This window comes from Blautia sp. JLR.GB0024 (assembly GCF_037000545.1).
GTDB classification, from domain to species: domain Bacteria; phylum Bacillota; class Clostridia; order Lachnospirales; family Lachnospiraceae; genus Blautia; species Blautia celeris.
Window position 1 is genome coordinate 749,729 of the sequence record NZ_JBANBF010000002.1, and the last position, 57,671, is coordinate 807,399.

Annotated in this window: 43 protein-coding genes and 3 pseudogenes (2 of these 46 running past the window's edge); 38 read left to right on the forward strand and 8 right to left on the reverse strand. The window is 44.9% G+C overall.

What is annotated here, in order from left to right:
• The 3 genes in view from V8Q34_RS07445 to V8Q34_RS07455 are tightly spaced (each overlapping or abutting the next) and all read left to right on the forward strand, a layout consistent with a single transcriptional unit that may run on beyond the window.
• Positions 1–758, forward strand: partial view of a hypothetical protein gene (locus V8Q34_RS07445; protein ID WP_335835159.1) — the 3' portion only. It extends 10 nt beyond the left edge of the window; the window shows 758 of its 768 coding nt (coding positions 11–768); its start codon lies off the left edge, out of view; its stop codon occupies positions 756–758.
• On the forward strand, positions 748–1,596 hold the full coding sequence (locus V8Q34_RS07450) for a hypothetical protein (RefSeq protein WP_335835160.1): 849 nt from the start codon (positions 748–750) through the stop codon (positions 1,594–1,596). Before V8Q34_RS07445 ends, V8Q34_RS07450 begins: the two co-directional genes overlap by 11 nt.
• Positions 1,593–2,231 (forward strand): ABC transporter ATP-binding protein, encoded by a 639-nt coding sequence (locus V8Q34_RS07455; protein ID WP_335835161.1) that lies wholly within the window; start codon positions 1,593–1,595, stop codon positions 2,229–2,231. The genes V8Q34_RS07450 and V8Q34_RS07455 overlap by 4 nt, the downstream gene beginning before the upstream one ends.
• A 22-nt stretch (positions 2,232–2,253) precedes the next feature.
• Here the strand turns inward: V8Q34_RS07455 and V8Q34_RS07460 are convergent, their stop codons facing one another.
• Both V8Q34_RS07460 and V8Q34_RS07465 read right to left on the reverse strand, forming a co-directional pair.
• On the reverse strand, positions 2,254–3,630 hold the full coding sequence (locus V8Q34_RS07460) for an MATE family efflux transporter (RefSeq protein ID WP_054350717.1): 1,377 nt from the start codon (positions 3,628–3,630) through the stop codon (positions 2,254–2,256).
• 81 nt (positions 3,631–3,711) lie between these two features.
• Positions 3,712–6,153, reverse strand: a complete 2,442-nt coding sequence (locus V8Q34_RS07465; RefSeq protein WP_335835162.1) for a glycoside hydrolase family 2 TIM barrel-domain containing protein — start codon at positions 6,151–6,153, stop codon at positions 3,712–3,714.
• 261 nt (positions 6,154–6,414) lie between these two features.
• Here V8Q34_RS07465 and V8Q34_RS07470 point away from each other — a divergent pair, with 261 nt between their 5' ends.
• The 4 genes from V8Q34_RS07470 to V8Q34_RS07485 all read left to right on the forward strand — a co-directional run bounded on the left by V8Q34_RS07470 (position 6,415) and on the right by V8Q34_RS07485 (position 13,539).
• The gene (locus tag V8Q34_RS07470) at positions 6,415–7,359 is read left to right on the forward strand and encodes a glycoside hydrolase family 43 protein (protein WP_335835163.1); all 945 of its coding nucleotides are present in this window, start codon (positions 6,415–6,417) and stop codon (positions 7,357–7,359) included.
• 52 nt (positions 7,360–7,411) lie between these two features.
• Positions 7,412–10,642 carry a family 43 glycosylhydrolase gene (locus V8Q34_RS07475; RefSeq protein ID WP_335835164.1) on the forward strand — a complete coding sequence of 1,077 codons (3,231 nt, stop codon included), beginning with the start codon at positions 7,412–7,414 and terminating at the stop codon, positions 10,640–10,642.
• Between the two features lie 97 nt (positions 10,643–10,739).
• Positions 10,740–11,879 (forward strand): glycoside hydrolase family 88 protein, encoded by a 1,140-nt coding sequence (locus V8Q34_RS07480; RefSeq protein WP_298076496.1) that lies wholly within the window; start codon positions 10,740–10,742, stop codon positions 11,877–11,879.
• A 10-nt stretch (positions 11,880–11,889) separates the two neighbouring features.
• Positions 11,890–13,539: a DUF2264 domain-containing protein gene (locus V8Q34_RS07485; RefSeq protein ID WP_335835165.1), complete on the forward strand. Its 1,650-nt coding sequence runs from the start codon at positions 11,890–11,892 to the stop codon at positions 13,537–13,539.
• A 1,375-nt stretch (positions 13,540–14,914) separates the two neighbouring features.
• Here the strand turns inward: V8Q34_RS07485 and V8Q34_RS07490 are convergent.
• Positions 14,915–16,225, reverse strand: coding sequence for a glycoside hydrolase family 27 protein (locus V8Q34_RS07490; protein WP_335835166.1), 1,311 nt, complete (start codon positions 16,223–16,225; stop codon positions 14,915–14,917).
• 146 nt (positions 16,226–16,371) lie between these two features.
• On the opposite strand from V8Q34_RS07490, the gene V8Q34_RS07495 reads away from it, so the two are divergent.
• Both V8Q34_RS07495 and V8Q34_RS07500 read left to right on the forward strand, forming a co-directional pair.
• Positions 16,372–17,247, forward strand: a complete 876-nt coding sequence (locus V8Q34_RS07495) for an AraC family transcriptional regulator (protein ID WP_335835167.1) — start codon at positions 16,372–16,374, stop codon at positions 17,245–17,247.
• Positions 17,244–18,224, forward strand: coding sequence for an N-acetylmuramoyl-L-alanine amidase family protein (locus tag V8Q34_RS07500; protein ID WP_335835168.1), 981 nt, complete (start codon positions 17,244–17,246; stop codon positions 18,222–18,224). Before V8Q34_RS07495 ends, V8Q34_RS07500 begins: the two co-directional genes overlap by 4 nt.
• A gap of 7 nt (positions 18,225–18,231) precedes the next feature.
• Here the strand turns inward: V8Q34_RS07500 and V8Q34_RS07505 are convergent, their stop codons facing one another.
• Entirely contained in the window at positions 18,232–19,080 is an 849-nt protein-coding gene (locus V8Q34_RS07505) for a helix-turn-helix domain-containing protein (RefSeq protein ID WP_335835169.1), read from the reverse strand.
• A 201-nt stretch (positions 19,081–19,281) separates the two neighbouring features.
• On the opposite strand from V8Q34_RS07505, the gene V8Q34_RS07510 reads away from it, so the two are divergent.
• Together V8Q34_RS07510 and V8Q34_RS07515 are read left to right on the forward strand one after the other, a co-directional pair.
• Positions 19,282–21,318: a glycoside hydrolase family 127 protein gene (locus V8Q34_RS07510; RefSeq protein WP_335835170.1), complete on the forward strand. Its 2,037-nt coding sequence runs from the start codon at positions 19,282–19,284 to the stop codon at positions 21,316–21,318.
• Between the two features lie 146 nt (positions 21,319–21,464).
• Positions 21,465–21,692, forward strand: coding sequence for an HPr family phosphocarrier protein (locus V8Q34_RS07515; RefSeq protein WP_033141505.1), 228 nt, complete (start codon positions 21,465–21,467; stop codon positions 21,690–21,692).
• Positions 21,693–21,809: 117 nt separating this feature from the next.
• On the opposite strand, the gene V8Q34_RS07520 is transcribed toward V8Q34_RS07515, so the two are convergent.
• The gene (locus V8Q34_RS07520; protein ID WP_103730961.1) at positions 21,810–22,673 is read right to left on the reverse strand and encodes an AraC family transcriptional regulator; all 864 of its coding nucleotides are present in this window, start codon (positions 22,671–22,673) and stop codon (positions 21,810–21,812) included.
• Positions 22,674–22,868: 195 nt separating this feature from the next.
• Here V8Q34_RS07520 and kduI point away from each other — a divergent pair, with 195 nt between their 5' ends.
• The 4 genes from kduI to V8Q34_RS07540 are packed head-to-tail and all read left to right on the forward strand — an operon-like array spanning position 22,869 to position 26,097.
• Complete coding sequence (kduI, locus tag V8Q34_RS07525; RefSeq protein ID WP_244805707.1) at positions 22,869–23,732, forward strand: 5-dehydro-4-deoxy-D-glucuronate isomerase; 864 nt, start codon at positions 22,869–22,871, stop codon at positions 23,730–23,732.
• 57 nt (positions 23,733–23,789) lie between these two features.
• Positions 23,790–24,590 (forward strand): gluconate 5-dehydrogenase, encoded by an 801-nt coding sequence (locus V8Q34_RS07530; protein WP_244805708.1) that lies wholly within the window; start codon positions 23,790–23,792, stop codon positions 24,588–24,590.
• A 59-nt stretch (positions 24,591–24,649) separates the two neighbouring features.
• Positions 24,650–25,288: an RpiB/LacA/LacB family sugar-phosphate isomerase gene (locus tag V8Q34_RS07535; RefSeq protein ID WP_244805709.1), complete on the forward strand. Its 639-nt coding sequence runs from the start codon at positions 24,650–24,652 to the stop codon at positions 25,286–25,288.
• A gap of 23 nt (positions 25,289–25,311) precedes the next feature.
• Positions 25,312–26,097, forward strand: coding sequence for a DUF7402 domain-containing protein (locus V8Q34_RS07540; protein ID WP_033141501.1), 786 nt, complete (start codon positions 25,312–25,314; stop codon positions 26,095–26,097).
• A 320-nt stretch (positions 26,098–26,417) separates the two neighbouring features.
• Here V8Q34_RS07540 and V8Q34_RS07545 read toward each other — a convergent pair whose 3' ends face one another.
• Entirely contained in the window at positions 26,418–27,941 is a 1,524-nt protein-coding gene (locus V8Q34_RS07545) for a response regulator transcription factor (protein WP_227210948.1), read from the reverse strand.
• Positions 27,935–29,713: a sensor histidine kinase gene (locus V8Q34_RS07550; RefSeq protein ID WP_227244856.1), complete on the reverse strand. Its 1,779-nt coding sequence runs from the start codon at positions 29,711–29,713 to the stop codon at positions 27,935–27,937. Before V8Q34_RS07550 ends, V8Q34_RS07545 begins: the two co-directional genes overlap by 7 nt.
• 193 nt (positions 29,714–29,906) lie before the next feature.
• On the opposite strand from V8Q34_RS07550, the gene V8Q34_RS07555 reads away from it, so the two are divergent.
• The 10 genes and pseudogenes from V8Q34_RS07555 to V8Q34_RS07600 form a co-directional block, all read left to right on the forward strand.
• Positions 29,907–31,268, forward strand: a complete 1,362-nt coding sequence (locus V8Q34_RS07555) for an ABC transporter substrate-binding protein (protein ID WP_227210949.1) — start codon at positions 29,907–29,909, stop codon at positions 31,266–31,268.
• A gap of 70 nt (positions 31,269–31,338) precedes the next feature.
• Positions 31,339–32,244, forward strand: a complete 906-nt coding sequence (locus V8Q34_RS07560) for a carbohydrate ABC transporter permease (protein WP_033141498.1) — start codon at positions 31,339–31,341, stop codon at positions 32,242–32,244.
• Positions 32,231–33,091 carry a carbohydrate ABC transporter permease gene (locus V8Q34_RS07565; RefSeq protein ID WP_255785541.1) on the forward strand — a complete coding sequence of 287 codons (861 nt, stop codon included), beginning with the start codon at positions 32,231–32,233 and terminating at the stop codon, positions 33,089–33,091. Before V8Q34_RS07560 ends, V8Q34_RS07565 begins: the two co-directional genes overlap by 14 nt.
• Before the next feature lie 6 nt (positions 33,092–33,097).
• Positions 33,098–35,398, forward strand: coding sequence for a glycoside hydrolase family 88/105 protein (locus V8Q34_RS07570; RefSeq protein WP_335835171.1), 2,301 nt, complete (start codon positions 33,098–33,100; stop codon positions 35,396–35,398).
• A gap of 13 nt (positions 35,399–35,411) precedes the next feature.
• Positions 35,412–37,397, forward strand: a complete 1,986-nt coding sequence (locus V8Q34_RS07575; protein WP_335835172.1) for an alpha-glucuronidase family glycosyl hydrolase — start codon at positions 35,412–35,414, stop codon at positions 37,395–37,397.
• A gap of 296 nt (positions 37,398–37,693) precedes the next feature.
• Positions 37,694–37,927 carry a GlsB/YeaQ/YmgE family stress response membrane protein gene (locus V8Q34_RS07580; protein ID WP_033141494.1) on the forward strand — a complete coding sequence of 78 codons (234 nt, stop codon included), beginning with the start codon at positions 37,694–37,696 and terminating at the stop codon, positions 37,925–37,927.
• Between the two features lie 93 nt (positions 37,928–38,020).
• On the forward strand, positions 38,021–38,299 hold the full coding sequence (locus V8Q34_RS07585; RefSeq protein ID WP_335835173.1) for a hypothetical protein: 279 nt from the start codon (positions 38,021–38,023) through the stop codon (positions 38,297–38,299).
• A gap of 727 nt (positions 38,300–39,026) precedes the next feature.
• Positions 39,027–39,332 (forward strand): annotated as a pseudogene (gene tnpB, locus V8Q34_RS07590) (IS66 family insertion sequence element accessory protein TnpB); the annotation flags it as partial.
• A 42-nt stretch (positions 39,333–39,374) separates the two neighbouring features.
• Positions 39,375–39,884 (forward strand): annotated as a pseudogene (locus tag V8Q34_RS07595) (glucuronate isomerase); the annotation flags it as partial.
• Positions 39,879–40,150 (forward strand): annotated as a pseudogene (locus V8Q34_RS07600) (HIT family protein); the annotation flags it as partial. The pseudogenes V8Q34_RS07595 and V8Q34_RS07600, both read left to right, overlap by 6 nt.
• Positions 40,151–40,253: 103 nt before the next feature.
• Here V8Q34_RS07600 and V8Q34_RS07605 read toward each other — a convergent pair.
• A complete protein-coding gene (locus V8Q34_RS07605; RefSeq protein WP_227210953.1) occupies positions 40,254–41,117 on the reverse strand; it encodes a helix-turn-helix transcriptional regulator in 864 nt (287 codons plus the stop codon).
• Between the two features lie 137 nt (positions 41,118–41,254).
• Here V8Q34_RS07605 and V8Q34_RS07610 point away from each other — a divergent pair, with 137 nt between their 5' ends.
• The 13 genes from V8Q34_RS07610 to V8Q34_RS07670 form a co-directional block, all read left to right on the forward strand.
• Complete coding sequence (locus tag V8Q34_RS07610) at positions 41,255–42,676, forward strand: family 4 glycosyl hydrolase (protein WP_335835174.1); 1,422 nt, start codon at positions 41,255–41,257, stop codon at positions 42,674–42,676.
• Positions 42,654–44,453: a cache domain-containing sensor histidine kinase gene (locus V8Q34_RS07615; RefSeq protein ID WP_227210955.1), complete on the forward strand. Its 1,800-nt coding sequence runs from the start codon at positions 42,654–42,656 to the stop codon at positions 44,451–44,453. The genes V8Q34_RS07610 and V8Q34_RS07615 overlap by 23 nt, the downstream gene beginning before the upstream one ends.
• A gap of 2 nt (positions 44,454–44,455) precedes the next feature.
• A complete protein-coding gene (locus tag V8Q34_RS07620; RefSeq protein WP_227210956.1) occupies positions 44,456–45,643 on the forward strand; it encodes a response regulator in 1,188 nt (395 codons plus the stop codon).
• A gap of 158 nt (positions 45,644–45,801) precedes the next feature.
• Entirely contained in the window at positions 45,802–46,722 is a 921-nt protein-coding gene (locus V8Q34_RS07625) for a carbohydrate ABC transporter permease (RefSeq protein ID WP_227210957.1), read from the forward strand.
• Positions 46,722–47,555, forward strand: coding sequence for a carbohydrate ABC transporter permease (locus V8Q34_RS07630; protein WP_227210958.1), 834 nt, complete (start codon positions 46,722–46,724; stop codon positions 47,553–47,555). The genes V8Q34_RS07625 and V8Q34_RS07630 overlap by 1 nt, the downstream gene beginning before the upstream one ends.
• 43 nt (positions 47,556–47,598) lie before the next feature.
• Positions 47,599–48,942: an ABC transporter substrate-binding protein gene (locus V8Q34_RS07635; protein ID WP_227210959.1), complete on the forward strand. Its 1,344-nt coding sequence runs from the start codon at positions 47,599–47,601 to the stop codon at positions 48,940–48,942.
• 116 nt (positions 48,943–49,058) lie between these two features.
• Positions 49,059–52,208, forward strand: coding sequence for a glycosyl hydrolase (locus V8Q34_RS07640; RefSeq protein WP_227210960.1), 3,150 nt, complete (start codon positions 49,059–49,061; stop codon positions 52,206–52,208).
• 464 nt (positions 52,209–52,672) lie between these two features.
• Positions 52,673–52,819, forward strand: coding sequence for a hypothetical protein (locus V8Q34_RS07645; RefSeq protein ID WP_256282756.1), 147 nt, complete (start codon positions 52,673–52,675; stop codon positions 52,817–52,819).
• A gap of 410 nt (positions 52,820–53,229) precedes the next feature.
• On the forward strand, positions 53,230–54,849 hold the full coding sequence (locus tag V8Q34_RS07650; protein WP_227210973.1) for an AAA family ATPase: 1,620 nt from the start codon (positions 53,230–53,232) through the stop codon (positions 54,847–54,849).
• Positions 54,850–55,214: 365 nt separating this feature from the next.
• A complete protein-coding gene (locus tag V8Q34_RS07655; RefSeq protein ID WP_256139043.1) occupies positions 55,215–56,111 on the forward strand; it encodes a glycoside hydrolase family 43 protein in 897 nt (298 codons plus the stop codon).
• 15 nt (positions 56,112–56,126) lie between these two features.
• Entirely contained in the window at positions 56,127–56,939 is an 813-nt protein-coding gene (locus V8Q34_RS07660; RefSeq protein ID WP_335835175.1) for an LPXTG cell wall anchor domain-containing protein, read from the forward strand.
• Positions 56,936–57,277, forward strand: a complete 342-nt coding sequence (locus V8Q34_RS07665; RefSeq protein ID WP_335835176.1) for a hypothetical protein — start codon at positions 56,936–56,938, stop codon at positions 57,275–57,277. The genes V8Q34_RS07660 and V8Q34_RS07665 overlap by 4 nt, the downstream gene beginning before the upstream one ends.
• On the forward strand, positions 57,232–57,671 hold the beginning of the coding sequence (locus V8Q34_RS07670) for an Ig-like domain-containing protein (protein WP_335835177.1). The gene runs 6,454 nt beyond the window's last position; 440 of the gene's 6,894 nt are visible here — the first part of the coding sequence; the start codon lies at positions 57,232–57,234; its stop codon lies beyond the right edge, outside the window. The genes V8Q34_RS07665 and V8Q34_RS07670 overlap by 46 nt, the downstream gene beginning before the upstream one ends.

Below are 57,671 nucleotides of genomic sequence, written 5' to 3' on the forward strand. Positions count from 1 at the left end.
TTCGAATGGATATGAAGAGGGCTTTTCTAAATAAGAGGTTTGTACTGATCATTCTGGCAGCAGCGATTTTATGGTACTGGAACAGCCGGAGGTTTTTCCTGGAAATGGATGTTTTGGGGATATTCTTTGGAACAGTGGGGCGGAGTACAGTTGTATATATTACTATGGCAGTCTGTAATTGTGTTTATGGATTAAGCGTATGTGAAGATATGCAGGACCATGAAATTAAAAATATACTCTGCAGGGTTTCACTTCAAAAATATGTAATATCCAAAGTATTGGTCTGCGTTATTGGAACTATTGCAGTCTATTGCCTGGGAACTTTTTTGTACCTGGCTTTTGAATTGACCCAGTATCCGCTGGTATCGGACAGCGGCCTGGCTGTGGAAAATTTAAAAGAGATTACAACCTTTGGATTTATGCTTCCTGAGCACACAATGGGATTTATCTTTCTTCAAACGCTGGTGAATGGAATCTGCTGCAGTTGTATGGCGGCGGCATCTTTGGCTTTGTCTGCTTATATACGGGATGGATTCCTGGTATTGTGTGTACCGCCTGTCTTATTTTTTATCTTGATTTTTGTTTCCAATTATATAATAAAATTTTCTGCAGATGTGGAAAGTATGTTTTGGGTGGTCAGTACCAATCAGCCCTGTACTCTGTTCTTTCTGTATATTGCCATATTTGCACTCTGTTTTTACATAGGTTCCTGCATTTTGTTGTATTTTGGGATCAGGAGGTACGAGTATGAAGCATAGACATCGTATTCTGCGGATAACCAGATATCAGTTAATACAATTGATCCGCAATCCCAGACTATATATGATCGTTATCTGTAATTTCATATTTTTAAGTACATTGATGTCTTCCCTCCGCACATTTTTGGAAATGCATCAGTTGAAAGCAACTCCTTTTTTATTCAGCTTTTTATTTATCCATCCATCGGTTATTTTCTGTTTTCTGGCAGGGGTGGCTCTGTTGTTCAGCAATGCACCGTTTTTTAACCGCTCCCAAATGTTTTTGACCATAAGAACCGGAAAAATCGTATGGGCAATGGGACAGATATGTTATATTGTTTTGGGCAGCGTGTTATATTTTCTTATGCTTTACCTTATGAGTTTGATTTTTCTGTTTCCCCATATTTCATTCAGAAATGAGTGGGGTAATGTTTGGAATACATTGGCACGGACAGATGCGGGACTTAACAGCGGAATCCCTTTGTTGGTGCCTGTAGATATCTTGAATCGGTTTAAGCCTATGGAGGCCCTGGGCTGGACCTGTCTGATGGGAATTTTAAATGCGGTTCTGATTGGATTGGTGTTGTTTTTCTGCAATCTGTTCCTGAGACGTGAGGCAGGGATTGCGGCCGCAATGCTGGTGCTCCTGGCTCCATACCGCCTTTCTTTTATGCCGACCTCTATTCATTATCTGGCAACCGCGGCCTGGCTGGACCCCTCGTATCTGTTTTACAGTCCCACTTACAGAGGCCCTGACGCCATACAGCAAATCCTTATTTTGGGTGTCTTGATCACCATATTGTTCCTGGGATGTATATACGGTATCCTGCACAAAGATCTTCCGGAGGTTGAAGAATGAACCATACCATAGAAGTGAAAAATGTTTACAAATCATTTAAAAATATTGAGGTTCTGCATGATGTCAGCTTACAGGCAGATGCGGGGAGTATCTGCGGAATCATAGGAAGAAACGGCTCCGGGAAGACGGTGCTTTTTAAATGCATCTGCGGCTTTTTGCAGTCAGACAGGGGTGAGATACAGATAGAAGGAAAAGCTGTGGGAAAGGACAAAAGTACCCTGTCAAATCTGGGAATCATCATAGAATCACCCGGATTTCTGAGGCATTACAGCGGTTACAAAAACCTGGAATTTTTAATGGGACTAAACGGTAAGGCTAACAGGGAAAAGATAAATGCTGTCTTAGACCTGGTGGGCCTTGCGGAGCAGAAGAATAAAAAAGTCGGCAAATATTCCATGGGGATGCGCCAGAGACTGGGAATTGCCCAGGCCATCATGGAGGAACAGAACATTTTAATTCTGGACGAGCCCATGAATGGCCTGGACAATCAGGGAGTAGAAGATATCCGTAAATTACTGCTGAAATTAAAAGAAAAAGGAACTGCCATACTGCTTGCCAGCCATAACCAGGAAGATATCCGGCAGTTGTGCGACTCCGTATACGAGATGGATTCGGGCCGCATACAGAGAAAATAGGAGAGCCGGCAAAACGGCTTTTTCAGACATGGACCGCGACTGTTTTCGTGGTCCATTTTCTTGATCTCCAGCGTATCAGATATGCGGTGCCCCGGAAAAATTCATCCATGGCAAAGGCAATCCAGCATCCCGTCAGCCCAAGCCCCATGCGGATTCCGAGAATGTAGGAAAATAGAATGCTCATGGTCCAGCAGGATATCATGGACACTGCCATGGGGTAGATCACATCGCCGGCACCGCGCAGGGAATTTTCCTCCACATGGTTAAATCCTCTGCCTATCTCCACCAGTATATCGATGAGCATCAGATGCCTGCCCATGGAAATGATCTGCGGGTCTGAGGTAAAGCATCCAAGCAGTGGTTCCGCCAGCAGAAAGATCAGAAAGGACAGCATCACATTGGCGCTTATGGTCAGTTTCAGATTCTGCAGGTTCAGACGGTATGCCTGTTCATACTTCCCCGCTCCGGCAAGCCAGCCGATCATCAGGGAGGTGGACAGCCCAAGACTCATGCCGAACACATATACATAAAAGACAATATTGGATACATAGATTTTGGTGGAAATGGCAGCAACCCCTAAAATGGCGATGATGGAGGTGGAAACCACCTGGGAGAGGTTGTAGGATATGCTGCTGATCCCGCCCGGAACTCCTACCTTCAGCATGGTCACGGCAATCTTCAGAGAGGCAGGGGTTTTCTGTCTGAAATGCAGCCCAAGAGGTATTTTCCGCAGGAAGGTAAGGATCAGGAGCAGTCCGAAAAGCTGGCTGCACACATAGGCGGCGGCAATACCGGTTACCCCTGAGACAGGAAGTTCTATAGGCCGGAAAATGACCAGATAAGCCAGTGCCGCATTCATGCCATTCATGGTCAGGGAGACACAGACGGATATCTTTGGCTTTCCGTAGCTTCTGAAAATGCCGGAGATACTGGAGGTCACTGCCTGGAAAAAGGAAAACTGCACCGCGATCCGGAAATAAGTGACCGCATAATCCAATACCTGTCCCTCCAGATGCATAAGACCCAAAAGCGGCTTTGCAGCCAGGGAGAGACAGGTGCCGAGAACAAGGCTCAGGGAACCGCACAGGATAATGGAAGTGAGGGCTGCATCCGAAGCTTTTTCCGTATTTTCCGCGCCCAGATTGTGATTGATCACAATGGAGGCACCTGTGCCGATCACGGTATAAAAGGTGAGTATCATCCCCAGAAGTTGGGTGGCAGAGCCGACGGCAGCCACCGCGTCATCTGAGTAATGGGAGAGCATAAGGGTATTGATGGTGCCCATCATGTTGAGCAGCAGCATTTCCGTAAAAAACGGAACGAAAATACGGGACAGGGTCATCGTGCCCTGGGGTGTCTTCATAATGCTGAGTGTTTTGTCATAATGAAAGAATTTCATGGAATTTCCTTTCTGAAGGCCTTTGGCTGTCTGGCCGCGGGTAACGGCGCAGTCCTGTCTGTGCTCCTGTTTTTGGCTGTGTTATTTTAAGGGGGGAAGAGTCAGGACAGCCGTTTTTATATTTGCCTCCGCATCACCGGAAACGGTAATGGTCATTTCTTTTTCCTCATCTATATAGTTTACATAAATCAACAATCTGCCGTGATATACCCGTCTGAAGGCGGCGCAGTAATCTGTCACATCTGCCAGATCTCCATTTTCCAGACCCAGTATTCTGCCGTTTTCCGCATTCACATGTAAAAGTGAGGTGTCCGATAAAACAGGATTTCCCCAGGTGTCTTTCATGAGCACTTCAATCTGACGAAACGCCGGTTCCGTGGCGGAAGGAAGTGTATCCTCATAACAGTGCAGGGATATCTTACAGGCCGTGCCGGTGGTAGTCAGAGCATGGGATACTTCTGTACCGTCCGAAGCTTTTCCAAGGGCTTTCAGCGTACCGGGAACATAGGCAGTGGTGAGTATAATGGCGTCGCGGGCCGGGTCCTTTTGAAAAGTGCCCAGACATTTTTCATTCAGCCATATCTCAGCCTGAGGCAGATTCGTATAACATTTCACAAGCACTTCCTCTTCTTCCGGGTAGTTCCAGGTATCAGATACAGGAGTCCATTCCCCACGGTCTGCATCCGGACGGGCTGTGGACAGATGTACCATAGGTTTGGAGGACCAGAGGCTCTGTCTGCGGTAATAGCCCGGTTTTTCAAATCCTGCAAGGGTCAATAGCCCGGCACCGGAGCCGTGGATGGGCCAGCCTTTCGCTTCCCCCAGATAATCAATTCCGGTCCAGAGAAACTGTCCTGAGATATAGGGATTCTTTGTCACGGCTTCCCATGCTTCCAGGCTGTGTCCATTCTCGCTTCCGATGAAAGGTTTATCCGGAAACCTGCGGTGGCTTTCCTCGTAGAGATGCTCCTTGTAGTTGTATCCTGCCACATCCAGGGAATCCAGAAATCCCAGCCGGGAGGACAGTTCGGGAAAGGCAGCCGCCAGGGTGACAGGACGTGTCGTGTCAATCTCTTTTACGATTTTTGTGAGCCTCCCGGCCAGTACAGCCAGGCGTCCGGCATCCGGCCTTTTGGGATTATATTGCCGTTCCTCTGCCGGTTTATCCGCATCGTTGTTGCCGGTCATGGTGGTGAAGGAAGAGTGGCAGTAAGGGTCATTGGGGTAGTCGATCTCGTTGCCGATACTCCACATGATAATGGAAGGATGGCAGCGGTCCCGGCGTACCAGGTCCGTCAGGTCCTCTTTGTGCCACCTGGGGAAATCCAGGTAGTACCCCTGATGCTTTGGCGGATACACATTATGTCCTGTGCTCCACTTGTTTTTTGGCCCCTCCCATTCGTCGAAAGCCTCATCTATAACAAGAAATCCCATGGAATCACACAGGTCATAAAGCTCCGGCATATGGGGATTGTGGCTCATGCGGATGGCGTTGCAGCCCATATCTTTCAGTTTTTTCAGACGCCTTTCCCACACGGGTACGGGTACAGCGGCGCCCAGGCAGCCCGCGTCGTGGTGAACACAGACGCCTTTTATCAGCATGTTTTTGTCATTCAGGAAAAAGCCTGTATCCGGATCAAAACGGATGCTGCGGATGCCGACCCTGCGGCTGTCAGCCATGTACTCTTTGCCGCAGCAGGCTTCGCCGGAAACATCGTCTGCAGGGCAGAGCCGGGTTTCCAGGGTATATAGATCCGGTGAATCAGGGGACCACAGGGCGGGAGAAAGAACTTCACCTGTGGCTTTGGCCCTGCATGCAGTACCGGCAGGGATGTGCATATTTACAGAGACTTCAGCCTGCATCTTATCGGCTGCGGAACTGCAGTTTTCTATAGCAGACTCTGTACTTTCAGTTTTTACCAGTCTGAACTTTGCTGTAATCTGTACATCCTGCTGTGTGTCATTTTTTATTTCACAGGAAGCGCGGAAATGAGCTTTTTGGGAAGAAACTTCAGGGGTTTCAAAGGCCATGCTCCCGGGGATCACATGTACGGGCTCCTGCACAAGGAGCTGTACTTTTCTGGTGATGCCGGAACCGGTGAACCAGCGGGAATCCGCAATATCCCTGTGGTCTGCGCAGACACAGATGACATTCTCCCGGTCAAAGCTGAACTGTTCCGTAATGTCATAAGTAAAGGAAACATATCCGTTGGGCCTGTTTCCCAGGTAATAGCTGTTGCACCAGACACGGCTGTTCTTGTAGACGCCGTCGAAGGCCAGATACAGGCGTCTGCCTTTCCAGGACTCCCGGGGCGTGATACGGAAACGGTACCATCCGATTCCTCCTGCCAGATACCCGGTCCCGCTGGAATACTCTCTGGAAAAGGGCAGGGTGACAGACCAGTCATGGGGAAGGGAAACACTCTCCCAGTCTGAATCATCGTACCATGCCTGCCAGGCATCCGGGCAGTCTCCCAGGTGGAATCTGCAGTTTTTGTTTATGGGATAATATGTTGTATTCATGATAGAAATACCTCCTGATATATATTTTTGGCAACTGTTTTGTCCCCACACAGTGTCATCCTTTTGGTTCCATTTTTCTGCTAAAACATATTATAGGGAACCCGCCGGGGAAAACAATGGAATTAAGAGAGACTTATTGTAAATCAGCGACTTTTTTACGGAAAAGCATTGTAAAAATACGCGGGGTGTAGTAGAATGAAATAAATTTGAAACCGATTTCAAAAAATGGGAAAAGAGTACAGCTAAGGAGGAAAAAGCTGCATGGGGAATAGAAAAAGAGGTTATTTATTTGTACATTTCACAGGGGAATCCCCTGAGGGGGAGCAGGTGTATTTTGCACTCAGCAGGGAAGGGCTGCACTGGCAGGATCTAAATGAACAAAATCCGGTGATCCGCTGGGAAGACGGGGAAAAAGGAGTCAGGGACCCGTTTATAGTAAGGTCTGTCATAGACGGAAAATTTTATATCATTGCAACGGATTTGAGGATAGCAAACGGCAAAGGCTGGACCGCGGCACAGATGGAGGGGAGTACAAAAATTGTGATTTGGTGTTCCAAGGATTTGGTACACTGGTCAGAACCTTGGACCTTTGAAACCGGTGTCCCCGGGGCAGGCTGTGCCTGGGCACCGGAGGCAGTATACGATCCGGAGAAGGAAGCCTATCTTGTGTTCTGGGCTTCCATGACAAAAGAGGCAGGCGATACCGCGCACAAACAGAGGATTTACAGCTCCTATACAAGAGATTTTAAAGTGTTCACATCACCGGAAAAATACATTGAGAGGGAGCATCATGTGATAGATACCACTATAGTGGAGGAGAATGGTGTTTTCTACCGTTTTTCAAAGGATGAGACTACGAAAAAGGTACGTATGGACAGAGGCACCAGTCTTCAGGGGGAATTTACAGAGATGGAGGCAGAGGCATTAAGTGCTTTGACGGGAGTGGAAGGCCCTGCGGCATTCCCCATGGAGGAAGAAGGAAAATGGTGCCTTATGGTGGATCAGTTTGCGGAGGGGCTGGGGTATCTTCCCCTTATCTGTACAAGTCTGGAAAAAGGCGACTTTAAGGTGGCAGAACCCGGAGACTGCCATATGGGAAATGTCTGCAAACGCCATGGTTCTGTCCTGGTTCTGGAGGAAGAAGAATATGAGCGCCTGCATACCTGTTTTGGAAACAGGGTATCTGACCGGGCAGTTACAGAATGAAACAGGGTAACTATTTGCCCGGCTGAAGGTTACAGGAAAGGAAGAATACAATATGCAGGTAAAGATTAATACAAGGGCAGAAAAGGCGGATATGCAGGACCTGTTCGGCATCTTTTTTGAGGATTTAAACCATGCGGCAGACGGAGGATTATACGCGGAACTGATCCAAAACCGGGCATTTGAATTTTGCTCTGTGGACAATCCGGACTATCACGGACTGACTGCCTGGGAGAAGATAGAAAAGGGAGGAAAGACAGAGCTTCGCGTGGAGAAGGAACATGGTCTTTTCTCCGAAAATCCGCACTATCTGGTGATGGAAATACTCGAAGAGGGAGAGGACACAGGTGTGTGTAATCACGGATTCCATCCGGGGATTTTCTATGAAAAGGGAGCATGTTATAACTTCTCCTGTTATGCCAGAAAGGAGCGGGGAGACTGTGATCGGTTAGTGATATCTCTGCGTTCCCGGACAGGGGACATATATACTTCCCAGGCCATTGATATTACGGATAAGTGGGAAAAATACCAGCTCACGTTCCGGGCTCCTTTTGATGACAGACAGGGGAGACTTGCTGTGACGGCAAAGGGCAGCGGGTGTGTGGAGCTTGATTTTGTATCCCTGTTTCCGGCACATACATATAAGAACAGAAAGAACGGTCTGCGCAGAGATCTGGTGCAGCTTTTGGAAGAAATGCATCCAAAATTTCTGCGTTTTCCGGGAGGCTGTCTGGTCCATGGCGGTTCCCTTCATGCAGGGGACAGAGATAGTCTGTACCGGTGGAAAAACACCATCGGTCCTGTGGAAAACCGTCCTTCCTGCAGAAATAACTGGGGATATAATCAGACCATGGGTCTGGGATATTATGAGTATTTTCTGCTGTGTGAGGATTTGGGCGCAAAGCCTGTTCCGGTGCTTCCGGGAGGTTATAATCCCCACACCCATGAGGCGGCTGTGGGAGATGAGCTGAAAGAATATATTCAGGATGCACTGGATCTCATTGAATTTGCCAACGGAGATGCGGAGTCATACTGGGGCAGCAGACGTACGGCTATGGGTCATCCGGAACCGTTTCATATGGAATATATCGGCATTGGGAATGAGGAGGTGGGAGAACCGTTTTTTGAGCGGTATCCTCTTTTTCACAGGGCACTCAGGGAGAAATATCCTGAGATAAAGATCATCGGAACCAGCGGCCCGTTCGCGGCGGGAAAGGAATATGACAGAGGATGGCAGTCCGCAAGGGAGGTGGGGGCAGACCTGGTGGATGAACATTATTACCAGGCACCGGAGTGGTTTATTACGAATCACCACCGCTATGATGCATTTCCGGAAAACGGCCCCAAAGTATTTTTAGGGGAATATGCTTCTCAGGATAATACCTGGTTTCATGCATTGGCCGAAGCCTCTTATATGGTGGGGATGCAGAACGCCGCCCATGCGGTAAAAATGGCATGTTATGCGCCGCTTTTCTGCCATTTACATTATGAAAACTGGAGACCGGATATGATATGGCTGGACAACTGCACGGCAGTGCCATCGCCCAGTTATCATGTGCAGAAACTCTTCATGAACCATCACGGGGATGTGGTTCTTGCGCAGGAAATATCTGAGAAAGGCCCTTCTGTAATGATGAGCCGGTATCCTGACAGCCTTCCGGGCGATATTGTCCTGGAGGCCAATGAATCACGGGTGGCATTTGAGAATATTGTGATCACAGAGGAGGACACAGAAAAGCAGCATACCTGCCGGGGAACCGTGCTGAGTCCTGAACGTTCCAGGGAAAAAATTACATCTGTTGACAGCCGGAATTATACCATCCGACTCCATGCCAGGGAGTTGAGCGGCAAAAAAGGCTTTACCGTCAGTTTCGGACAGCAGGATGAGAAAAACCGTGTGTTCTGGAGACTTGGCGGATGGGCCAATGAGGATTCTATAATCGGGGAGGATATAAACGGCAGGAATTCCTGTCTGGTCCAGCGCACGAGAAGCGTGGAAGCCGGAAGGAATTATGACCTGGAGATCCGTGTACGGGGCAGAAGGGTGGAGACCTATGTAGACGGCGCGGCAGAGCAGGAGACAGAGGTGTGTCCCATTGCTGCAGAGCCAGTCTATATCACCAGCAGCCGGGAGAGAAAATCAGGCGATATTATTGTGAAAATGGTAAATGTCCTGCCCCGAAAAGAGAAGGTGCAGATCTGTCTGGAGGGTGAGGAAAACAGCCGCTTTACAGGGCGTATATACAGGATAGAAGGATATCATAGGGACGACAGAAATACCTTTGAACACCCGGAACTGGTGAGACCTGATGCGGCGGAAGCTGCGTTTGACAGTCCCGTATTTGAAGTTGACATAAAACCGGAGTCTCTGTGTATTTTGAGACTTCACCGCAGACAAAACCCTGTACTTCCCGGACTTTATGCAGATCCGGATATGCTGAAATATCAAGATACCTACTATCTCTACCCCACAACAGATGGTTTTGCCAACTGGTCGGGAACACAGTTCCATGCCTTCTCATCCCGGGATATGAGGGGATGGAAAGATGAGGGCGTCATTCTGGATGCTGCCTCGGAGCAGGTTCCATGGTCGGCAGGCTCAGCATGGGCCCCGGCTGTCTTTGAGAGGGACGGTCTGTTTTACTTTTATTTCTGCGCGAAAAGGCCGGATGGAGTATCCTGTATCGGTGCTGCGGTAAGCAGTTCTCCCGCATCCGGATACCGGGCACAGTCCAAACCTCTGCTGACTCCCGAAATGGTACAGGCAGCAGGTGTAAAGATGAGCCAGGTGATAGACCCATCCATTTATGAGGAGGATGGACAGGTGTACATGCTGTTCGGAAACGGCAGTCCGGCTGTTGTAAAATTAAGTGAAGACCTGCTTCATATCTGCCCGGAAACCATGAAAAACCTAGAAGGGGCAGAGGATTTCAGGGAGGCTGTGACAGTTCTGAAAAGAGGAGGCATCTATCATTTTACCTGGTCGTGTGACGATACGGGAAGTGAGGATTACCATGTAAATTACGGTATTTCCGACAGCCTTTACGGGCCTGTGAAATACCTGTATCCGGTACTGGAGAAAAGGCCGGGAGCCGGTGTGCTGGGAACAGGCCATCACTGCATTTTCAGGGAGCCGCAGGAGGATATTTATTATATGGCGTATCACCGTTTTGCCACTCCAGTCAGTGATTATCCTGAGGGCAAAGGGTATCACCGCGAGACATGTATTGACCGGGTGGAATTCGGAACGGACGGCAGAATGAAGCCGGTACAGGTACGGCCGTAGAGCTGATTTATAAGACCGGGAGATATTCAGACATACTGCTTTGACAGAATTATATTGCAGACAGCGGGCTGTAAAGAGACATGGAGGAAACAGAAGAATGCAGAAATTTTTATCAGAATCAGACTGTAAATGGCTGGAGGAGACCTTTGCAAAATTTGATATAAAGATAGAAAAGGAATGTGAAAGACTGGGAGATAAAATTCCCTACATTCCACAGAACGGACACTATGAGGAGGACTGGGGAGAAAGGGATATTGCCTGGTGGACCAACGGCTTCTGGGGCGGTATCCTGTGGCAGATGTATCACGCCACGGGGAAAGAAATCTACCGCCAAAAGGCTGAAAACGCGGAGAGACGGCTGGACCGGTCCCTGGCAGAATATGAGGGACTTTATCACGATGTGGGATTTATGTGGATGCACACAGCAGTGGCAGATTACAGGCTCACAGGGAATCATGCATCCTATATCAGAGGTCAGCATGCAGCCAATCTGCTGGCAGGAAGGTTCAATGTGCTGGGCAATTTTATCCGGGCCTGGAATGATGATAAAACCGGGTGGATGATCATAGACTGCCTGATGAATCTGTCCCTTCTCTACTGGGCTTCTGAGGAGTCAGGGGACCCTCGGTTTGATGCTGTTGCCAGAAGACATGCGGACACGGCCATGGAGAAAATACTGCGTCCGGACGGCTCCTGTAATCACATAGCCATATTGGATCCGCTGACAGGAGAGCTTTTGGAGGCACCGGCAGGGCAGGGCTGCGCGGAGGGGTCTTCCTGGTCCAGAGGCCAGTCCTGGGCAGTCTATGGTTTTGCCATCAGCTATGCCCACACAAAGGAACAGAAATATCTGGATGCGGCAAAGCAGACAGCCCACTATTTTATTGCCAATGTCTCCCTTACGGAGTATCTTCCGCTGTGTGATTTCAGAGCGCCGGAAGAACCGCTGTATTACGATTCCACAGCAGGTGCCTGTGCGGCCTGCGGCCTTCTTGAGATAGCAAAACACGTGCCGGAGAATGAAAAAGCCCTGTATGAGAAGAGTGCTCTTCGGATTCTTAAGGCAATGGAGCAGCATTTCTGTAACTGGAATCCTGAGGAGGACGGAGTCCTGGGCATGGGAAAAGTGGCGTATCATGACGAGGGAGAAAACCGTCAGGTGCCTATTATTTACGGTGATTATTTCTTTCTTGAGGCGGTGCTGCGGCTGATGGAAAAAGACTTCTGGATTTGGTAGGAGGAGAGTAATGGTAGAGAGAAAGCTGAACACAAGACAGGATTTTGCAGATCTGATGCTTACTATTTTAAAACCGCTGAAACCGTATTACAGTACAGGAAAGGCACGCCTGAACATTGGATGCACCAGTGCCCATTACCCGGATGAAAGTGCCTGGATGGAGGGATTTTCTCGCCCGCTCTGGGGACTGGCTGCTTTCTGGGCAGGGGGCGGAAGTGATGACGCATTTGAAAAAATATACAGAGAAGGTCTTGTATCCGGCACAGACCCTGCGTCTTCGGAATACTGGGGAAAATGCGGGGATTATGACCAGAAGCTGGTTGAGATGGCCGCCATTGCCTTTGCCATTTTATTTGCCCGTGAGAAAATCTGGGAGCCGCTGACAGAAAGAGAGAAAAAACAGGTAAGTGTATGGCTCTGGGAGATTAACCGCAATAAATGCTGTGACTGTAACTGGCGTTTCTTTCATATTCTGGTGAATACGGCGCTTAAGAAAGCCGGAATGCCGTATGATAAGAAGGGGATGGAGGATAGCTTGGAGTTTATTGAATCCTGTTATATCGGCGGAGGATGGTATCTGGACGGTGAGAACGGGCAGGCGGATTATTATGTTCCTTTTGCCATGGAGTTTTACGGGATCGTGTATGCAATGGTCATGAAGGAGGAAGAACCGGAGCGTTGCAGGCGTTACCTGGAACGGGCAGAGGCGTTTGGAAAGGACTTTGTATACTGGTTTGCAGAGGATGGCAGTGCCCTTCCCTATGGACGATCCCTGACTTACCGTTTTGCGCAGGCGGCTTTTTATTCCGCCTGTATCATGGCACACATTGAGCCGCTGCCGCTGCCGGTGATGAAGGGAATCATTGTCCGTCATCTGGAATACTGGATGAAACAGCCTATTTTTGACCATACAGGTCTTATGACTATCGGGTACTGTTATCCTAATCTGCAGATGACAGAGAGCTATAACTCCCCGCAGTCGCCCTATTGGGCCATGAAGATTTTTGCGTGTCTTGCCCTCCCTGAGGATGACCCCTTCTGGGCTTGTGAGGCAGCGCCGCTTCCGAAGCTGGAAGAAGAAAAATATCTGGAGAAGGCGGATATGATCATACAGAGAAGGGCGGACGGCAATGTTGTGGCACTTCCCGGGGGACGGACATTTGGGCATGTGCATGGACATACGGAGGAAAAGTACGCAAAGTTTGCTTACTCTACCAAATACGGATTCAGTGTCATGCGCTCCCCGGTAAATTTCCAGGAGGCTGCACCGGACAGTGTGCTGTCTTTTGAAGTGCTGGGGCACATATTTATCCGGGGGCAGGCCAAGAATTATGAGGTGACAAAAGAACATGTGGTTTCCGTCTGGTCCCCACTCCCGGGAATTCGTGTACAGTCTGAAATCCTTCCTGCCCGTGAGGGACATAAAAGGATACATGTGATTGAGAGTGAATATGAGTGCATAGCTTATGATGCCGGCTTTGCGCTGCCTCTGGGAGAAGGGGAGGGATGTGAGGTGCGCTGCCTGCTGGGTGGCGGAGAACCTATGCTGGTAAAGCCGGACCCGAATACGAATCTGATCCACAGTAAGACAGTGATCCCGGTTGTGAGATATGAGATTAAGAAAGGGATAAATAAGATAGAGACAGAAGTGTTGTATTAAGTTTTATTCTATAAAGCACAGCCGGGTGGTACTGACTTTTCAGATGCCGGGCCTGACCATCAGTTCTTCCGTGTGAACAGAAGGAGAGAAATGGATGGCCGGGCCCGGCTGCTTTATATTGGGGAGTGGGTTTGAGAAATTGTTTGGGATCTTATGTAAACTGAAAGGACAATCAGAGCATAAATTTCTGGGAATATATTTAACGACTAAAAAAGGAAAAGAAATTGTAGGTAAATGAAGAAGAAATCCATGCCAGAAACTTAGAAAAACAGATAAAGCGCAATTATTGGGAAGAAATGATAGGTAAATCAGGAAGAAGTCCAGGCTTGAAACTAAGCAAAAACAGATAAAATCCCATTACTTGAAAGAAATTATAGGTAAATCAGGAAGAAAGGCAGACTTGAAACTAAGCAAAAACAGATAAAATCCCATTACTTGAAAGAAATTATAGGTAAATCAGGAAGGAATGCAGGCTTGAAACTAAGAAAAAACAGATAAAATTCCATTACTTGAAAGAAATTATAGGTAAATCAGGAAGAAATCCAGGCTTGAAACTAAGAAAAAACAGATAAAGAGCAATCACCAGGAAGAAATTATAGGTAAGTCAGGAAGGAATCCAGGCTTGAAACTAAGAAAAAACAGATAAAGAGCAATCACCAGGAAGAAATTATAGGTAAGTCAGGAAGAAAGGCAGGCTTGAAACTAAGAAAAAACAGATAAAATCCCGTTACCAGGAAGAAATTATAGGTAAATCAGGAAGAAAGGCAGGCTTGAAACTAAGAAAAAACAAATAAAGAGCAATCACCAGAAAGAAATTATAGGTAAATCAAGAAAAAATCCATGCCGGAAACTTAGAAATGCAGATAAAGAGTAATCACCAGTAAGAAATTATAGGTAAATCAGGAAGGAATCCAGGCTTGAAACTAAGAAAAAACAGATAAAGAGCAATCACCAGAAAGAAATTATAGGTAAATCAAGAAAAAATCCATGTCGGAAACTTAGAAAAGCAGATAAAGAGCAATCACTAGGAAGAAATTATAGGTAAATCAGGAAAAAATCCATGCCGGAAACTTAGAAAAGCAGATAAAGAGCAATCACTAGGAGAAAATTATAGGTAAACAGGAAAAAATCTATGCCAGAAACAATGAAAACACAGATAAGGCTCTACCAACCAGAAGAAATAAAATCTCATCAGCCGAAAGTACGTTTGAGTACCCCAAAAATTCAAGTCAGAATCTTAATGAAACAAATAATTTCAAAGACGGAAAGAAGTGCAGTCAAACAAAGTAGAAATCAAGGCATATGAAAAACAGGGCGGCAGCCAAACATAAAATTCAATTTTCACGTTTGACTGCTGTCCTGTTAAGCTTTAGTCTTACATAGAAACTTGATACACCGCACACCCGTGTTCAGGCAGCACAGCGCTTATTTCCTGATTTACACTTCTGCGGGAAGTTCCATCCCACAAATCGGTGAGATCCACATCCCCATGAAATTCCTTTCCGATTTCATCCAGGCTGGCACAGACAGAAGCCTCCCTGTCTCCTAAATTAAACAGAGCAATATATAAAGTCCCTTCCTTTTCATCACAGGCAATCCAGACAGCCTTCTCTTCATCCAGACAAATTTGTCTGGGTCGGCAGGAGGGCGGCAGAAGTGCCAGAACTCTGCGGTTGGTGAGCAGGGACAGTGTCCAGTCATCCATTTTGGTCAGCTCTGCGCCCAGCATGAGGGGCGAGCCGAAGAGGCACCAGAGTGTCATCATGGTACGCTGCTCTTCTCTGGTGAAGTTTGTCATCCGTTCCTTTCCGAATCCTTTTCCAATCCAGCCAAGGGGGAGCATGTCGCAGTCAGGATAACATCCCTCGGAAACCTGTGTCTGCCACAGTTCGCAGCGGCGGAACATATCCTTTAAGTATTTCCATTCATCCCAGAAATCATCTGTTATGCGCCACATATTGGCATATTTCTCATAATGCCATGCCCTGTCTATGAGAGCGGGGCCCGGGGAGAGGGAGAATACAATGGGGCGGCCGCAGTGTTTGATGGCATTCGCCAGCATCTCCACTTCATGGGCAGCATTATACTGATTTTCCCGGTGGGGGCTTTGGTTGCAGGTGTTGCAGATATCATCGCATTTGATAAAGTCCACCCCCCAGGAGGCATACAGTTCCAGCAGAGAATCATAGTAAGCCTGTCCTGCGGGAGAGTTATGCAGTCCGTACATGTCGGGGTTCCAGGGACAGATGGAGGAGGGATTGGCAGCCATATCGGCGGTCACGTCACTCCCCTTTATTTTCATATGGTTCTGGGCTGCCATACGGGGGATTCCCCGCATGATATGAATGCCGAATTTCAGTCCCAGGCTGTGCACATATTCGGCCAGAGGGCCGAATCCCTTTCCGTCTGCAGAAGAGGGGAAACGCTCCGGGTCAGGCAGCAGGCGCGAATACTCGTCTATCTCCAGCTCCGAGAACGGGATATACTGGAACTGTTCCCTCATAGAACCGGCTTTGTGGGCATACCACTGGATATCAACCACAATATACTCCCAGCCGAAATCCTTCAGATGAGCAGCCATATAATCGGCATTGGCCTTTACCTGTTCCTCATTTACCGTTGTGTCATAATAGTCATAACTGTTCCAGCCCATAGGCGGAACCTTGGCGAAACTGTTTTTATTCATAAGAACCTCCTGATGTTGGTGATACGCGAAAATAGGTAGAAATTTGACTTCTATTGTTTCCTTTGACTTATCCTATATCAGTAATTATAATAAGAGTGTGCAAAAAACAAAAGAATAGAAATTTGATATGAAGAGGTAAATTTTTGATGGAGTACAACAGGGGTATCTTCGGTGTCCTGAATCAGGATGACATGGAAGAACAGCCGCTTGTCCTTCTGGACGGCGGTGTGGAGCGTCGGTGCGGGGAGGCATATGATTTTATAAATGACAGCAGGCCGGGGTACGAAGGCTTTCTTTTCCAGTACACGCTTTTGAGGGAGGGTGTGTATGAGAAAAACGGGTTCAGGCACACCGTAGGACGCGGCCGGGGATTTCTCATACAGTTCCCGGAAAAAAGCAGATACTTTCTGGAACATGACAGGGAAGAGCCGTGGGAGTTTCTGTATCTGCATTTTCAGGGAAACACGGCCCTGCCTTTTATAAGAAAAATAAAACACATATGTCCGGATATCATGTCCCTGGATGAGAACAGTCCCCCTGTCCGCATGGCCCTGCATTTGCAGAAGCGCCTGACAAGCGGGGAGCGTCTGCAAAAATACGAAGGCGGTGAGTTTCTGTACCGTTTTCTCTGCGCCCTTTTAAGGGAAACGGAGCATCCGGTTACGCAGAAGAAAAGCTCCTCTGTACAGAAGGCAGCGGAGATTATGGAGGAGGAGTACAGGAGGCTTGGCGGAATAGAGGAGCTGGCAGCCAGGCTGGATATCTCCCCGGCACATCTCTCAAGGGCATTCAGGGAAGAGATGGGGACAACACCTCTGGCTTATCTTACAGGGCTTCGCCTGCAGTCAGCTATGAATGACCTGCTGGGAACGGAGCACGGCATTGACAGCATTGCCAGAACAAATGGGTTTTCCAATGGGAATTACTTCGCCAAAATATTCAGAAAACATGTCGGCATAAGCCCCGGCAGTTACAGGGAGAGCAATGGCAGTAAATACAGCAGGAAAGGAATGGGAGAATGAAGAAAATGGGAATGATCTTCGGCAGTTTGATTTTTGTGCTGGCCGCCGTGCTGGCGGTCCTTGCCGTAACCGGCGCGCAGAAAAGCAGGTCACTTCAGCAGGAGATGAAGCGCATGGACAAACAGATAAGCAAAATGCAGAAATCCTCCGAATCTATGGAAAAGGAGCTGGAGGAACTGAAAAAGGAAACCGAAAAGCGCGCGTTGGAGGCGGCTGAAGGAGATACCGCAGAAGCGGGCCAAAACGGGGAAACAAAAGAAGACAGCCTGTCTGCTGAAGCCGGAAAAAATGCCCGGGATGCCGATGATACAGCAGCGTCATCCGCCGCAGAACCGAGGAGTAACGGAAGAAAAGTAGCCATCGACCCCGGGCACCAGGGCCCCGGAGCAGATACAGGCGGTACAGAACCCCTTGGCCCGGGTTCTGAAGAGATGAAGGATAAATTCGCGTCAGGCACCCAGGGCGTCTACACCGGAGTTCCCGAATATGAGCTGACCCTGGCAGTCTCCAAACAGCTTCAGACAGAGCTTCAGAGCCGGGGATATGAGGTGATCATGACAAGGGAGGACAACGACACAGCCGTAAGCAATGTGGAGCGCGCGCAGATTGCCACGGAAAACGGAGCCCAGATCCTGGTCAGGATTCATGCGGACGGCAGCGAGGACAACAGCGCAAACGGTGCCATGACCATGATTCCATCTGCCGAGAACCCATATGTGGGGCAGCTTCATGAGGAGAGCAGCAGGCTGGGTGAAAATATCATCAATGCTTACTGCCAGGCAACGGGAATCAGGAACAACGGCGTAAGACTCTATGACAATATGACAGGGATCAACTGGAGCACAGTACCGGTCACCATTCTGGAGATGGGTTTCATGACCAACCAGAGCGATGACGAGAAAATGCAGGACCCTGATATGCAGAAAAATATGGTACAGGGGATTGCGGACGGTATCGATGCCTATTTCAGCCCGTAACGGTAGTTTACGGCAAAGGGCTGGTACGGCCCACGGCATGAGATTTCCGAAACTGCGAGGGAGATACTTTAAAATGCTTTTTAAAGGCCCTGCTCAGATGGAATTCATCATAAAACCCAAAGTTGACGGCAGCCTCATGGAGAGTAGCCTCCGGCTGGTGCGTCAGGAAATGCCCAGCCATTTCCAGTCTGGTCTCCATCTGGTAAGCGTAGAACGTTTTTTGGCAGGCTTTCCGGAAGCGGTTGTTCAAGGTGCGGGCACAGATAAAATGCGCCTCCGCCATTTCCCCGGCAGTGTAAAAAGTCTGAGGATTTGACTGGATCTGCCTGCATACTTCCTCTACCAGCGGGTCAGAGGGCTGCCTGTCCCCGGAAACTGTATGCAGTTCTGCGATTTCACACAAAAGCAGGTTGAAAAGCAGGGAGAGGCGGCAGAGTTTTTCCGGGCTGTCTGACCAGAAGACAGATATGAGTTCCTCAAAATACATGCGGATATGCGGATGGTGCCGGCAGTGCAGCAGGGTATGGCATGGAAGAAACTTGGATGATTCCATTTCTTCCATGTCATTTTTTTTGCCTGTTTCAGCAGCCGTGGGAAGTACGTGAAAATACATGTGCCTGTTTCCGGGGTTACAGAGTTTTTCACCCCGGTGATGCCTTCCTGCGCTGAGGATCAGCAGGTCATCCCGGTGCATTTCATAGATATGCCCGTCTTCTATGATCTCCCATTCTCCATCCAGCATATAGAGAAAATCATGTTCTGCAAGAATACGGTCAGGGTGGACCATACCGTTTACAGATGTGATATAGTTGGCGCTGGTGATCCGGCGATGTGCCATTTTTTCTAAAAGCAGCATGGGACTCCCTCCTTTTTTGATGACGTTTTCCATATTATACATGTTATGTTCCTCATTGGCAATGGATATGGGAATGTAGTTTTGATACACTTACCATGACAAGAACAATACGGTACATTCCCGGGCGTGGCCAAAAATTTATTTGGGGTCCGCGCTTCCATGCCGGGATTCAAAAACAGAAACAGATGGAGGATGAATCACATGAACAGACAGGATTTCAGCAGACCGCTTTCCCTTAGAAGTGTACAGGTAACCGATGATTTTTGGAAAAAAGAGATGGAGCTGGTGAGGACCCAAATGCTTCCTTATCAGTGGGATGCCCTGAATGACCGGGTGGAGGGTGCGGCACCCAGCTACTGCATGAGAAATTTTAAAACAGCCGGAAAGAAAAATCTGGAAAGAAAAGAGATGGGGGATGCGTATCAGGAGCCGTCCTACACCTTCCGCGGTTTTGAGGCGCTTCCCGAGGACCCGGAGCATCTGGAAGATAAATTTTACGGATTTGTATTTCAGGACAGTGATTTTTATAAATGGATCGAGGCGGTGGGATATTCCCTCACCCAGCACCCGGACCCGGAGCTTGAAAAGACAGCGGACGCTGCCATTGACATTGTCTGCGCGGCCCAGCAGGAGGACGGCTACCTGGACACCTACTATATCCTGAACGGCAGGGATAAAATATTTACAAATCTGAAAGACCACCATGAGCTTTACTGTCTGGGACATTTAATAGAAGGGGCAGTGGCTTACTATCAGGCTACAGGAAAAGATAAGCTGCTGAGAGCGGCCATGGGATATGCGGACTATGCCGCAGCACATTTCGGACCGGAGGAAGGAAAATGCAAGGGCTATCCGGGGCATGAAATAGCGGAGATGGCCCTTGTCCGTCTGTATGAGGTGACAGGAAATGAAAAATATCTCAACCTGGGACGTTTCTTTGTAGATGAAAGAGGAGCCAGACCATACTATTTCGATAAAGAGCATCCGGAGTGCGTCAAAAATTCTCCGGACGGCCTCCGCTATGCATACAATCAGGCACACATCCCGGTACGTGAGCAGGACGAAGCCGTGGGGCATGCGGTGCGCGCGGTTTATCTCTACGCAGGGATGACGGATATGGCAAGGATAACACAGGATGAAAGCCTTTATCACGCCTGTGAAAAATTATGGGACAGTATGGTGGAACGCAAGATGTATATTACGGGCGGCATAGGCGGCACACACATAGGGGAGGCGTTTTCCTTTAACTATGACCTGCCGAATGACACGGCATACGCGGAGACCTGCGGAGCCATCGGCCTTGTATTTCTGGCGAGAAGAATGCTGGAGATCAAGCCTGTTTCACAATATGCGGATGTGATGGAGCGCGCTCTGTACAACTGTGTGCTCAGCGGTATGGCTTTGGACGGCAGAAGCTTCTTCTATGTAAATCCGCTGGAAGTAAACCCGGAGGCCTGCCGCATGGATGAAAGAAAAGCCCATGTAAAGCCGGTGCGTCAGAAATGGTTCGGCTGTGCATGCTGCCCTCCCAACCTGGCAAGAATGCTGAGTTCCATAAGCTCTTACGCCTACACGGAGACAGAGGATACCCTGTTCGTGCACCTCTACATGGGAAGTATCATTAAAAAACAGGTAAACGGAAAAGAACTCACCATTACAGTATCCTCAAAGCTTCCCAAAAGCGGGCAGGTGGAAATAGAGGTGAGCGGGGAATCGGTACCATTTACCATAGCCCTCCGCATACCCGACTGGTGCGGGGAGGGAGATACCGGATTCTCCATCGAAGGGGTGAGGGACAGTGAGTGTACCAGAAAAGACGGATATCTGTATGTGACAAGATGCTGGCAGCCGAAAGAGCGCTTATCCCTTAAGTTTGCCATGGATGTGAAGATCATGGAGGCAGACCCGAGAGTCAGGGAGGATATCGGCAAAGTGGCTGTGACACGAGGCCCCATGGTATACTGTCTGGAGGAGGCTGACAATGGTACGGACCTGCACCTGCTGACGCTGGACTGCGGCAAAGAGGCAGAGACTGAGGAATTTACAGTTGCCGGGGAGCAGGTGATCGCTGTTGTCATGGATGGGTTCAGGCAGCAGGTACAGACTTCACGAAAGGGCCTGTACCATCCTCTGAAAACGGCTGTGAAGGAACCGGTTAAGCTGCGTTTCATACCATATTATGTCTGGGCAAACCGGGGAGAAAATGAAATGACCGTTTGGGTCAGACAGGAAAAATAGAAAAAGGCGTAAAAAAGAAAAAAATATCACATAAAATCGAAAAATAATCCATTTTTTTTCAGGGATGATTCGATTATAATGTACTCAGTCAAAGAAAGAAGAAAAAACACGGATTATATAAAGATTAAAAAAAGGAGAATGATTTTATGTGTGTGCAGGTCTGTTTTAAAGAAATCGACGAAATTGTGAAGTTTGTCAACAAAGTATCTGAGGCGCCCTTCCAGATTGATGCCTGCTGTGGCAGCTATATGGTAGATGCCAAATCCATTATGGGAATGATGGCGATCGGTGCAGGAAAGAAAGTAGAACTGAAAATCTATTCAGATGAAGGAATTGGAAATCTGGAGCAGTTGATCCGTACGTATGCTGCGTAAATAGAGAGATTCCCCTTGTCCCGCAAAAGAAAATAACCCTGTCTGCATAGCAGTTTGATTGGCCCCTTGTCAAGTAGGCAAGGGGCTGACCCTTGCTGCTGCGCAGGCAGGGCTTTTTTACGCAGAAAACTGAGCGTATTTTTTCGGGGAAATACCCACTGCCTTTGTAAAAGATTTCAGGAAATTGCTGTAATCCCCGAAACCGCAGCGGATGCAGGCATCTGTGACGGAATACCCCTCAGATAGGTATGATTTGGCAAGAGTGATACGTTTGGCTGTGATGTATTTGTTGATAGTGGTACCCGTCTCACTTTTGAATATCCTGCACAGATAAGAGGTACTGATATAAAAATGTTTTGCCAGCCGCTCAATACTCAGATCCTCCGCAATATGCTGGTTAATGTAAGAAAGGATGGCGTCCATCTGTTCATGATGGCTTCCGGCAGGTTCATGCCTGGGCAGGTCATGGTCGCAGTTTTGCAAAAAAATACCGTTTAAAAAGGTCATAAGCTGAAGAAAGACGGCATGGTCCAGGATATCCTGTCCATAGCCTTCGTTCTCCGACAGTTTATGTATGAAATACAGGAAACGTTTCTGTTCTTCCGGGGACAGGGATATCTTGTGTCCGAAGTTGGTATTTCTGCAGGTAAAGCAGTAATTCAGGTCTGTCTTTCCGGTACAGCATCGTTTCAGGTAATCGGGATAGATGGATACAATGATCCGTTCATGCTTCACATTGTCAACCTGGGACAGGTAATGGCTCTCATATTGGTTAATGAAAAAAATGTCTCCGGGATTAAAATTATAAAACCGGTTATCAATCAGAAACTGTTTTCCGCCGGAGACAGAATAATAGATTTCATAGCAGTCGTGGATGTGGATATCCATGGGCTTTTCATAGCTGTACAGATGCGCAGCGGAGAAGGTCTGCGTTTCAATACAGGAGCGGATGCCCTCCTTACAGGAACTGCAGAGTTTCATGACGGTTCCTCCTTTGATCATTAATATCTTCCAGTATAAGATATCAGTGTAAGATTTGCAAGATTTCTGAAAGAAAAACACAGGAAACAGAAAATCTGTCATGATAAGATGGGTATAAAGATTCAGAGCGTGTCTGAAAATCCATTCCGACGATCTGCACGCTCCAGGGAAAGCAAAAGAAAGGCAGGAATCACAATGGAACTCAGAACAGCAGCATCACCAAGAGATGTAAAACACTATACAACCCAGCGCCTCAGAGAAGAATTTTTAATACAGAATGTATTTGTACCCGATGAGATCAGACTGGTATACAGCCACATTGACAGGATCATCACAGGTTCCGCCACCCCGGCAGAAAAAGAACTGAAGCTGGTGGCAGGCCAGGAGTTAAGAGCGGAATATTTCCTTCAGAGACGTGAGATGGGCGTGATCAATATCGGAGGTCCGGGCCGCATCTGTGTTGACGGCAGAACCTTTGAAGTGGCACCGCGGGAAGGCATGTACATTGGCATGGGAAAAAGAGATATCACATTTTCCAGTACAGATAAGGAAAATCCCGCCAAGTTCTACATCAACAGTGCGCCTGCCCACACTTCTTATCCCACAGTGCTCATAAAGCGTGAGGGAACGCCGGAGGAAGACGTGGTAATCATAAAAGAGGAGAACAAGGTGGAATTGGGAAGTCTGGAGCAGTCCAACCATAGGACCATCTGCAAATATATTCTTCCGGGACAGGTGGAGAGCTGCCAGCTGGAAATGGGAATGACAAGCCTGGAACCGGGAAGTGTGTGGAACACCATGCCCTGCCACACCCATGACAGAAGGATGGAAGTGTATCTGTATTTTGATATGCCGGAGGATGCCTTTGTTATGCACTATATGGGAGAACCACAGGAGACAAGGCATATTGTCATGAGAAATGAGGAGGCTGTGATCTCCCCCAGCTGGTCTATCCATGCAGGTTCGGGCTCCAGGAATTATACATTTATCTGGGGAATGGTAGGCGAGAACCAGGATTTTGATGACATGGACGGTATCAGAAATGAGGACATTCTGTAACAGCAGGCTGAAAATACAGATAGGAAAGCAGACCGGAAAACAGAAAGGAGATTCCATATGGAAACAAATAAATTATTTTCTTTAGAGGGAAAAGTTGCCCTCGTGACAGGAGCAGCTTACGGCATAGGATTTGCCATTGCAGAGGCTTATGCGGCAGCCGGCGCCAAAATCGCGTTTAACTGCAGGGGCCGGGAGCACATGGATAAGGCGCTGGCGGACTATAAGGCAAAAGGCATTGAGGCCAGAGGCTATATCTGTGATGTGACAGATGAGGCACAGGTTGAAAATATGGTGGCTGACATTGAAAAAGAACTGGGCACCATTGACATTCTTGTGAACAATGCCGGTATCATCAAGAGGATTCCCATGACAGAGATGAAAGCAGAGGAGTTCCGCCAGGTGATTGACATTGACTTAAACGCCCCGTTTATTATGTCTAAGGCGGTGATTCCCGGTATGATCCGGAAGGGACACGGCAAGATCATCAACATCTGTTCCATGATGAGCGAGCTGGGCCGCGAGACAGTTTCCGCCTACGCTGCAGCAAAAGGCGGCCTGAAAATGCTGACCAAAAATATTGCATCCGAGTACGGCGAATACAATATCCAGTGCAACGGCATCGGCCCCGGTTATATTGCCACACCTCAGACAGCACCTTTAAGAGAGACACAGCCGGACGGAAGCAGACATCCCTTTGACCAGTTCATCCTTGCAAAGACACCGCAGGCACGCTGGGGAACCCCGGAGGACCTGATGGGACCTGCTATTTTCCTGGCTTCTGATGCGTCCGACTTTGTAAACGGCCATATTCTCTATGTGGACGGCGGCATTCTGGCATACATTGGAAAACAGCCGTGACAGAAAACAGATAAATTTCAATCGTTACGAACCATTCATCAAGTGAGGAGTAAAAAATCATGAAAATCGCATTAATAAATGAAAACAGCCAGGCAGCTAAAAACGGAATGATCTGCAGTGCGCTGAAAACAGTAGTGGAGCCAATGGGCCATGAAGTCCGTAACTACGGTATGTATACCGCAGAGGATGACTGCCAGCTCACCTATGTGCAGGTGGGAATCCTTGCGTCGGTTCTGTTAAATTCCGGCGCGGCTGATTATGTCATCACAGGCTGCGGCACAGGAGAGGGAGCCATGCTGGCCTGTAATTCCTTCCCGGGAGTCATCTGCGGCCATGTGGAGGACGCTCTGGACGCATACACCTTTGCCCAGATCAATGACGGCAATGCCATTGCCATTCCGTTTGCAAAGGGATTCGGATGGGGCGGTGACCTGAATCTCCAGTATATTTTTGAGAAGCTTTTTGTTGAGGAAAGCGGTCAGGGATACCCGAGAGAACGGGCAGTTCCGGAAAAACGCAACAAACAGATTTTGGACAAGGTAAAAGAAGTCACATACAGAGACCTTCCCGAAATTCTGGAGAATCTGGACCGGGAGCTTGTAAGAGGAGCCCTGGGTGGTGAGAAATTCCGGGAATATTTCTTTGCAGACTGCAAGTGTGACAAGATTGCAGATGCAGTAAAGAAGATACTGGACTGAACATAAAAAAGCAGAGGTATGAGATGTCAATAAGTTTAAAAGTACAGGATAAAAACGGCTTCACACTGGCAGTAGCCCGTGGGGAGAGGGAAGTAAACCTTCCCTACTCCGCCGAATACAGAGAAGGGGACCAGATCGTTGTGGAAGCGGCTGAACTGCCGGCCTTTTACTGGCTGTCCCTGGATGATGCAAGAGGGCACTCCCTGGTTTACCTGACAGGAAATATGTGGTATAAGATACCTTTTGGGGAAAAGCGTGTCAATATGTCACCCAAGACCTTTTCCGGCAGTAAACACCTGATCCACATCCGCAAAGCCTATTCCTTTGAGTATGAGGCATACAGGAACCTGGCTTTGAATATAAATGACTGCCACGGGGAGACGAACTGCTACCCCCACGCGTCAGCCAATGTGGAGACCAGAGGCGAGTCCGTCTTCGCTGCCATGAACGCCATTGACGGAATCACTGCAGCAGCCTGCCACGGAGAATGGCCGTATGAGTCCTGGGGAATCAACCAGCGTGCAGACGCAGCCATAAAATTGGAGTTTGGACGGACGGTGGAAGCTGACCGCATCATTCTTTACACAAGAGCGGACTATCCCCACGATAACTGGTGGAAAAAGGCCACAGTCACCTTTTCTGACGGCAGCACCATGGAACTGGAGCTGAAAAAGACAGGAGAAGCCCAGGAATTTACTTTTGAGAAAAAGAAAATAGAATGGCTGCAGATAGGAGAATTGATAAAATCAGAGGAACCATCCCCATTTCCGGCACTTGTTCAGCTGGAGGTGTATGGGACGGAGGCGTAGTTGGAAGGGGCTGTCTATTTCCCGACCAATGTCAATAAGTTAAGCCTACAGATATTGATTCAAGCCTCACTGATTAAATGGTCAAAAGTAGTTTTTAAGCTTTTGACCATTTTTTTGCACGACAAATAAAACAGATATCTCCTTAAATAAACGTATATTTAAGTGGCTTCGCCGCAAAATTTGAGTGATTTGTCAAGCTTTTTTTGAATTATTACAAAAAAAGAGCAGGTCATACATTGTATAATCTGCTCTTGAAGATGTTACTTTAACTTATTGACATTGATTTCCCGACAGCCCCTTTTTCCGTAACTGAATCATTATTATTTACTCATCTTCTTCACATAAGCCGAAGGCGTAAGCCCTGTACACTTCTTAAAAATCTTACTGAAATAATAAGGCGTATTCCCGCACCCCACAAGCTGCGCCACATTTTGAATCTGTTCATTATCCCGTGTGGACAAAATTTCCTTTGCCTTCTGCACCCGCAGTTTCATAAGAAATCCGGAAAACTTTTCCCCTGTCTCCTTTGTAAAGCACCGGCTTACATAATTTACATTCATATACAGATAATTCTCAGAGATCCATTTCAGCGTCAGATCAGGATTGGAATAATGCTCATAGATATAGTCAATCAGCCGCGAGATAAAGGGGCTGTACTGTTTGGTGTTAAAGGACTGCACTTCGGAGAGCTTATTGATATGATTAAGCACCGCGTCCGCTATGCTGACCGCGTCCTCCTCCTTGTGGAGCTGATACAGGAAATCCGTGATCTCCGGCAGCGTGTGGGAGGGAAGCTGTGTTCCCAGGGAAATAATAATATTGTCGCAGAGCTGCAGCAGAAAGTCCTTATTAGAGATGGCGGAGAGGATTTTCTTAAGCTCTGCCACGGTGTCTTCCCTGCCCATGGCATTTTTATCCGCCAGCACAGGCACCAGCCTGTTCACCCGGTCTACGATCTGTCCGTAGTTAAAATTGGGAACCGCGTCTGTGCCGTCTATAAAATAGAGAATGTCATACCGTTTCAGCTTTTTGATCAGCACGGTGAGCAGTGTTTTCAAGTCCGTGTATCTCATGCGGCTGTATTCCACGGATACGGTCTGGCCGGGAAAGTCCAGAGACTTGAAAAAGCTGTCAAGCTGCACATAAGAGGTTTCAAAATTAGGGAAAAAGACCAGGAGTACATTCTGTATATAGACAGCGTAGCGCTCCACCTCCGGCATATTTTTCCGGCAGTAATCATCAAAACGTTCCAGACACCTTGCCAGATTTTTCTCTTCCAGATAATAGACACTGCAGAACTGATAAGGCACATCTGTCAGGTTGATGTAATGCTCGTACAGATCGAAAAAGGTATCCGTCACCTGCGTGCCGGAGATTCCTTCCCGTATCATATTCCGAATCAGGGTTTTGTGCAGGTTATGAAAGGCCCGGCTGTCCTGCTCCGGTTTTAAGTCCCCTGCAAATGCGACCTTATAGTAATCTTTTGTGACCTCCTGAATACAGTCAATGATCTGCGTCTCCGTGCAGGGCTTCAGCAGATAGTGCTGGACGCCGCATTTCATAGCTCTTTTCGCATATTCAAATTCTCCGTATCCGGAGAGGATCACAAACTGTGTGCATAAATCCGTGCGGTTGATCCTCTCAATCAGTTCCAGGCCCGAGATACCGGGCATCCGGATATCTGTTATCACGATATCCGGGCATTCATCCAGAATGGTGTGATAAGCTTCCACACCATCGGTACAGGTTCCGACAAGCTGGATATTGTAAGATTTCCAGTCAATGATATTGGCGATGGCCTGGCAGATCATTTCCTCGTCGTCCACGATCAGTAATTTTAACATGGCTTGCTCTCCTCTTTCTGTGTACAGGGAATGCGTATCTCCGCTGCCGCGCATTCCTCGTAAGTCTCTTCGTCTTCTATCGTATATAAACGCAGTCCGTAGGCACTGCCGTAAGTCATCTGTATCCGCTTATGGATATTCAGGATTCCGATTCCGAATCCATGGGGCTGTATCTCTCCGTCCAGCAGCTTCTCCATGAAATTTTCCTCGAAGGAGGAGCCTGTATTCATGATCTTCAGAATCAATGTGCCGTCCTCTGTCCGTGAAGTAATGGTAATATAACAGGTTTCGGAGGATTCTTCCAGTCCGTAGCGTATGGCATTTTCAAGCAGCGGCTGCAGAGTAAATTTGGGAATGGGAATGTCCAGAAGGCTCTCAGGAATATCCACAGAGAAATCCAGCCGTTTCTGATAGCGTATTTTCTGTATGATAATATAATTGTCCACAAGGGTCAGTTCCCGGCGCAGTGTGAAATCCCTGGAATTGTTGCCAAGGGACAGGCGCAGCAGATTGCCGAGGGCTGTGGTGATCCGGGAAATCTCTTCTGATTTGATCATGCGTGCCCGCCAGTTGATGGAATCCAGGGTATTGTACAGAAAGTGGGGGTCCATCTGGCTCTCCATTGCCTTGATCTGCGCCTCTTTTTTCAGCAGTTCGTTGATGTAATTCTCATTGATCAGAGTATTGATCTTTTCCACCATGGTGTCGAAATTTTTGTAGAGAAGCCCTATCTCGTCCTGCCGGTATTCTATCGGGGGCACGGCAATCTCATATTTTCCTTCTCCGAACTGTTTCATATTCTCGATCAGCCGGTCAAAATGCCTGAATAGGGCAAAGACCAGTTTGGTGCTGAAAATCCCCACCAGTATCACAGCCAATACCATGATGAGGAAAAAGGACTGGCTGGAAAGAGTGATAGCCTGGTAGATGGAATTGTAGGAGACAGTACAGATGTAATTCCATCCATAGGTGGGGATCAGACCGCTTACCGCAAACAGTTTTTCATGTTTCAGGGTGACCACATCATAATCTCCCCGCAGTTTATCATACAGCTCTGCGGATTCTTTGCGGGACAGCGCACTGTCGTTGAAGATGAGGCTGTTGTCATCGTACAGATAATAAGAAATATCCTCAAATTCCGTGCTGGCCTCCGTGGTTGCGGATATGAACGCATTCATATCTATATTTATAATAAGTACACCCAGAGTATCCAGGCTGAGCCCTTCTATTTTACGCAGTTCTTTCACTAAGAAAATACCGTGGTCAGGTCCGTAGTCCGTGACAGTCACCGTTGCGCCCTGGTTGTCATAGGCTGTCCGCTTCAGTTTACTGCGCACAGAATCCGGCACTGTCTGAAATTTCCGGTTGGAGGTACTGATAACGTCATCCCCCTGCATCACGGAAATATAAGAGATGGCGTCACTGTTGAAAATAAAGAAATAATCACACAGTGTGGAATATACCTGGTTGAAACAGAGCTGTTTTTCCGAATTCTGTGTGCTTTTGCCTGACCGGTCCAGACTTTCCTGTATGGTCTGGTTGGCCAGTATGGAGTCTACGATCGTATCTATGTATTTTAACTGGTCAGAAATCTCCAGGGCGGAGTCTGTAAGGGAAGCCGCTATGGAATTATACAGTTTCTTTTCATAAGAATTGGATACAAACTCCAGACTGACAATACCTGCCAGAAACAGGACCAGAAATCCTGTCAGGATAACAGCCAGAATTTTATGTTTCAGGGACATGCTTTGTAATCTTCCCATTTTTTTCATGGTTTACGCCCTTCTTATATGTAATGATAAAAAAATTATATTAAAATAAAAGTAAAAGCGCAATTGATTTGCCCGGAAAAAATGCGGGAAGTCAATTTTTTACAGGTAAAGTAATTTTTTTGCGGACGCAGGTATGTTTTTTGAGCGCAGAAGTAAGTTTTATCAATTTTCATCCGGGGGAAACCATTATATAATGAGTTACATCAAGAGGAGCTTCTCAAAAGAAAATATGGAGGAAAAACAGGTGAAGAGGAAATTTTTAAAAAGAGCAGCAGCAGCGGCACTGGCATGTGCGCTGGCAGCAGTTTCCATGACAGCATGCGGATCAGATAAGGGCGGAAACGGAAGTAAAGAGGAAGCAGCGTCAGGGGAACTGACCATGGCCTGGTGGGGAAACCAGGTAAGAAATGAGCGTACACAGCAGGTGCTGGATAAATATAAAGAGGAAGAGGGAACCACAGTCAAAGGACAGTTTTTCCAGTGGGACGATTACTGGAGTAAAATGGCTACTTCAGCCGCAGGCAAAAAAATGCCGGACATCATTCAGATGGATATGTCATATCTGCAGCAGTACGTAGACAAGAGCCAGCTATTAGATTTGACACCATATATTGAAGACGGAACCCTGGATACCTCCAATCTGTCTGAGGACGCGATCAACATGGGCAAGGTAGGAGACAAGATTTACGGTGTTGCATCCGGAACCAGTTCTTCCTGTATGTTCTATAATAAAACACTGCTTGATGAACTGGGGATTACTGTAAAGGACAATATGACTCTGGATGAGTTCATTGAGATCGCGAAACAGGTTTATGAGAAATCAGGCTACCGTGCAAACCTGATCCACTACGGAATGTACATGGAAGTTTACGCAAGGGCAAATGATATCCAGGTGGTTGACAAGCTTGGCGGCAAGAGCGCAGAGGATTATGTGGATTACTTTAAAATCTCTGAGAACGGTGTAAAAGAAGGATGGCACATCTCCCCGAGTCAGGCTGCCGATACAGCCAGTGTGGAGGAGGACCCCATGGTATACGGCTCCAATCCTGATAACATGACATGGTGTACCATCAACGGATCTGCCATGCTGACCGCTTACCAGACAGCAGCTCCGGAGGGAACCGATATAGCCATCACAACAATTCCTTCCACAGACCCGAAAAAATCAAACTATGTAAAACCCAGTATGTATTATTGTGTGAGCGCTGATACCAAGAACCCGGAAGAGGCAGTGAAGGTATTGAATTACTTTACAAACTCTTCAGAAGCTTACAAGATTCTTCTTGCAGAGAGAGGTATCCCGGTATCCAGCAAGATCGCTGAGGAGATCATGCCTCTGCTGAGCCAGGAAGACCAGGAAAATGCTGCATTCATCACAGATGTCATCACTCCGAATTCCAGTGCACTGCCTCCTCTGGCACCGGAGGGAACCAGTGAGGCCCAGGATCTGTTAAGGAAACTGGAAGAGAAGGTGAAATACGGGGAATATACTTCCGAGAAGGCTGCGGAGGAATATTTCAACAGCGCAAACGAAATTTACGCGGAACATCAATAAATAATCAGGGCTGCTGTAGTCTTTTGGACGGCGGCAGCCCTTTTTCTGCCTTTGGAAAGGAGAGAAGATTTTGAAACCTACTAGCAAAAGATTATATAAGTTTTTAAATAAGGAAAAGACAGCGGGAGTTGTGTTCTGTCTTCCTTTTATTATAGGATTTCTGGTGTTTTTGATCATACCTATGGGAATCTCTTTTTATTACTCGCTCTGTGACTACGACATTCTGTCACCGCCGGAGTTTGTGGGACTGAAAAATTACATAGATATGTTTACAAATGATGAAGTGTTCTGGCATTCCATCAAGGCTACCCTTTATTTCGCGCTGGTGTCTGTGCCGCTGAGGCTTATTTTTGCCCTTTTGGTGGCAATGATACTGGTGAAACCCACAAAGGCTACGGGATTTTACCGTGCAGCCTACTATCTGCCCTCCATCATCGGCGGTTCAGTGGCTGTAGCTATTTTATGGAAGAGAATGTTCGCACCCGACGGTGTTGTGAACAGCATTCTCGGAATATTCGGGATTGACACCAACTTTGCATGGCTCAGTGACACCAGAACAGCGATCTGGACACTGATCCTGCTGGCTGTCTGGCAGTTTGGTTCTTCCATGCTGATCTTCCTGTCCGCATTAAAACAGATTCCGAAATCTCTGTATGAGGCAGCAGACGTGGACGGCGCGGGCAAGGTGACAAAGTTCTTCCGTGTTACCCTGCCGCTTCTGACTCCCACGATCTTCTTCAATCTGGTTATGCAGATGATCAACGGATTCCTGGCATTTACACAGAGTTTGATCATCACACAGGGAAAACCAATGGATACCACTTTATTCTACGCGGTGTACATGTATCAGCAGTCCTTCTCCTTCAGCAAATCCGGTTATGCTTCCGCAATGGCATGGGTTATGCTGGGAATTATTGCAGTGATAACATTTGTGTTATTTAAGACCAAAAAATATTGGGTATATGAACAGGGGTGAGATTGTGAAAACGAAGAATATAAGAACAGTTGTCTATCATGTTTTAGTCTGCGGTTTCGGATTAGCCATGCTGTATCCGCTCTGCTGGATGTTCATGAGCTCTTTTAAGGAAACCAGTACTATATTTACAACAGCGGGAAGCCTGATCCCTGAGAAATTCACACTGGAGAATTATGCCAATGGCTGGAGAGGATTTGCAGGCGTATCCTTTGGCACATTTTTTAAAAACTCTCTTTTCATAGCAGTTGTGGGAACCATAGGAACCCTGGCATCTTCCGCATGTGTGGCATACGGATTTGCCAGATGTCAGTTCAGGGGCAAGAAGATCTTATTCGGCGCCATGCTGGCGTCTATGATGCTGCCGGGACAGATCCTTATGGTGCCCCAGTATCTGTGGTATGAAAAACTGGGCTGGGTCGGCAGTTTTTCGCCCCTTATCATTCCGTTTTTCTTTGCCATCCAGGGATTTTTTGTATATCTTATGATGAACTTTATAGAGGGTATCCCTACAGAGCTGGATGAGGCAGCCAAAATTGACGGCTGTTCCTATTACGGGATCTTCTTCCGTATTATTTTGCCGCTGATGGCTCCGTCACTGATCACAGGCGGTATCTTTTCCTTTATGTGGAGATGGGATGACTTTATGTCAGCGCTGCTCTATATCAATGATGCTGCCATGTATCCGGTTGCCCTGGCGCTGAAACTGTTCTGCGATCCCGGCTCCTCCTCGGACTATGGCGCAATGTTCGCAATGGCGACTCTCTCCATCGTGCCTATTGTACTGATCTTCATTTTCTTCCAGAAATATCTGGCAGACGGAATTGCAACCTCCGGATTAAAGGGATGATAATATATGAAGAGCTACATATCCGAAACAGACAGCATGCATTATATATACGGCGATGACACAGAAGCCGTGCTGCGCACAATGGCGTACCGGTTTATGGGAAATCATCCGCCCATGCCCTTTCTTCTCAGGGCTTTCCATGAAAATGGGGCCAGAAGGAGAAAGAACGGGGACGCAGTCCTGGATTTTCAGCAGCAGTTTCCCGGGGCCCTTTTGGGGGACTGGGGGGCAGCAGCCGGTGAAATGTGGTGCCCGGAAGGGAAAATGAGCCGTTTCCTGGTGAAGTGTGAGAGCCGGACATTAGTATATCTCAACCGGGAGCTGATACTTCTCTGTCCGGGAGCGGGAGAATATGAACTGACGGCCAAACTGCATGAAGGGATGAACCGGCTTTTCCTTGTTTCCAGAAAAGAAGCAGGATTTTGCTGTACGCTGACCAATAAAATGCCTCAGTGGGAGCCATGTTCTTATCTTATGCCCTTTGAGGAGAGGGGAGGAGAGGCTGGTTTTAACTTTACTTTGTTGAAAGCAGAGGAGGCGGATGAGAAAACAGCCGTGAATTTTTTTCTCAGGGAATCCTTCTGGGAAAAAACGGAGAAGGAGACAGAAAGAGTTTGGCTGCCGGCTGCAGACGTCCCCAGATTACCCTGGAAGGAAGCGGGCCAGATATGGTTTGCATGGACAGAGGTAGGTGCTGTACCGGGTACGGACCTGAAAAAGGCGTGGGAAGAGCTGATACGCTTTTTGAGGGAGCAAAAAGAAAAGAATCCGTGTATCAGAGCAGTTATGATAGATGGATGCAGGATGGATGCGGATGATAAGGAATCGAGATGCTGCAGAAAACCATATCAGGAGCACTTCCGCGCTTGCTGCCAGATATCCTGGTTGATCCGCACAGAGGAACGAACATGCGGGATGACCTGTCCTGATTGGGAAAACAGCCGTTGGGAATGTCGTATTCCGGTGGAGGCAAAGGGAAACTGCGGTGATGTTCTCTTTCTGGGGCCTCTGGATTGCCGGGCGGAAGAGGCACTGATGACCTGGATCCCCGACAGACGGGAATTTCTTACAAAGCCCTTCCGGATATCTGATTCCGGTGTTTTCTGGAGAACTAAATATCCATCTGTTGTTATCCGTCCCTTTGCAGAGAGCTGTCTGTTCGGCCGCTGGACATATCCCCTGGGGGTGACTCTGTACGGAATGCTGCAGACAGGTCTGTATTATGAGATGCAGGAACTGATAAAATACGTGCGTGATTCCATAGAAATGGTGGTCATGGCTGACCGTTATGCAGTCTATGACCGGGAAAAATACGGATTTCCCGGTGTCAACCAGCAGCTTCTTTGGATGGACGCCCTGGATGACTGTGGGTCATTCGGTTCCTGTATGCTGGAATACCTTCTGAACTGCATGGAAGCATGTCAGAAAACTCCCCCGGACATACGGCGTGCGCCCCGCTGCGGCATAGCCAAAAGCAATGTTCAAACATACGCCGGGGAACAAGACAGATATTTTAAAGAAGAAGTACAGAGGATTGCCGGCAGAATCGGCAGATATATTTTAAAAGAACAGATCCGAAATGCGGACGGCTCTTTTAAGAGAAGAGACAACAGCATGTGGATTGATGATATGTATATGAGTGTTCCTTTTTTGATCAGGTACGCAGAAGTTTTTCATGATGACAATGCCATAGAGGAAGCTGTCAGACAACTGCTCTTATATAAGAAGCATTTTTATTTCAAACCGCGTGCTGTGAAGGGAAGCGGGCACATTTTGTCCCACATGTATAAACTGGAATTTGAACATGCGAATATGATCCCATGGAGCAGGGGAAACGGCTGGGTAGTTTTTTCACTCAGTGAACTGCTCATGAGGGAGAATCCGGATGTACCTATGCGGGAGGAACTTGTGTCTTATTTCCATGATCTGTGTGAAGGCTATCTGGAGCTCCAGGATGAGGACGGTCTTTGGCATCAGATTCTGGACGAGAGGGATACCTACCAGGAGACATCTGCTGCAGCCATGTTCATCTGCGCCATGTCCAGAGGGATTCGTTATGGGCTGCTGCCGGAAGAACGGACGGCAGATTTTGCTGAATCTGTGTTCAGGGCCTGGAACGGTCTGGCGAAAAAGGCCATAGACAGGAAGGGAAATCTATACGGTGTCTGCCAGGGTTCAGGCTGGTCCTATGAACGGGAGTATTACAGAGCCCTGGAATGGAATTTCAACGATACTCATGGAATCGGTATCGTTATGCTGGCAGGCGTGGAGACAGACAGATTAAAACATTACCTCACAGAAGAGTGATTAGGAGGAAACTATGTGCAACTGGGAGCAGGCATGGCTTGCATATGAACCGATAGAAAATCAAAAAGATAAGAAGTATTTTGAATCTGTGTATACACAGCAGAACGGAGTGCTGGTTGAAAGCGCACTCAGAGAAATAAAGACAGCAGCCGAAAAACTGTTTTCTATCACAGTGAGAAGAGGAGAAAACAGAGAGGAAGCGGGGCTTATATTAGAGTTGAATCCGGCCCTGAATCTGGGAAAAGAAGGGTATCAGATCACAGAGGAAGAAGACAGGATCTATATACGCGCGGCAAAAGAAAACGGGCTTTTATACGGAACATTCCGCCTTCTTCTTATGGTATCCTCCGGAAAAGAGATCACCGGCGTTTCTATTCGGGAGATACCGTCGAATCCTGTAAGGATGCTGAATCAGTGGGACAACATAGATGGAAGCATTGAGCGGGGATACGCAGGAAGATCCTTTTTTTATGAAAACGGGAAAGTCTGTGTGACTGAGCGGATCAGAGATTATGCCAGACTGCTCTGCTCTGTTGGAATCAACGGAATTTCTATTAATAATGTGAATGTGCGTAACGGTGCAGAATGGCTTATCTCAGAGAGGCATTATAAAGAACTGGAGCAGATTTCCCATATTTTTGCACAGTACGGGATTTCCATGTATCTCTGCATTGATTTTGCAGCACCCATGACTCTGGGCGGGCTTTCCTGCGCAGACCCATTGAAGGAAGAAGTAAAAGACTGGTGGGAGAAAAAATGCGGCGAAATTTTCGGACGGCTTCCCAATATGGGAGGTTTTCTTGTAAAAGCGGATTCCGAAGGACGTCCCGGACCCTTTGCCTACGGGAGGAACCATGCAGACGGTGCCAATATGCTGGCCCGCGCGGTTAAACCGTACGGAGGGACCATCATATGGAGATGTTTTGTGTACAACTGCCAGCAGGACTGGCGTGACCGCAGGACAGACCGGGCATGTGCCGGATACGACAACTTCATGCCTCTGGACGGAAAATTCGATGATAATGTCATTCTCCAGATTAAAAACGGACCCATTGATTTCCAGGTGAGAGAACCTGTCCATCCTCTTTTCGGGGGTCTGCAGCATACAAACCAGATGCTGGAAGTTCAGATCGCCCAGGAGTACACAGGACAGCAGATCGATGTGTGTTATCTGGTTCCTATGTGGAAAGAAGTGCTGGATTTCTCCACGGGATGTGGAAAACCGGAGGACACAGTGGCGGATATCATTTCCGGCAGGACATTCGGACAGCAAAGATGCGGTATGGCAGCAGTAGCCAACACAGGAAGGGATGCCAACTGGACAGGCCATGACCTGGCAGGCGCCAATCTGTACGGATTCGGACGTCTGGCCTTTGATCCGCGGCTATCCGCAGAGGAGATCGCCAGCGAGTGGATTTCCCTGCAGATCAGCAGAGACAGCGACGTGAACAGGAGTATTTCAGATATCCTTCTTCGTTCCAGAGAGGTTTATGAAAAATACACTGCGCCTCTTGGAATCGGTTTTATGGTGAACCCCGCACATCATTACGGTCCCAATCCCGAGGGATACGAATATTCCAAATGGGGTACCTACCACAGAGCCGACCACCTGGCAGTGGGCGTTGACAGAAGCGCAGGGGGGACCGGATACAGCGAACAGTATTTTGAGAAAAATGCTGCCCTGTTCAGAGAAAAGGGAACCTGCCCGGAAAATTTGCTTTTGTTTTTCCACCGTGTTCCCTACACATACCGGCTGCATTCCGGAAAGACATTGATACAGCACATTTATGACAGTCATTTTGAGGGACACGAACAGGTCCTGCAGATGCAGAAAGACTGGGAACTTTTGGAGGGCAGAATCCCGCAGCACATTTTCTTAAGAGTTAAGGAACGGTTCACGCGCCAGGCTGAAAACAGCCGGGAATGGTGCGATGTGATCAACAGCTTCTTCTACAGAAAATCCATGATTCCCGACGAACAGGGAAGAGAAATCTTCTGATATATGCAAATCCTTTTGCCGGATAACAGAAATGTTTCCGGCAGAAGGATTTTTTTATTTATCTTGTGTACAGAGGATTGGGAGCTGCCAGCGTGATAAGGAGCAGAATGTTCCATATCTGTATATTGCAAAGCGTGCTTCCGGGCCCGGAGTGAACAGCAGATGCAGACAAGCTTTGGCCTATGTTTTAGGAAGTCAGATGTACAAAGTAGATGGAATGGGGTATAATAGGTAGAAAGCCAAAATCAAAAAATAGTGAAAAATTTGCGGAATCAGGCATCATAAAGGAGATAAAAATGCTTACATCATTAATTATAGGAATCATATCAGGCTGGATAGCCGGAAGAATCATGGGCGTAAAAAAGGGAGGCTTCATAAAAACCATCGCAATTGGAATTGCAGGCTCCTTTGTCGGCGGAGGAATCATGTCGTTAGTGGGATTTTATGCGTACGGTTTTCTTGCCAATATTATGGTATCTGTTTTGGGGGCGTGCATTTTCTTATACATTGCGAAGAAGATTTTTAAATAGTGGAAAGGTTGAGCTGACATCTGTGAAAACGCTTGAAAAACATAGTTAAATGAGGAGAAATCTGGATAAGCCTGTAGTTCGACCCGGTTGGGTGTGGATTACAGGCTTTTTAAGATTAATATCTTATTTTCTGTTATCCATATTTCCTTCAACGATACTAGAAGAAGATGTAGTTCCTATGAACAGTATATAGAGCAGATTCAAAATCGTCTGGTTCGTGATTTGGTAAAAGAGTATCCGGGAGTGGAACTATATGATGAGACAGAAGTGATAGATATTCTCAGCTATATTAATTCTGAGAATCCCTTGACACGTTTTATCTTTGTATTGGACGAATGGGATTTTATTTTTCATCAGGATTTTGTGACCTAGAGGATAAAAAGAACTATCTCTGGGATATGTCTACCGCTTGGCGAAAGAATCCAATCGAATGCTGCAGGCAACGCTTGAGGGGGATATGAAAACCATGACAGAGATTCTTATCGTATAGAACGGGAAGATAAGGCAGGAAAAGGATATGTTGGCTTCATATTTTATCCCGAAACAGACAGGAATGCTATGCGCATTTCGTTTTCAAGGGAAAATAGGGGAAGAGTCCAGATATCCAAGAGAGTTTCTGGCTGTAGGAATCAGTTATAACGTAAACGCACCATGGTGGGTGCGCAGAATTCTTACTAAACTTTTGAGACAATAGACTTACCAAGTATGAAAAGTTGAGGCTTAACTTTTTATACCACTATAGTATTGGAGGTTAGTCTATGAAATCAGTAACATCATCAGTCGCCAGAAACTATGGCCTGCAAGAGTGGGCAACTCAGATTTGAGAATGCCAAAACAGACTTCCTGGAACATCTGTAAAAGAATGGTGTGGGCAGCACGATTTAAACGTAGCGAATTATTACTATCGTCTTCGTGAAGTACGTAAGGCATGTCTGCAAAATATTCCAGCAAAACCAATGACACAAAATATTATTCCAGTTCCTTCAAACCTGATTACCAGCAGTGCGAATCGTGCTGTTGAAATCACTGTCGGAAGGATTCGGAGTTTCTGATGCAACATCACCAGAACTTCTGAAGATGGTATAGCAGGTGGCTGCGGATGTTAAATGATGCTGTTTGTTTTAAAAATGTTTATATCGTAACCGGATATACAGATTTACGCTTTGGAATTGATTCCTTGGCAGCATTAATAAAATCAAAGTCAGGGAAGGAACCATTTGTTCCGGACACGTTGTATTTGTTCTGTGGCAGACGAACGGATCGCATCAAAGGATTGGTTTGGGAATCTGACGGTTATCTGCTTTTATACAAAAGATTGGAACAAGGAAACTTCCAATGGCCACGATCTGAATCAGAAGTTCATAATCTCTCTCAGCAACAGTTTCACTGGTTAATGGAAGGTCTTACAGTTGCCCCCAAAAAGGTTGTCAAACAAGTAGAACCACCAGACCGTGAGACAGTAGACAAAGTTGAGAAGATGAAAGTCTGCACATGCCTGAACCCACTGCATACCTGCCTTGCTATTTACGGATGCCTGTTCGGATATGAGAAAATTTCCGATGGCGAGAAATTCCAGAAATGGGAAGAGACACTGGAGATGGCAATCGGAATACATTACGGAGTGAAAAGAGATAACAACCGCCGCGTATTCAATGAATTGGGACCGGATGCAGGAATTGACTGTATCAATAACTTTGCCCCATCCTCTGAGAGGGCAGATTACCTGAATGCACTGGCAGAGACAGATGAACTTCCAAAGACAATTCAGTATTCCCTGAACCCGAATGATAACGCATCAATCGGAACGATCATCGGATGTTTCCAGGATTCATCTAACATCGGTAAAATCCAGCAGGGAAGCGGATGGTGGTTCAATGACAACAAGACAGGTATGACTGAGCAGATGACTTCTCTGGCAAACTTAGGACTGCTCGGAAACTTCATCGGTATGCTGACAGCGGAGGAACGTGCTGCATATATGGAAGATATTGAAAAAGTTGTAAATGCAATCCATGAGTTATATCATCCACAGAAAATTAACTACGGTGCGTACGGAGATACCGGACATCATCTGCATTTTCATCTTGTTCCGAAATACAAGGATGAGTATGAGTGGGGTGGTGTATTTGTCATGAACCCGGGAGAAAATTCTTGTCTGATGAGGAATATGTGGAGATGGCAGGAGAGATCCGTGATGCTTTAAAGTGTGGAAAAGAAGATTAATTAAAATAGAAAATACAATATGAAAAGCAGGAACACAGCAAAGTGAGACAGCACGATGCTGTGTTCCTGCTTTTCATAGAAGTCATAAAGAATGGAGGTCTTTTTATGCAGAATGATTACGATATTTTAAAGGAGAAATTCCCACATATTTTTTAAAAATACGTTCGAAATAAGTAATCGTATCAAATCCGCAGGCATCTGCAATCTGGGTGATATTGCATCTATTTGCGCCGGGATGTTTGAGCATAGAACAAGCACGCTTGATTCTCTGAATATTGGTGTATTCACTGACAGTATACCCGGTTACTTCCTTAAAAATTCGACTGAGATAGCACTTATTAACGAAGAATTGTTCGGAAAGTTGGCTCAAACAAATAGTTTCATTGTAATGTGTATTAATATAGTCGGAGACACTTTTGATTAGTTGATGTTTGGGCGAGTTGCATAATAAGGATGATGCTGTGTCAGGCAACAGTTTCTGATAATGCTGACAGATTACAAAAAGCTGAAGTAAAAGCCCGTTTATCATGAGTGTGTAGTTGGTTTTTCGGTTGAGAAGTTCCGTGTGAATGGAAAACAGTAACTGTTCAATTGTACGTCGTCCATCTGTGTCGAACGTTAAAAGAGTGCAGTCTGATTGAAAAAAATCAGGCATTGTAGACGTCAATAGTGTTTTCAGTAACGGTTCAAAAACAATCGGGTCAAGATTTAACAGAATACGATCGTGATGAGTATTGCCGGAATGTGCTGTTTTATGAATGCACCCTCGGTTTAAGAAGACGAGAGTTCCTTTGTGCAGATGATAGGTCTGAGTTTCTATAAAATAATAACGTTCCCCTTCAAGAAGATAGTATATCTCATAGGAATTGCTGTGAACATGACGATAAGGCATTGTAAAAGGTTCGTTTCTCTGTATACGCTCTATGAAAAGTCCGTTCATACTATCTTTAAAAATTGTCCGTTCCATGTAAAATCTCCTTAAAAGTAAATATAGTTCGAAAAAGATGAAAAAAGAAAAATTAGTATAAGAATATTATATAATATTTCACTATAATGTCTAGTATAGTAATGAAAAAAGATATAAATGCAGAAAGGTGATGTGAAATGATTTACGGAGAACAGAAAGTAAAAGACCTACAGATTGCTTATATAGGAGGTGGTTCCAGAGGATGGGCCTGGACGTTCATGACAGATTTGGCATTGGAAGAGTCAATGAGCGGAACAATACGTCTCTATGATTTGGATTTTGAAGCTGCAAAAGCAAATGAAATAATCGGCAATAGAATAAGTGAGCGGGAAGAAGCTGTCGGAAAGTGGAGTTATATCACTTGCAATACATTAAGAGAAGCATTAGCAGGAGCAGATTTTGTTGTAATCTCTATTCTTCCGGGTACATTTGATGAGATGGAAAGTGATGTGCATATGCCGGAAAGACTTGGCATTTATCAATCAGTAGGAGACACGGCAGGACCAGGAGGAATGATACGTGCGCTTCGGACAATTCCGATGTTTGTTGAAATTGCAGAAGGCGTAAGAGAATATGCACCAGAGGCGTGGATAATCAACTATACAAATCCGATGTCGCTTTGCGTGAAAACGTTGTATCATACATTCCCAGAAATTAAAGCTTTTGGTTGTTGCCATGAAGTATTTGGGACACAGAAAATTCTAAAGGGAATTTTGGAAGATACGCAGAATCTGCAGAATATTGAGCGCAGGGACATTCATGTGAATGTGTTGGGGATTAATCATTTTACGTGGTTCGATGAGGCGTCTTACAAGGGAATAGATTTATTCCCGGTTTATAAAAAATATATAGAAGAACATTTTGCGGAAGGTTATTATGAACATGATACAAACTGGGCAAATACATGTTTTGCATGTAATCATCGTGTCAAATTTGATTTGTTTAGAAAATACGGTTTGATCGCAGCAGCCGGCAATCGTCATCTGGCGGAATTCATGCCGGGAAATGAGTATCTTAATAATCCACAGACAGTAGATGAGTGGGGCTTTGCTCTTACATCTGTAGCATGGAGAAAAAATGATTTAAAGAACAGAATGGAAAAGAGCAGAAGACTGGCATCGGGAGAAGAAGAGGTTAAATTAAAACCGACAGGTGAGGAAGGAATTCTTCTGATAAAGGCACTCTGTGGTTTGGAACGTATAATCAGCAATGTAAATATTCCAAACACAGCGGCTCAGATAAGCAATCTTCCTAAAGATGCAATCGTAGAAACAAATGCTGTATTTGAGTATGGTCATGTGCGTCCTATTGCCGCAGGAAAAGTACCGGATCAAGTAAGAAAGCTGATCATGCCACATATTGAAAACCATGAGACAATCCTACAGGCAGCATTGAATTGCGATAAAGATGCAGTTGTGAAAGCTTTTATGAATGATCCGATTGTAAAGGGGAAAAATTGCAGCGAGAGAGAGATACGCATGCTGGTGAGTGATATGATCTCTGCAACAGATAAATATCTTCCAAAAGGGTGGAAGAATGATGAAAAAAATAAGAGATAAATTTATGAATCTGCCGATACGAACTGCATTAACAATTATGTTGTTCCCTTTTTTCCTTTTCCTGATATTTTGCTGTTTTGTGTTTTATTTTTCCGGAATTCATCATTATTCAGGACTTGTAAAAGAGAATGCGCAAACGATTGTGCACCAAAGCAGAGACTCCCTGAACCGGGAAATTGAAAATATACAGGAAATGGCAGAAGGAATTTTGTCTGCACGGGCATTCTACAATATGGATTACAACCTTGAGAATGGAAATAATCCGATAACTCCGGTTGAGTATCTGCAGCTAGATACAAGTGTTACACAATTTGTACGTCACTATTCAGTTTATATGGACTTCGGTGGAATATATTTGTCTGATAATTCCATATATTACTGGCTTTCCAATCAGGAGAGTGATGACTCGGGTATGTTGAGAAATGTTGATTATACGCAATATTTGTCAGAAAATACTTTAGAGTGGATTCAATTGGATGAGCTGTTGCCTGAGGAAATGTCAGAGGGAAAAACTTGTCATTTTGCTATTATTAAGACTGTTGGAGATGAAGAAAGTAAAGTGAGCGGATTTGGAATCATGGGAATTCGGGATGATGTGTTTCTTAATCAAATACAGAATAGCAGATTGACATTCAGTAGCAGTATGGCCTTTATAAGACGGGATGGAGAAATCATTACACCGGATTCCGAAAATAATACATTGGATAATCTGACAGAGTCCGACAGAAAAAATATAGAGGTAAAAATGAAGGAAGTTCGGGGAGAGGAGGTGCTCTCTTTTGAAACGGGAGATTATTATGTGGTATATACACCGATTGTAATTAAGGATATAGGAATACTTGCAGTGATACCGACAAAGGAATTATATATGAGCTTGAATGATTTTACGCATATTTTTTTATTTACCATATTGGCGGCGGTATTCATTTTTATTGTGCTTTATTTTGTAATACCAAATTATTTTTCCACCCCTGTTATGAAATTGCTTGGGCAGATGAGACAAATAAACGGACCAAATGATGCAGGGATGATTGGTGTGGATGGCTATCGGGAAATCAATCAGATCGGTACAGGAATCAATGAGATGATAGGTCGAATCCATGCGTTAACAGAATCTATTCAGCATGAAATGACTGCAAAACAGGCAACTCAATTACAGTATCTATTTGCACAGATTAATCCTCATTTTTTGTATAACACTCTGGATTGTATCAGGGAATTATGTGTGTGCAGAGAAAATGAGAAGGCTGCTGAGATGATAGATCAGCTTGCGGCATTTTACAGAATCGGAGTAAGTAAAGGAAAATCCTATATTACCATAGAGGATGAATTACGCCATATTACTTCTTATTTATCGATTTTGCAGACGAGATTTGAAGATTTTCAGTTCCGGGTTGAAGTTCCGGAAGAGTTGAAGTACTGCTATACATTGAGAATGATTTTGCAGCCAATTGTGGAAAACGCTGTGTACCATGGAATACGTCCGTATAAAACAGACGGGATTGTTGAGATTATAGTCAGAAAAGAGGAAGAGTTAATTGCGTTTCATGTAAAAGATGATGGAGGTGGAATCGCAGAGGATGTTCTGGAGGGAATCTGTAAGTCGTTGGACGAGCCAATATGTGAATATACAGAAAAATCTTATGGTGTGTACGGAATAAAAAATGTTCAGGACAGAATTCAGCTTGCATATGGAAAACAATATAAAATTCAAATAGAAACAGAACCGGATTGTGGTACGGAAATTATAGTGTCAATACCTTACAAGGAGAAATAGAAGTGACAAAGATTGTATTTGTAGATGATGATGCAATTATAAGGAGAGGAATTACAACAAAGATAGATTGGAAAGAAAATGGCTGGGACTTGATATATACTGCGAGAGATGCGATGGAAGCTCTGGACTTTATCAAGGAAAATATGCCTGACATTATTATTACAGACATCAAAATGCCGGGAATGAACGGAATCGAGATGGCAGAGATTGCAAGAGATTATTATCCGTATCTTAAGTTCATTTTTATTTCAGGGTATAAGGAATTTGAATATGCTCAACAGGTGCTTAAACTGAATGCTGTGGATTACCTGACAAAACCTCTCGATAAGAATGAATTGATTGAAGTAGTGAAAAAAGCAGAAAATTTGTATCGACAGGAGCGGAAAACAGAACATATACTTAAGGAAGAGTACCCGCAGATTAAACGGAACTATATATCGAAATTAATGAGAGAGAATTTTCAGCATTTGGACGATGATTTTTTCAAAATATTTGATATTAATCTTTCCAGTGGCCTTGGAATGGTTGCTTTTATCAATTTTCATTATAATGAAATGATTCCGGTAGATGAGGCTAAAGAGAAAATAGAAAAATATTGTGATTTTTTGACAAATGCATTCAAAGGAAGTTTCTTTTTTTGCATGGATAACTTGCAGATTTTTATGATCTATACAGAGAAAGAGAGCAAACAAGTATCTATAATGTATGAAAATCTTGGAAATATGGAATTTATGTTTCGGCAGTTTGCAAAGGGGCAGTTAGAGTCGGAAAGCGTAGAGTTCTTTTATGGAAGCGTGATGCATTCTTTTTATGAGTTATATCAATCCTATCAGAATGCACTGCAGAAAATTAATTCAAATGTAGATGATCTGCTCATTGCGGTGCGTCATTATATAGAAGAACATTTTGGAGACGAGGAGCTTACACTTGTTCAGATAGCGGAGCATTTTGGGATTAATCATTGTTATCTGACCAGCGCATTTAAGAAAAAATTCAATATTAATCTGTATGATTATATTATCAAGGTACGGATGGAAAATGCTGCAAGGCTCATTAAAAACACAGATTTAAAAAATTATGAAATTGCAGAAGCAACCGGATATAAAAATCCACAGTATTTCAGCTTAAGCTTTAAAAAATATTATAATTGCACAGTTACACAATATCGAACGGCGCATAGAAACGCATAAATGAGGGAAGGAATTCACGGTAGGATTCCTTCCCTCATTTATGCAAAGATATAAAGTAAAGATATTATAAATTTTTCCCAAAGTTATTGAATTTACTATCTCTGAAAATCATGGTTAAATACACATAAAGGATGAAATATAAAGAAAGAAGGGAAAAAATGATGAAAAAGAGGAATCCGAGTTCACCTGCTCTTGGGAAGAAGAAAACTGAGTGGGCTCCATATTTATTGATATCACCGGCAGTGATTTTGATTGTTGGTGTTATGCTGTATCCGCTTTGCAAGACATTTTATCTTGCGTTTCAAAATTACAATCCGGCAATGCCATTTGCAAATGGATTCTGTGGATTTGACAATTTCATAAAAATATTTACGACCGGTGAATTTTATTCCGCACTTGTTGTGTCGTTGAAGTGGGTTGTTGCAGAAGTTATTTTACAGGTGGTATTCGGAATGATCGTAGCCTTGATTTTGAATCAAAAATTCCGTGGAAGAGGATTCTTTCGTGCGCTGGTATTTGTACCATGGGCAATGTCAGGGGTACTGACTGCGGTATTGTTTAGCTTGATTTACAATCAGAACTATGGAGTACTGAATGATTTGCTTACAAAGATTGGTTTGATTAGTGAAAATGTTGCATGGCTCGCAAGTACAAAGGTGATTTTGGGTGCGGTAGTCGTCGCTGAACTTTGGAGAGGAATTCCATTTTTTGCAATCAGTCTTCTTGCTGGAATGCAGGGACTGTCACAAGATGTTTATGAAGCTGCAAGAGTTGATGGTGCAAACAAAATTAAGACATTTATATATGTGACGCTTCCACTTTTGAAAGATACGATTGTTCTTACTACGTTGTTGCGTACAATTTGGGAGTTTAACAGTGTAGACTTGATTTATAGTTTGACAGGAGGAGGTCCGGTTGGAAAAACAACAACACTTAGTATGTTAATTGCAAATCAGGCCTTGACCACAAATAATTATGGATACGGATCTGCAATTTCCGTAGTCAGCTTCTTTATCCTGGCAATTATTGCGGTTATTTATATGAAGGCATCAGGGTTTGGGAAGGGAAGTGAAGAATAATGCGCGAGAAAAAAAGAGATATTATTTTTTTAAGATGGATTCCATTGCTTTTCATATGCAGTTATGTGGTATTTCCGATTTATTGGGCAATTAACACCGCTTTTAAAAATGAGGGTGAGATTTTAGGAAAAAATATTACATACCTTCCGAAAAATCCGACACTGGCTAATTTTATTGATGCATGGACAAATGTAGGGTTTGATAAGTACTTCTTCAACAGTTTGAAGGTAAGTACAATATCTGTCCTTTTTATCGTGATGATATCAGTTATGGCAGGATATGCATTGAGCCGATATAAATTTCGGTTTAAAGGTGCATTTCTTGGGTTGCTGCTTGCAGTACAGTTTATTCCAGGAGCAGTATTGATGGTTCCGTTGTTTAATATTTTCAATCATGTGCATTTAGTGGGAACACATATTGCGTTAGTGATTGTAAATGTCACATTTCAGACCCCGTTTTGCTGTGTGTTGATGAGAGGGTTTGTGGAAGGAATACCGTTTGCATTAGAAGAAGCGGCGATGATTGACGGATGCAGCAGAGTGAAGGGAGTATTTAAAGTGGTACTTCCAATGCTGATTCCGGGAATAGTGACTGTTGCGGCTTTTGCTTTAATCGGCTGCTGGAACGAGTTCTTGTTTGCGATGATGTTCTTGAATGATCCGGTGAAGTATACTGTTCCGATTGGATTGAAGATGATGCAGGGAGAATATGGTATTCATTATGGTGCGATGGCAGCAGGTGCAATTGTTGCGATGGTAATTCCCGTTGCATTATTTGCATATTTACAGAAATATCTCGTCAGCGGATTAAGTTCCGGTGCGGTAAAAGGTTAATCCCGGTTACGGATAACATATAAAAAAATGGAGGTAAAAAAGGATGAAAAAGAAAGTAGTAGCAGTGTTAATGACGTGTGCGATGGCAGTAACCATGATGGCAGGCTGTGGTGGAGGAGATACTGCAAAAGAGCAGGGGAGTGCGGAAACATCCACAGATAAGGACGAAAAAGTGGAGATTACATTCTGGGATAATTATGCAACTCCACAGAGTACAGAAAGATTTAAGGATCTCATCGCAAAATTCGAAAGTGAGAATCCGAATATTACAGTAAAACATGTACCGCTTCCGTCAGACCAGGCAAAATCAAAATATGATGTAGCAATCCAGTCAGGTTCTACTCCGGACTGTGGCGTTATCTATCAGTATTGGATGAATGACTTTATTATTCAGGATGCATTAGAGCCATTGGATAATTATGTTGCAGAATGGGAAAATTATGATCAAATGCTCGAGACATTCCAGAAAAGTATTAAAGATACAGCTCCGGATGGAAAACTTTACGGTCTGGCACAATCTGTTGTTCCGCCGACACTGTGGTACAACACAGAATTATTCGAAAAGGCAGGATTGGAAGCGCCTACAACATGGGATGAAGTATTTGAAGATACGAAAAAGCTGACAGATAAAGAAAACGGAGTATACGGATTTTCTATCCGAGGAGGTGCAGGTAGTTCACAGCAGTTAGAGCAGATGTTGTATCAGTATTCAGGTATTACAGAGATGTTTGACGAAGACGGAAATTCTACTATCAATGATCCTTTACATGTAAAATTCCTGGAAGAGTTTGCTTCTCTTTATAATGAATATACTCCGGAAAGCGATATTACAAATGCAAGTACAGAGATGATTTCTGCATTTGATTCAGGTTCTGCAGCAATGATTTTCCACAATATAGCTTCCTATGCAATGCACAAAGAGACACTTGGAGACAACAAAGTTGGAGCAATTGTTAATTTGAAGTCCAAAGATGGAGACAGCGTACTTGTTTCTAACGGAGTTGTAACGTTGTCGGTATTTAAAAATTCGGAGCATCCGGATGAAGCATTCAAATTTATCAGCTTCCTCAGTGAACATGAAAATAACAGTTATTACTGTGAAAAATTTGGCTCTCTTCCATGTAATAAAGTTGCAATGGAAGATGAGTGGGTAAAAGAATCTAAACCTGTACAGGCGGCAGCAGATACACTTTTAAATCAGGAAACGAAGATTGCTACACTTCCGGTAAATGTTACAGGATACTTTGATCTGCACTCCAACACACTGGCAAAAGATTTCCAGAATGTTCTTCTTGGAAATGAAACAGCTCAGCAGTATCTGGATAAATGGGCAGATCAGATGACTGCACTGAAAAAACAGTACGATGAGAATGTTGTGAACAAATAAGATTACGCTTGTGAATTGTCAAAAGAAACACGCCCTTATAAGGCGTGTTTCTTTTAAAATAAAAATACTATTATAGTCAGAAAAAATCTGGTTAGATGAGTAGAGGAGGAAAGATAATGACAGATTGGCTGAAAACAGAATTTGAAAATCCCAAGGTACAATATCGTGTGAAACCATTTTGGTTCTGGAATGGGGATATTACGGAAGAAGGTATTGAGAAGCAAATCAGAGAAATGCATGAAAAAGGTGTAGGTGGATTTTATCTTTCTGCTCGTCAGGGACAGGCAGTGCCGTATTTATCACAAAAGTGGTTTTCGCTTGTAAAATATGCCTGTGAGTGTGCAAAAGCATATGGAATGGAAGCATGGCTGTATGATGAATATCCATATCCAAGTGGAATGGGAGGCGGAGAAGTACTGCGTCGGCATCCAGAGGCAGAACATAAAGTATTAAGTCACGTCCGGATTGAAGCTGAAGGTGGTACAGAGTTATCCCATGAGCTGGAAAATGGAATCATATTATATGCAAAAGCATTTCTTGTTCAGGGGAATGGAAGTATAGATAGGGAATCGGTAATTGATGTCAGAGATAACATCGGTATTCTTCAAACAGAGCAAATATATCAGATTACCGGGCTTACGATGTACAATAATAAGCGTTTCTTTTCATATGGACCACAGAACATTCTTAATGTTACGTTGCCGGAAGGTAAATGGATTGTTGAAATTTATTACGAAAAACCAATGGGGGATTTCAAATTTTACGGTGGATACATTGATCCATGCCATGAAGATGCGGTGAAAACTTTCCTGGATACAACACATGAAGCTTATAAAAAAGCTTTGACAGGGGAAGATGAACAAAAATCTAATCTGTCAGATTATGCGAAAGGTATCTTTTCGGATGAAGTCGGTATGCTTAGCCCGGTGCCATGGTCAGATCGGGTTCCGGAGGCATTTGAACGGATAAAGGGGTATTCCATTCTGGAAAATATGCCTGGAATATACGATGCCTCATGGCCAAATTCGTATAGGATACGCTATGATCTTTATGATGTGGTAAATCAGATTTTTGTGGAAAGCTATCATAAACAGGTATCAGATTGGTGTGAACAGGAAGGAATACAATATTGTACAGAAGTTCCGTTTATGCGATTGTCAACGCAGCGATATAGTCATATTCCGGGAGGGGATACAGGTCATGAAAAAGCGGGAAGAGAATTGGAATGGATTTATGATAAGTATCTTTGTGCGTTTCGATACAGCGCAAATGCAGTAGCATCTCTTGCAAGGCAGCTGGGAAGAAAACAGTGTCTGATAGAGAGTTTTCACAGTGTGGGCTGGACTATGACGCTTCAAGATGCGAAATGGATGTTGGATCGTCTTGCAGCAAGTGGAATTAACCAGTATGTATTTCATGCCTTCTATTACACAATAGAATCCATTAACAAACATGACGCACCTCCTTCACAGTTTTATCAGAATCCGTATTGGAAGCATTATCGCAAACTGGCTGATTATGCAGCGCGCTTAAGTGTTTATGTTACAGAAACGCGAGAAACAACGGAAATTGCAGTATTAGACCCGGTACCGAGTTTGTGGGCTCTTTTAGGAAATCCGTTTCACGGATTCCCATATGAAGGGGAAGACAAAGAGGAAAAAGAAAAATGTGAACAGTTAAGAAACAATTGGATGTATACAACAAAAACATTACTTTTGAATCAATTGCAGTATAATCACCTGGATTCTGAAATGCTTCCGGAGTTTACGGTAGAGAACGGCCGACTGAAACATGGTGATGCATCTTATAAGATTGTAATTATTCCTCCGTCTTTGTTTTATGAACACAGCGCTTATTTGAAACTTAAGGAATTTGCAGAAGCGGGAGGAAATATGGTTTTCTTGGGGAATCTTCCGTACTTGTCTATGGATATACACGAGACAGATTGCGAAGCAGAGGAAAAATGGAACTGGCTTTTAGAGGAATATCCTTCACAGGTTACATTTATGAAAGCAGAAGGGCGGTTTGAAAATGCAGACATAGAGAATGCATTCATCGAAAAAATAAAACAATTGGCAGATGAACCGGTGGATATATTGTTTGCAGAAGAAACACAACGAAAGAATTTTATCACGTCAATTCGAAAGAATGAGGATGGAACTCTGTTCCTTTCGCTTGTGAATCAAGGTAAACGTCCAGCGGATGTCATTTTGTACAACAGAAGAAGTTCAAACTATAAAATGGAACAGATTAAAATGGAAGATGGCACATGTATCGCCTCAGGATGTCTTCAAAATAAAAAGAAGCTGAAGTTTGCACCATTGGAAAGTAAATATTTCCGGCTTACTAAAGAAGTGACTTTGGAACAAAAAGATAATACCAACGGAAAAGAGAGGAATCTGATAATTTCCACGAAAGAACCATTTAGTGTTAGAGTTCACGGAAGTAATGTGTTCCGACTTGCAAAATGGAAAATCTCAAGAGATAGAAAACAGTGGTTTGCGACAGAACCTATGACTTTGATTGAACAGGCTGCAGCATTCCCTTTGCTTGAAAAAGAAGATTATATTTACCAAAGTACATTTGGAACGCCTAAGCATGTGAAGATGAAATTTCCGATTTCTGTTGCTTACAGAACAGAATTTGAAGCAGAAAGCAAACCGAAATCTGCGGAAATAATGCTGGATAGGAGGGCGATTACAGGCACATATAAGATAAGAATAAATGAAACGGAAGTGAATCGGGATGTGTTTCAATATCGTTTTATTAATGATGAGCATAATCTTGTGGCGGATATTTCTAATTTGTTAAAAGAAGGAAACAATACAGTCGAAATAGAAGTTGAAGCAGAGCGCGAATCAGATGGATTAAAGGATCCGATTTATCTGTTAGGAAATTTCGGGGTTTCGGACAATCATGTTCTGATACGACAACCGGAAAAGGCAGTATTTGACAGTCATTATATAAAAGGATTTCCGTATTACAGCGGAGATATGACATTTGAGAACGAGATGGTCTTTGATAAATGTGACGGTACGGTGAACGTATCATTTGATTTTTATGATACATGTATGGATTGTCTGGAACTAAAAATAAACGGAACATCTCTGGGCGTCCGGGCTTTTACACCATATCAATGGAAATGCCAGGCAGAATTATTAAAGCAGGGAAAAAATCATGTGGAGTTGATTCGTACAAATACGTTGGCAAATATGCTAGAGGGGACATATTTTGACTATGATAAACATGAACTTGTGAATATTTGAACTCGGGATTTCATCAATCCGCGGTCTGTAAATTATTGTACAGATTGCAAGAACAGAGTTTTGTGAAGTTGAAGCAAAGGGGGCAGACCCCTTTGCTCTGGTTTGTACAACAGACGACCCAGTTGAATCACTGGAATAAGAAGATTGTAAAGGGAATTCCCTAACGGATCTATTTTGATTTTAGGAAGTTCAGGGTACGGAAAAACATATTTTTGCTGCAGAAAACTGGAAGAAATATGAGAAAGTGGGAAAAATACTTATATTTTGGACGTTTCCGGGAACTATACAGAAGATCAACTACGTTTAAATGAATTCAAATACCCGGATATGGTTCAAATGCTCTCTGTTCGGAATGCCCCTATTTACTGGCTCTTTCCATGTGATAGTCAAGAAAAATTTTCAGAAAGTCTGACAGACTTTCTGGTTGAAGCTTTAAAACTTCAAAGTTTAGGCAAGAGGATATGTTGGCGGAAGTGGATCTTGACAGCCTGCAATATATCATGGGACATGAAGAGTACAAGATGATATCCAGGATTTATGACAATGTGACCCAGGAAAGAGTAAGGGAACAACTGAAAAAGCTTGATTCTAATAGGTTCAGAGTTGGTTGAATTTACCAATTATTTACCAGAAATCCGTTGGTAAATACGGAAAGTTATGTGGATTTATGAAGAAAACTAATTTTAAGAATCTTCAAAAACCCATGGAAATCAAGCCTTTAAAGGTTTATAATAATTCTCAGATAAAAAAATTCTTCGGGGCAGGTAGTTAATCCTACATCAGAGAAACCTAGTGTTTATGCGGGTTTCAGCGCTTATAGGAAGAATGAAATAAGCATTTTACCAATAATTTACCAAAAAAATTGAATTTTATAAGAGAGCTCTGAGAGAGCCTGTAATTCAGCTGGGTAGGCATGGATTACAGGCTTTTTTTAAAGTTCATTGTATCAGACAATAGTTTGGGCTATAATTATAAAATAACAAAGTAAATCTTGCAATATGCTGGAAGGAAGTGAAAAATGATGGGCATTTATTTAAACAGTAAAACGGCATATATTTTATATAAAGGGGAAACTCAAAACCCTTATTTTGTTGACAAATCACAGATGCTAGAAGAATTGTTCCCTCTGGTGAGCAGAGGAAACAGCCATATTTGTATTACAAGACCCCGGAGATTTGGAAAGACTGTTATGGCGAATATGATTGCCGCTTATTTCTCAAAGGGATGTGATGCGAATGATATCTTTCAGAATCTTGCGGTTGCGCAAAGTCCAGAGTATGATAAATACAGGAACAAGTTTTCTGTCATTCATATTTCATTCAATGACATCGGCGAGGAATGCATCTCCTATAAACAGTATATTGAACAGATTCGGGAGTGTTTGGTTCATGATTTGAAGAAGGAATACCCGGAGGCGGAGCTTTATGGAAAAACGGATGTGGCAGGGATTCTGAGGTATATCAATGCGGAGGAACCAACGGCCCGTTTTATTTTTGTATTGGATGAATGGGACTTTATTTTTCATCAGGATTTTGTGACCGAGAGGGATAAAAAGGCATATCTGCAATTTTTGAGGAATTTACTGAAGGACAGACCATATGTGCTTTTGGCTTATATGACGGGAATCCTTCCTATTGCGAAATATTCCAGTGGTTCAGAATTAAATATGTTTTTAGAATATACGATGGCTGCTGAAGAACAATATTCACAGTATTTTGGGTTTACAGAGGAAGAGGTGGACATCTTATTTCAAAAGTATTGCATGTACACAGAAGGCCCCCAAAATCTGACAAGAGAAGAACTAAAAAACTGGTATGATGGATATTATTCAAAATTCGGCAGGAGACTCTACAATCCACGTTCGGTAGTAACTTCACTGAAAAATAACAACCTTGGAAATTATTGGACCAGTTCCGGTCCCTACGATGAAATCTATTATTATATTGAAAATAATGTGGATGATGTAAGAGATGACCTGGCACTTATGGTATCCGGTGTGGCTGTTCCGGCAAAAATTAAGGAGTATGCTGCAACCTCCATGAATCTGCAGACGAGGGATGAAATTTTTTCTGCTATGGTGGTTTATGGTTTTCTGAGTTATGAGAATGGAAAAGTCAGTATACCCAATAAAGAATTAATGGAAAAATTCACAGATATGCTGCAGAAAGAACCATCTCTGGGATATGTCTACCGCCTGGCGAAAGAATCCGATCGAATGCTGCAGGCAACGCTTGAGGGGGATACAGAAACTATGACAGAGATTCTGGAACTGGTACACGATACAGAAACACCCCTCTTTCATTACAATCATGAGACGGAACTTATGGCAGTTGTCAATCTCGCCTATCTTTCAGCAAGAGATTCTTATCGGATAGAACGGGAAGATAAAGCGGGAAAAGGATATGTTGACTTTATCTTTTATCCGGAAACAGATAGGAATGCTGACTGTATCATTCTGGAATTAAAAGTCGGTTTTACACCAGAGGAAGCAATTAATCAGATTAAAGAAAAACAATATGCACTTCGTTTTCAGGGGAAAATAGGGGAACAGTCCAGATATTCAGGAGAGATTCTGGCTGTAGGAATCAGTTATAACAAGGAGACGAAAAAGCATTCCTGCAAAGTAGAGGTGCTGTCATAAGCCTCCTGTTATCAGAATGATAAATGAGCCTGTAGTTCAGCCGGATAGGCATGAATTACAGGCTTTTTTGGAGTACATAATATTAGACAATAGTTTGGGCAGCCTGCAATTTCATAATATGGATTATCCGGCATCTCTGTTTTGAGGTGCTTTTTGTATGCTTAAATACAAGAGGTATGAGAGAAAGGATTTTTATGAAAATGCCCCTTGCAGCACTGTTTTGACATGAATACTCTTAAAGTTTATGACATTGGGTGTAAACAGTAACCAATTAGTAAACTACAGGTAAGAAAGTAAAAACATGCACATAGAATATCTGACTGATTTAACACTATAATAAAACAAAAAGTGTGAGGAGGCGTGTGATGAAATATCTGTTTATCTACTTTATTGGCGAACAGGAAGATGGAGAACAGGTTTATTTTTCAGTCAGCAGCGATGGACTACATTGGGAAGATCTGAATCAGGGTAAACCTGTGCTGCGGTCTTGTGTTGGTGAGAAAGGTATCCGGGATCCGTTTGTGGTCCGGGATCCGGAGAATGACAGATTCTATATGATGGCCACAGACCTCAGGATTGGAGCAGGAAAGGGCTGGGAGGAAGCGCAGTACAGGGGAAGCAGGAATCTGATCATATGGGAATCTGAAAATCTTGCAGACTGGAGCGGTCCGAGAAGCTGTACGGTGGGGGTACCAGAAGCTGGATGCGTGTGGGCACCGGAGAGCGTATATGACCAGGATGAAAAAGCATTCTTTGTCTTCTGGGCATCTATGGTACAGCTTGTGGGAGAATCTGAGCCAAAGCAGAGGATTTATGGTTCCTATACCCGGGATTTCAGGAACTTTACAGAACCATTTATTTATCTGGAAACCGGAAACCATGTAATTGATATGAACATTGTCCGTGCCCAGGGATGGTATTATCGCTTTGTCAAGGATGAGACAACAAAAGGGATCAAAGCGGACCGGGTAAGGAAACTTTGCGGGGAAAGTGCACAATCCATCCACTCTGAGATTCTTGAAAAACTTCTTGGAGTGGAGGGCCCGGAGGCGTATGAACTGCCCGACGGTCGGTGGTGCCTGATCGCGGACCAGTTTGCCAGCGGCGGGGGGTATCTGCCGCTTGTGTGCAATGAGCTTGAAAAGGGCGATTTTGAAGTGCTTTCGCATCAGGAGTATGATTTGGGAAAACTAAAAAAACGGCATGGATGTATTCTGAAAATTACTAATGAAGAATATCTCAGGCTGAAAAACAGATATTAGGAGAAGGATAGACGGATGAAAAAGAATGGGAGAATCAGTCTGATAATATTTACAGTCTTGTGGATGTTCACACAGACGATCCCGGTCCTGGCTGAAGGAGGCCCCAGGATTCTGATGAAACAGTTGGGCGATCTGACAGAGGATAAAATGATGGAGGTTGTCTGTGCTGTTGAAAACGGGGATGGAATCACTAACGGCAAATTGCGTATTATGTATGATGCTCAATGGATGAAGCTGACAGATACAGGAGCTGATGAGGCGTTAGACGGTGCCTTATGTGAGGTAAATGATTGTCTGACAGGCAATAAACCGGAAGGGGAGATAGTGGTGGCATTTGCCTCGTCATCCAGTATCCGGGAGGAAGGAAGCCTTGTGAAACTGAATTTTAATCTGCCCAAGGGAATTCCTGACGAGGGGGCGCTGGAGGTGACAGTGGTCGCTGAGAAGATTGGTGGAGATGCAGGGACTGTGCAGGTCAATACAGAAAATCTGATAATCAGATCAGAGAAAGGCAATCCGGATGATCCGGACGGCGACAACAAAGACGATGATAATAAGAAAGACCCGGATGATGATAAGAAAGACGATCAGAATCAGGGGGATCATGATGGGCAGAGCGGTAATGGTTCAGGGAATGGTGATAAGAAAAACCAGGGAGGCAGTAAGAACCAGGGAAGCACCAGCAAAAAAAGTACATCCAGGCCCAAAGGAAATATCAAGACAGGAGATGAAACAAGAATCATACCATTTGTGTTGACAGGGGGCGCCGCTGCAGGCGTGTCTGTTTGGATGGTGAGAAGGAAGAAAAAGGAGGAGGCAGAAAAGTGAAACAGTTGAAAAAGAAAAGAATGCTGGCAATGACGCTGGCAACAGCTATGACAGCCCAGACCTTTGGCGGGGGCAGTCTGCCTGTAATGGCGGAGACAGTGGGTTCCTCACAAGACAGCTACGGAACTAATATGGACTTTGAAGCTGGTACAGAGGGCTGGACGACAGAAGGAGATGTGACGGTTGAGGAATCCAATGTCAGGCAGGGAAGCAAGTGTATCAGGATGGGAAAAGACTCTAAAATATCCCTGTTGGTGGGGGATATTCCCCAGGGAAGTTACACTCTGACAGCATGGGTCAGGGCGTTAAGAGCAGCAACAGCGCGGAGCTTGTGGTAAGGGGAACCGGAGCGCCGGATGCAGTTGCACTTGTGGATACATACCTGGACGGGGATAAAAGTGTATGGCAGCAGATGGCCCATCGAAATGTGCTGGTGTACAACGGTCAGGCCCAGATTGATATCAGTGCAGGAAATTCCACCGAGTTGTATATAGATCAGTTGGAACTCACTCTGGATTCGCAGGATGAAAACGGACTTTCCAATTGGGGATTCGAGGATGGACTTACAGGATGGTCATCTGCAGGCACGGCAGAGGTGGTCACTGACTCCGCTGATACGGGGAAACAGGCCATCCGTCTGGCAGCAGGAAGCCAGGTGGAACAGAAGGTGGCAGTTGAGCCGAATACGAAATATGCGTTGACGGTGCGGGCAAAGGTTGATAAACAGGATAC

Coding starts and splice junctions, on each gene's coding strand:
- V8Q34_RS07450 (WP_335835160.1), top strand. CDS start 748: ATGAAGCATAGACATCGTATTCTGCGGATAACCAGATATCAGTTAATA.
- V8Q34_RS07455 (WP_335835161.1), top strand. CDS start 1,593: ATGAACCATACCATAGAAGTGAAAAATGTTTACAAATCATTTAAAAAT.
- V8Q34_RS07460 (WP_054350717.1), bottom strand. CDS start 3,630: ATGAAATTCTTTCATTATGACAAAACACTCAGCATTATGAAGACACCC.
- V8Q34_RS07465 (WP_335835162.1), bottom strand. CDS start 6,153: ATGAATACAACATATTATCCCATAAACAAAAACTGCAGATTCCACCTG.
- V8Q34_RS07470 (WP_335835163.1), top strand. CDS start 6,415: ATGGGGAATAGAAAAAGAGGTTATTTATTTGTACATTTCACAGGGGAA.
- V8Q34_RS07475 (WP_335835164.1), top strand. CDS start 7,412: ATGCAGGTAAAGATTAATACAAGGGCAGAAAAGGCGGATATGCAGGAC.
- V8Q34_RS07480 (WP_298076496.1), top strand. CDS start 10,740: ATGCAGAAATTTTTATCAGAATCAGACTGTAAATGGCTGGAGGAGACC.
- V8Q34_RS07485 (WP_335835165.1), top strand. CDS start 11,890: ATGGTAGAGAGAAAGCTGAACACAAGACAGGATTTTGCAGATCTGATG.
- V8Q34_RS07490 (WP_335835166.1), bottom strand. CDS start 16,225: ATGAATAAAAACAGTTTCGCCAAGGTTCCGCCTATGGGCTGGAACAGT.
- V8Q34_RS07495 (WP_335835167.1), top strand. CDS start 16,372: ATGGAGTACAACAGGGGTATCTTCGGTGTCCTGAATCAGGATGACATG.
- V8Q34_RS07500 (WP_335835168.1), top strand. CDS start 17,244: ATGAAGAAAATGGGAATGATCTTCGGCAGTTTGATTTTTGTGCTGGCC.
- V8Q34_RS07505 (WP_335835169.1), bottom strand. CDS start 19,080: ATGCTGCTTTTAGAAAAAATGGCACATCGCCGGATCACCAGCGCCAAC.
- V8Q34_RS07510 (WP_335835170.1), top strand. CDS start 19,282: ATGAACAGACAGGATTTCAGCAGACCGCTTTCCCTTAGAAGTGTACAG.
- V8Q34_RS07515 (WP_033141505.1), top strand. CDS start 21,465: ATGTGTGTGCAGGTCTGTTTTAAAGAAATCGACGAAATTGTGAAGTTT.
- V8Q34_RS07520 (WP_103730961.1), bottom strand. CDS start 22,673: ATGAAACTCTGCAGTTCCTGTAAGGAGGGCATCCGCTCCTGTATTGAA.
- kduI (WP_244805707.1), top strand. CDS start 22,869: ATGGAACTCAGAACAGCAGCATCACCAAGAGATGTAAAACACTATACA.
- V8Q34_RS07530 (WP_244805708.1), top strand. CDS start 23,790: ATGGAAACAAATAAATTATTTTCTTTAGAGGGAAAAGTTGCCCTCGTG.
- V8Q34_RS07535 (WP_244805709.1), top strand. CDS start 24,650: ATGAAAATCGCATTAATAAATGAAAACAGCCAGGCAGCTAAAAACGGA.
- V8Q34_RS07540 (WP_033141501.1), top strand. CDS start 25,312: ATGTCAATAAGTTTAAAAGTACAGGATAAAAACGGCTTCACACTGGCA.
- V8Q34_RS07545 (WP_227210948.1), bottom strand. CDS start 27,941: ATGTTAAAATTACTGATCGTGGACGACGAGGAAATGATCTGCCAGGCC.
- V8Q34_RS07550 (WP_227244856.1), bottom strand. CDS start 29,713: ATGAAAAAAATGGGAAGATTACAAAGCATGTCCCTGAAACATAAAATT.
- V8Q34_RS07555 (WP_227210949.1), top strand. CDS start 29,907: ATGAGTTACATCAAGAGGAGCTTCTCAAAAGAAAATATGGAGGAAAAA.
- V8Q34_RS07565 (WP_255785541.1), top strand. CDS start 32,231: ATGAACAGGGGTGAGATTGTGAAAACGAAGAATATAAGAACAGTTGTC.
- V8Q34_RS07570 (WP_335835171.1), top strand. CDS start 33,098: ATGAAGAGCTACATATCCGAAACAGACAGCATGCATTATATATACGGC.
- V8Q34_RS07575 (WP_335835172.1), top strand. CDS start 35,412: ATGTGCAACTGGGAGCAGGCATGGCTTGCATATGAACCGATAGAAAAT.
- V8Q34_RS07580 (WP_033141494.1), top strand. CDS start 37,694: ATGCTTACATCATTAATTATAGGAATCATATCAGGCTGGATAGCCGGA.
- V8Q34_RS07605 (WP_227210953.1), bottom strand. CDS start 41,117: ATGGAACGGACAATTTTTAAAGATAGTATGAACGGACTTTTCATAGAG.
- V8Q34_RS07610 (WP_335835174.1), top strand. CDS start 41,255: ATGATTTACGGAGAACAGAAAGTAAAAGACCTACAGATTGCTTATATA.
- V8Q34_RS07615 (WP_227210955.1), top strand. CDS start 42,654: ATGATGAAAAAAATAAGAGATAAATTTATGAATCTGCCGATACGAACT.
- V8Q34_RS07625 (WP_227210957.1), top strand. CDS start 45,802: ATGATGAAAAAGAGGAATCCGAGTTCACCTGCTCTTGGGAAGAAGAAA.
- V8Q34_RS07630 (WP_227210958.1), top strand. CDS start 46,722: ATGCGCGAGAAAAAAAGAGATATTATTTTTTTAAGATGGATTCCATTG.
- V8Q34_RS07635 (WP_227210959.1), top strand. CDS start 47,599: ATGAAAAAGAAAGTAGTAGCAGTGTTAATGACGTGTGCGATGGCAGTA.
- V8Q34_RS07640 (WP_227210960.1), top strand. CDS start 49,059: ATGACAGATTGGCTGAAAACAGAATTTGAAAATCCCAAGGTACAATAT.
- V8Q34_RS07650 (WP_227210973.1), top strand. CDS start 53,230: ATGGGCATTTATTTAAACAGTAAAACGGCATATATTTTATATAAAGGG.
- V8Q34_RS07655 (WP_256139043.1), top strand. CDS start 55,215: ATGAAATATCTGTTTATCTACTTTATTGGCGAACAGGAAGATGGAGAA.
- V8Q34_RS07660 (WP_335835175.1), top strand. CDS start 56,127: ATGAAAAAGAATGGGAGAATCAGTCTGATAATATTTACAGTCTTGTGG.